This window comes from Arthrobacter sp. TMN-49, from assembly GCF_054511095.1.
Window position 1 is genome coordinate 54,811 of sequence record NZ_JBTNDH010000010.1, and the last position, 49,556, is coordinate 104,366.

Genomic DNA, 49,556 nt, shown 5'->3' on the forward strand with positions numbered 1-49,556 from the left:
CCACGTCGGCCCACTGGGAAAAGAAGCCCTGCTTGTCGGTGACGTCACTGGGGTTGGTGGCTGCCGAGGTGGTGACGGGGGCGTCAATGGCCAGCAGGGTGCCCGTCACGCTCAACGAGGTGGAGGCAATGTTCTTGGGCTGGGCGGGGATCACTGTTTCGCCGGCTTCATGCGTGATGGTGCGCGGCCAGGAGGATTCGCTGGCCACGGGGGTTGCGCCGGCCTTGGCTGACGCGTCCTCACCAGCCCCGGAGCAGCCGCTGAGGGCTATGCCGGCCGCAGCGAAGGCTGCAAACAGGGGCAGGATTGTGCGTGGGAACTTCACAGTATTGTCTCCTCGAAGGATGGTGCATGGTGGTGTGGACTGATGACCCGTAAGGTGTTCAAGCGCCGCGTTTCCGGGTGCTTGCCGTTCAAGAACTTAGCACAGGCTAACCTTACTTCCTAATGGGGCATGTTTTTGTTGCGTAATTGGTGATTTCAGCTGCGGAGAATGACGATTCATGACAACTGAGAGGCTCCGCGCCGTTCACGCACACGGCTGCCGAGTAGTTTGGCGGGGCGTGGAGTAGTTGCACAGCCACGGGCGGGTGGCCAGGAAGCTGGGCGGTGGAGTGTGCTGCGGCACCGGCAAAACACAGCTTCGCCGGGTTCTGCCGCAGACCCACCCCCAGGGCTTTGAGCACTGCCTCCTTGCGGACCCAGAATTCTGCCCGCTGTTGGGCGCGCCGGGGCTCTGGCAGGCTGGCCACCACTGAGCGTTCCCGCTCAGACAGGGCAATGTCATCAAATCCGCTGAAATCCGTGGCCCGGTGCTCCTCCACGTCCACACCAACGCTTTCCCCCTGTGTCAGCGCCACGATGACCTGCCCGCCGGCATGGGAAACGTTGGTCCGCAACGGCCGATCCAATCCGGGTGTGGGCGCGTAGCGCAACACCGGCTTGCCACCGTGGCCTGCAGGTGACAGCAAGCTGACGCTCAACGGATCGATACCAAATTCCTGGGCCAGAAGAAGTTTCAACAGCACCCGCGCAGTGGCGGAACGGTACCCGTCCAGGGGCTGCCGCTTGGCCGACACCACTGTCCGTTCCGCCGGTGTCAGGAGTTCTGACTGCGCAGCAGACGGCTCAACAGCCGCCCGGGCCAACCAAACCCGGGTCATGGCGCGGCGGTCATGGTGTGGCCGCCGCGGAGGAGCTGGCGGACGCCGCCTGCCCGGTACCGGCGTCGAACGTCTCAGGCCCAAACGGCCCGGGCTCAGCTTGCTCGGGCGCGCTCGTCGCGATGGCCCCTGTGCGGCGCAGGGTCTTGAAACCGGCCAGACCGGCCACGCCCGCCACAGTGGCTGTTGTGCCAAAAATGAGCACAGCCATTGTGGCCGGCACGGCGCGGCCCAGCCCACCCAGGCCCAGGGCGCCCACGGAATCGCCGCCCACTTCCTGGGCCATCCACAGTGCGTTGACACGGCCCAACATGTGATCGGGTGTGTGCGCCTGCACCAGGGCATACTGCAAGATGCCGCTGAGGGAACTGAGAGCTCCGAAAATGGTCAAAAGGACCAGTGCGCTGACTAGATCGCGACTGAGCCCCAGCACCGCGAGGGAGACAAAGGAGGCAATGGAGAACAGTGCCATGGCACGCCCGGGCCGCCGGGTCTGGCCAATCCAACCGCTCAGCAAGGTGGCCACAACAGCGCCGCACGGCACCGCAGCATACAAGAGTCCCGTGCCTTGGGCCCCCACACCTAACGCCACAACACCCAGCGCCGGCAGCATGATTCTGATGCCCGAGGCCATGGTCTCCAGGGTGCCCAGCACCACAACAGCCCTCACCACCGGCTGCCGGTACACGAATGCGGCCCCTTCGGCTGCCGCGCGCACGGGGTGGCTGCGTGGCCCCGCCAGTTCCGGCTTGAGCGACGGCAACCCTGTCAGCAAGGTGATGGTCAGCAACGTTGCGGCGGCCGCCGCTGCATAATTCCAACCAACACCGGCCACAGCAATGATGACGCCGCCCAGGGCTGGCGAGGCCATGGTGCCCAGCCGAACCGTGAGCATGTTCAAGGCACCGGCCGCGGCCAGTTTATGCCGTGGTACCAGTGTTGGTGTTACGGCCATCAGCGCCGTGACACTGAGTGCACCAAAGAAGCCGTCCACCCCGCCCACCACATAGATGGCGACCACGGAGGGTTCCGGGAGCCACGCATTCACGGCCAACAAGGCAAATCCCGTGCCACCGATCATGCGTGAGTACAAGATGATCTTGCGGCGGTCGAACCTGTCGGCCAAGTCCCCGCCCACCAGCAGTCCGGCAAACGCGCAGACGCCTTCCATCGTGGCAGCAAGACCCACCTGCAAGGTGGAGCCGGTGAGCTCGAAGATTTGCATCGGGATTGCTACGGCCAGCATGCCCAGACCAAAGATGGAGATGGTGCGGGCTATGAAGATGCGCCTGAGCGCCGCGCTGGTGCGTAGGGGGCTGGTGTCGATGACCAAGCCGCGCAGGAACGTGCTTTTCCTCGGCTCAGTCATCGTCGTCTTGTTCGTGATGGTCCAGACCGGCGACGCCGGCCTTCCAATAGCCGTCGATGTCCGCATGCGCCGGCGGTATGGCCAGCACATCGCGCACATGGCGGCGGATGGGCTTGATCGCCGTGGCCTCCCCGGCCACCCAGACGAACAACTCCCCCGCAGGTCTGACAAAGCTCTGCACTGCCTCCAGCAGCACCGCCGGGCCGTGGGCGGAACGGTCAAGGTAGCTGACGAAGATGCCCGGGCGGTCCACCAGGGCGATCCTTTCAGCCATCGAGGCCAGGCTGATGAACACCTTCGCGCAGGCGCCGCTGGGCAGTTCTTCGATCCAGCGGGCCATGGCCGGCAGGGCCGTTTCATCACCGGCAATCAAGTAGTTCTCAAAATCTGTCGGATAGAGGTGAGAGCCGCGCGGGCCCAGCACCCCCAAGGCGTCACCGATTGCTGCGTGCTGGGCCCAACGCCCGGCCACGCCGTGGTCATGGAGTACGAAGTCGATGGTGAGGCGCCGCGCGGCGGCATCATAGGACCGCACGGTGTAGTCGCGGAAGAGCGGCCTCGGACGGCCCACAGGCATCACCAGCCGGTCATCGACCACTGTGGGCAGATGGATTTCGGCCGACTCAATTTCGGGAAAGACCAACTTGACATGGTCCGATACCGTCATTGGCGCAAAGGGGAACGGCTGCGCCAAGTCCTCGCCGCCGAGCACTATCCGGCGCATGGCGGGCGCCAACAAGTGGTGGTCCACCACGTGGAGCAGGCGCGGCACTAGGGGATGCATGCGCAGCGTGATTCGGGATTCGCTGGTGGTTGAGATGGTCATGCTGAAGCCTTTCGGTGAGTGTTGCCGGGGAGCTCTGCCAGCAACTTGGCCAGTTGTGGGCCCAGCACCGGCAGTGTTGCCGGTGACAGGATGTCTTCGTGGGCGCAGTCCACCGGGTGGACGTGCAAAATGTCCACCCGCTTCGCCCACGCCCGTTCCGGATCAAAACCGTCCGGGACGGTGGCGGCCGCCACGAAGAGTTCGGCCCGGCCGGGGAAATGCCCGGTGCTGGCGGCGGAGAGCAGCCTGACCGAGTCCTTGTAGTTGGCAATGATGTCCTCGGTCATGGCTTCCCGGTCGGCGCGGGACTCATCGTCGCCGCCGTCGAGTCCCAGCTGTTCACGCTCAGCCTCGGCGGCAATGTCCGCCTCGGCGCCGGCGCCCCAGTCCTGGTCTTCCGGCGGGTACGTGTCCAAGAGCCCCAAGAACTCCACGTGCTCGCCTTCGGCCGCGAGCCGTGCGGCGATGGCCTGGGCGATGGTGCCGCCCAGGGAGTAGCCCAACAACCTGTACGGCCCATGGGGCTGCAGTGAACGGATGGTGTTGTAGTGCCTGGTGTGCACCTCCACGAGCTGCGCGGCCGAGGCCAGTGGCCCCGCGGGGCGCGGTGACTGCAGGCCAATGAGTGTTTGCTCCTTGGCCAGGTAGGGGGCCAGGGACCTGTACTGCCAGGCATAGCCCGACGCCGGGTGGAGACAGAACAGTGGGTTGGTGCTGCCGCTGCGGATGGGCAGGATCTCGGCAAACGCCTCCCGCCCGTCCGAGGCGCCGTCGATCTGCCGTGCCAGCGCCGCCACGGTCCCTGTTGTCATGACAGTGCCCACCGCCACTTTGCGGCCAAGGGTGCGTCCCAGCTCGGCGGCCAGCCTCATGGCCAGCAGTGAATGGCCGCCCAGGGCAAAGAAATCGTCCTCCGCCCCCGCCACCGGCACTCCCAGCACCGTGGCGAATGCGCTGGCAATGGTCTCCTCCAGCCAGCCGTGGGGTGCCCGCCCCACGGTGGACGCCAGTGCGGGCACGGGCAGGGCGTTGCGGTCCAGTTTTCCGTTGCTGGTCAGGGGCAGTGCCGCCAACACAACAAACGACGCCGGAACCATGTGGGAGGGCAGGCTGGCGGCACATTGCTCCCGGCAGAGCGAAAGCAGCGCGTCCGGGCCGGCCCCACCGGCAGCGGCGCCTGGCACCACATAGGCGATCAGGGACCTGTTATCTGCGCCCGCCATGGCCGCGGTGCCACCCAGCGACTTCGCGGCCACCACAGCCGCGTCCACCCCCGGAACTGCTGAGAGGACGGCCTCAATCTCGCCAAGTTCAATGCGTTGGCCACGGATCTTGAGCTGGTCATCCCCGCGGCCCAGATATTCCAGGGCGCCGCTGTCCAGACGCCGCACTATGTCACCTGTGCGGTACATGCGGGTGCCGGACTCGAAGGGGTTGGCAACGTACCGGCTGGCCGTAAGAGCCGGCCGGCCCAGATAGGCTGTGGCCAACTGTGCACCGGCCAGATACAGTTCCCCTGCCACCCCCGGCGGCACCTGACGCAGCATCCCGTCCAGAACGTGCAACTGCGTGTTCCAAACCGGGGCGCCGATGGGAACAGAGGTGGAGACTTGCCCGTTTTCGGCTTCCGCGCCGGCGAAATAGCTGACGTCGATGGCCGCCTCGGTGGGCCCGTACAGGTTGTGGACGGCCACCCCAAAGCGATCCTGGGCCGCTTCGCACAGCTCACGCGAGAGCGCCTCACCACTGCAGAACACCCGGCGCAGGGCAGGCAGGGACACGGCGTGCCCTGCGGTTACTGTCGTGCCGGATTCGGCGAGGAAGGCAGCCAGCATGGAGGGCACAAAGTGCACAGTGGTGACAGCCCCACGCCGCATCAGCGCCTGGAGTTCAACCGGGTCCCTGTGGACCTCGGCGGGGGCCACCAGCTGACCGGCCCCGGCAATGAAGGGCCAGAAGAACTCCCACACCGAGACGTCAAAACTGGAGGGCGTCTTTTGCAACACCACATCGCTGGCATCCAGTGGATAGCTGGCCTGCATCCACACCAGCCGGTTCACGATGGCGCCGTGCGGCACCACCACGCCCTTGGGCAGCCCCGTGGAGCCGGACGTGTAGATGACGTAGGCCGGGTGGTGGGGCGACAACTCCGCGGCAACCTGCTGGCGCCACGCCATGTCTGCTTCACCGAACAAAGCCCCGGGCTCAGCATCGATCACAATCCGTGCGACTGTCTCGGGGAAACCGGCCGCCAGTGCAGGCGTTGTCACCACAACAGCGGGTGCGGCGTCGGCCAGCATGTAATCCAGCCGTTCCTTGGGGTAGCCGGTGTCCAAGGGCAGGTACGCCGCCCCCGCTTCGATCACTGCCAGCAGGGCGATGCTCAGTTGGGCGGATCGCGGAATGCTAACAGCCACAAGGTCACCCGTGCGCACACCTGCCTGCCGCAGCCGCGCGGCCAGTGTCAGCACCGCGCGGCGGAGGTCCGCGTGGCTGAGGGTGGTTTCCCCGTCACGCAGTGCCACTGCGCCGGGCGCCGTTGTCCCCCGGCCATCCAGCAAATCCCGAAGCGTCACCGGGGCGAGAGGTTGCCCGGTGGCGTTGCCGCTGTCAATGGCCGCTTTCTCGGCCGGCAACAAGGAGCTGGTGGCGGCCAGGCTCATCTGGTCAGGGGAGGTGATCCGTGCCAGGGCAGCCAGGAACCGGGGTAGCAAGGTGGCTCCGATGGTGCTGCCCAGCCGGTGCTCGACAACCACCTTGTAGCCGTTGCCCGGGCCGGCGGTAGTGCCCGGCAGGACCAGCACGGTGAGCGGGTAATGCGTGTAGCCACGGTTTCCCACACCTGTCAGGACCAGATCGGTGGTGCCTGCCTGCTGTGCTTCGTCGTCGCCCGGGTAGTTTTCCATGACAAACAGTGAGTCGAATAAGGTGCCCGTGCCTGCCAGCTGCTGAATCTCGGCCAGCCCCAGGCGGGCGTGTTCACGCAGTTCAACCTGGTGTTGTTGGAGCGGCGCCAACTGTAGGGCCGCGGCCAGGGCAGGGTTGAGCCGCACCCGGACCGGGACGGTGTTGGTGAACAGGCCAATGACACCGTGGCTGTGTTCGTCCTCGCGGCCGGAGACTGTGGTGCCGAAGACGACGTCGTTCTTGCCCGTCAGCTCCGAAACCATCAGGGCATGGGCCAGGGCGAAGATGGAATTGTGCGTCACACCGTGCTTTTGAGCGGTGGCGAACAGGGCGGCGCACAGCTCCGTAGCCAGTGTGGTGGCGGATTCCAGTGGCTCCCCCGCGACGGCGTGCGGCACCAGGGTGCCTTCGAGCAAGGTGGGCGTGGCGCCGTCAAGTGCCTGCGCCCAGGCTGTCCCGTCTGCGGCCACGGCGCGGCGGGCGTTGCTGGCGCTGACATACGTCTCCAGTGCGTTGGAGGTGCCGGTCCGACCAGTGATGTAGCACTCAAGCAGCGCCTTGACGATCAGCGGTGTGGACCAGCCGTCCACCAGCAGGTGGTGGGCGCTGAGCAGGAGGCGGGCCGAACCGTCGGCCCACCGCACCAGTCTGGCGGCCAGCAGCGGTCCCCGCGCAACGTCAAAGGCACGCGCCGCTTCCTTGCGCTCCAGCTCCAGCGTGGCTGCCGCGGGATCGGCGTGGTCAGCAATCACCACCTCGGCAAAGTCGAGCGGCGACCGGAACACCGGGTGCGGTATGACCTGGACGGGGGCAGAAGCTGCGCCCAGGTTGAAGGAGGCACCCAACTGCGGGTGCGCGTCCAGCAGCATTTCCAGGGCCGCACGCAGGCGCTCGCCGGAGACTGTGCCACCGAATTCCAGTGTCGTCACTGAGCTGTAGTTGCCGCCCTGGGCACCGAGCTGGTCGTGAAACAACAGCCCAAGTTGCAGCGGCCCCAGGGGCAGCACCGCCAGCGCGGGGCCATGGTCAGCCTCGATGCGGGCCAGCGCCTGGGCATCCAGGCCGGTACCGGGGACGTCGGCCGGAACCAGCTGCGCTGCCGCCTGTGCCGGATGTGTCCTGGCGAAGTCCGCCAACACGGCTGCCGCTGCTTCCATGGCCTGACTCACTGCCGCCACGTCCTCGACCGAAAGCAGCCGGTTGGCCCAGGTCCATCCCAGGGCGAGCTGTTCGCCGTCGAGGAAGGCGTTGAGTTCCAACGGGTGGGTCAGGGCCATGGCCCCGTCCTGGCTGACGGCGAAGGCGTCGGCAAAAACAGTTCCCTGCTGCACGGGGGTGAAATGACCCTCAGCCTGCTGGAAACGACCCAGATAGTTCACCAGCAGTGCCGGCGGATTCTGTGCCGCGGCAGCACGCAGTTCCGGCTGCTGAGGCGCATCCAGGTAGCGCAAAATGCCGTAGCCCATGCCGTCGGCCGGGGTGGACCGCACTGCCTGCTTGAGTACGCGCAGCACGGACAGCGGCTCACCCTGACCGGCAACCAGCCGCTGCGCATCAATGCCGGCGAAGTCCAGGAACAGTGGGTGTTCATCGGTCAACCAGCCAACAGTGCGTTCCAGATCGTCGGCGTCGCTGTGTCGCCCATGCGATTCACGGGTCAGCTGCAGGGATTCCTGGCCAAAGTGCCCGGCGACTGCCAGTGCCGCGACTGCCAGCAGGGTTTCCTCAACAGTTGCGGCGCAGGCCTCCGGCAGGGTGTGCAGGATGGCCGTGGTGGCGTGGGCACTGAGCAGGATGCGGGCCGTTCCGGCAGTATTGTGGGTGTCCTGCCCGGGGTCCAGGGTGCCCCGTCCCAGTGGATCCGTGCCGCCGCGCAGCTGCTGGAACCATTGGCCCAACTCGGTGCGGCGCGACTTCTTCTGAGCACTGAGCGCCTGGCCCCACTGCCGCAGGGAGGTCTGTTCGTCCTCCAGCAGGGGGCGCTGACCGGCCAGGAGCATGGTGACCGCCTGCTCAAGGTCGGGCAGCAGCGTGCGCCAGGAGACGCCGTCGACCACTAGGTGGTGGATGGCCAACACCAGCAGCCGGTCCCCCGGCTCGGTGCCGGCAAGCAGCACTGCCTGCACCATGACGCCGTTGTCGGGATCAAGGCGCGCGGCGGCGGCAGGGAACTCCGTGTCGGCAGTGGCCAGGGGCTGCCCGGTGAGGTCTGTGACGGCGAGTGCCACGGCTCCGGGGATCCGCTCGGGGGCGGGAATGCTGAGTTCGACGCCGGCGAGCCGAGCCAGCAGCGCAGGGTGGACGCGGAACAACTCGGCCAGCGCCTCGCGGAGCAGATCTGCCGTGAGCGCACCGGGGACCGTGACGCAGACACCCTGGGCGTAGCGGACGTTCACGCCAGCAGTTTCGGCCAGCCAGTGGTGGATGGGCAGCGCGTCAACAACACCGGTGACGGCCACCTCGGGACGCTGCTGCGCGGTCAGGGGCAGCAACGCCGTTGCCATGGCCGCGGGTGTCCGCTGGGCGAAAACGTCGCGAGGACGCAGCTGGTAGCCGGCCCGGCGGGCTGCCCCGCACACGGCCATGGCGGAAATGCTGTCGCCACCGAGCACAAAGAAATCCTCATCGGGGCCCACCACAGGCTGGCCCACCACATCGGCCACGGCCACGCACATCAAGGCTTCGCGGTCGTTGGCCGGGGGCCGGCGGCTGCCCGCTGCCATGACGGTGGGTGCGGGCAGGACGGCCCGGTCAACTTTTCCATTGACAGTCAACGGCAGCGCCGGTAGGCGCACCAGCACTGCTGGCACCATGTAGTCGGGCAGCGACGCCGCCAACAGCACACGAAGGTGCGTCTGGGGGGCGTCGTGGCTGGCCAGCTCACTGCCAGCGGCCGGCACAAAGTAGCCAATGAGCCGGTTGGTGTGGCCCAGGTCCTCGGCAATGACCACGGCCGCAACCACCTGGGGCAGGCTGCCCAGGGCGTCCTCCACCTCGCCAAGTTCAACCCTGTGTCCACGCACCTTGACTTGATCGTCGGCGCGGCTGAGGTAGTCAATCTGCCCATCACGTTGCCACCGCACCAGATCACCCGTGCGGTACATGCGCTCGCCGTTGCCAAAGGGGCAGGCCACAAAGCGCTGGGCTGTGAGCCCGGGCCGGCCAAGGTAGCCGCGGGCCAGGCCGTCACCGGCAATGTACAGCTCACCCACCACCCCGACGGGCACCTGGCGCAGCCGCTCATCCAGAATGAACACCTTCGTGTTGCCAACGGGGCCGCCCACCACGGGGTGCACGGAGTCCGCGACGGAGGCCCCCAAGGTGTCCACGGAGTATTCGGTGGGGCCGTAAAAGTTGTGGCCGTGGGTGCCGGCGTCGCTGTGGGCGCGTAGGGCTGTCCACAACGCCGGCGAGGCAGCCTCACCGCCGAACAAAATTAGGGCGGGGTGGTGCTCGCCCGGTGCCAACAGTCCGCATTCGAGCAACTGAGTGCCCAGTGACGGTGTCACATCGATGGCGTCAATGCGATCCGCCCGGACCAGATCCACAATGGCCTGCGGGTCGCGGCGTTGTTCATCATCGAGGACGTGTAGCTGGTGCCCCAGGTACAGCCAGATTAACTGCTCCCAGGAGGTGTCAAAGGAGAACGACGCACTGTGGGCTGCCCGCACCCTCCGCCCTGCGAGCGCTTGGACGGTTGCCGCAAAGACTCCCTCTTCATGGTTGGACAGCAGGTTGGACAGGCCGGCGTGGGGTGTCATGACACCCTTTGGCTTGCCGGTGGAGCCGGAGGTGTAAATAATGTAGGCCAGGTCGGCGGGCGTTACCGGGCGCAGCCGCTCGGCTTGGCGGATGGGCGCGCCCGCTTGCTCGGCGATGTCAGCCCGGGTGGCGGCGGAATCGAGGGTGACCACGTGGCCACTGAAGGGCAGCGGGGAGGGCAGCTCGGTGGTGGTGATGAGGAGGCCGGGTGCGGCGTCGTCGAGCATGTAGGCCAGCCGCTCGACGGGGTAGTCCAGGTCCAGGGGCAGGTAGGCGGCGCCCGCGGCAAGGACGGCAGCAATGCTCACCACGGTGTCCATGGAGCGCGGAAGTGCGACGGCGACCACCTGGCCGGGTCCGACGCCGTGGCGGATGAGGTGCCTGGCCAGGGCATTGGAGCGTCGGCCAAGTTCTGCGAAGCTCAGGGTCTCCGTGCCAGCCACAACGGCTGTTTCGCTGCCCTGCTGCCTCACCATCTGGTCCAGGCGTTCCATGACGGTGCCGGTCGGAGCGCTCAGGGTGGGGCCTGTGCCCCACGGGCCTTGAATGGCTGCGAGCTCACTGGCAAGTGGCAGTGTGGTTGTTGCGGGGCTTTGCTGGTCTCCGGCTGCGAGCGCTGTGATCCAGGCCAGCAGGCGTTGCCCGTGGAGTTGCAGATCCTCATCCGTGTACCGGGCCGGGGCGGCCTCCAGTTCGAGAACAATGCTGCCGCCGTTCTTGTAGACAGCGAATTCCAGGTCATCCACAGGTCCGGCTGACAGGTGCTGGGTGGAGAGTGCGGCCCCCGGGAGTTCGAACGTGTATTCGAAGATTTTTAGATTTAGTACGGGGCCGTGCAATGCTGTGTCACTGCCCACCCTGCCGGTGTCGCGCAGTATCTGCTCGGCACCATAGCGGCTGTGGCCACGCACGGCGCCCATGGCTGCCGCGGTTGTTGCGGCCATCTCCCCTAGGGAGAGATCCACCGGGAACGCCAGCCGCAGCGGCATCACGGCCACCACGGGCCCGGCCGCGCGCAGGGCAGCCGTGCCCATGCGTCCCATGAAGGGGATGCCCAGCACCACCTCGGCCGTGTTGCCCATCCGTGCCACGTAGGCGCCAATGGCTGTTGTGAGCACATCTGCCCAGCTGACCCTGTGCGTGGCGGCGATGCGGGAGAGTTTGGCAGTCAAGGCGGCGTCGAGGCGGATCTCGCTGCGCCTGGCCGGTCCTGCCGCAGCTGTCAGGGATTCTGGCACTGCCAGAGTGGTTGCCGGTGGCAGCTCGGCGCAGTACTCACGCCAGAAGGCGGCGTCCGCCTCCTGGGCCGCCGAGCCACGGTAACTGGTCTCTGCCGCCACCACGTCAGCAAAGGAGGTGAAGGGTGACTCCGGTGGGGGCGCGCCGTGCAGCAAGGCCGTGTAGTGGGCGCTAATGTGCCGGGTGATGGCGCTGAAGCTGTACCCATCCACCAGAATGTGGTGGTAGCGCTGATACCAGTACCACCGGCTCTCCCCCACCCTCAACAACAGCTGCCTGTACAGGGGGGTTGTGCCGCTGAGTGAGACTTCCGTGGCGAGGTCAGCCGCCATCAGCTGGTGGGCGGCGGCCTGGCCCTCACCGCGCAGGTCAATGACGGCCAGGGGTTCCAGGCCTGAACCTTCCTGCCACTGCATGGGCGCACCCTGCACCTCGCCGAAGCGGAAGCCAAGGGTGTCCACGGCGGAAAGCCCGCGTTGCACTGCCTCGGCCAGCGCAACGGGATCGAGCGCGCCGTCGATCTGGGCATAGCGGGCCACGTTGTAGCTGCTGCTGTACTCGCCTTCGAGATGATGGGCGTACCAGATCCCCGGTTGCGCGCCGGCCAAGGGCAGCGTGGCGGGGGCATCCAGTGGGTGCTGGGCAAGGGTGGCGGACGACGGCGTGGCCATGGGGATTCCTATCGGTAAGGAGTGGGTTAGGACGCTGATGAGCGGCTGAACTTGCGCAGGCTCAACGGTCTGAGATCGCTCCAGTGCCGTTCAATGTACTCGGTACACCCGGTGCGGGAGTCGGGGCCGTAGATGGTGTGCCAGCCCATGGGCACGGGCACGAACTCAGGCCACAGGCTTTGCTGCTGCTCCAGATTGCTCAGGACCAAAAAGATGCCCTCGTCATGGTCAAAGGGGTTGCCTGACGCGCTCATGCGTTCGCCCCGGCGGCAGAGAGTTCCAGGGCCTTGGACCACTCGTGGACCGTGGCGGCGGCGGCCAACACCTCAAAGGATGCTTCCAACCCTTCCCCGCGCAGGGTTTCCACCAGGTCCATGATTCTGATGGAATCCAAGCCGAGTTCCAGCAAGTCGTCGTGGTCCCCGATGCTGGCCGCCTCCACATACAGCAGCTCCGCAACATGTGAACGCACCTGTTCGCTGATGTTCGCCACGGCGCTCGCGGCCGGCAGCTGTGCCCAGGCGTCAGCCAGAGACTGTGTTGACGTGACAACGCCGCAACGACCGGCGACCCATGCCAACGCTTGGTGGTGGTGTTCGGCGCTAAAGTCTGCCACGGCGTCGGCCACCAGGAACGGCTGGACGTCATTCATGAAGGCGTCAGCGGCGGACACCTGGCAGCCAATATGCGCGTAGACGCCTGTGATGATGAGCTGGTCGCGTCCTGCTGCGCGCAGCGTCTCGGCAAGGTCGGAGCGTTGGAAGGCCGAGTAGCGCCACTTGGTCAGCACCGTGTCCCCCGGCTCCGGTGCCAACGCGTCGATGATGCGGGCACCGTCCTCATTGGCACCGATGCCCGGACCCCAAAAGTCGTTCAGAAGGGCCCTGTCGGCGGGCTGCTGGTGGGCGGGTTGTGCCGTGTAGTAGACGGGAATGCCTAGTTCGCGGGCCAGCTGGACCAGCGCGGCAACGTTGGCCACCAGGGAGGCTGCTGGTTCCGTGTCCGCGCCGAACGGTCGCAGGAAGTGTTTTTGCATGTCATGGACCAACAGGGCGGACCGGCTGGGGTCGGCAACCCACGGAACAGTGGGCTGGGGCAGCTGCTCGGTGGTGGGCATGGGGTAGGCAATGCTGCGGGGAAGATCGTTGTGCATGGGAATCCTTTGATTGTTGGTGCAGGCGGGGGCCGGAGTGCCCCAAGGTGGTGCTCGAGCGGGTTTAGCCGGCCGGGGCCAGTTGCTCCCTTAAAGTGCGGCGCAGTTCGGCCCGGCTGTTCTTGCCAACACCTGTGACGGGGAACGCTGTCACGATGTGAACCCGGTCCGGGATTTTGTGGGCGGCCAGGCCCCGGCCCCGGATGAAAGCGTGAACATCTGCCCGGGAGGGCGGCGGACCGTCAGCCACAATGACGGCACAGGAGATTTCGCCCAGAAGCCTGTCCGGGACTGCCACGATGGCTGCATCGAAAATGTTGGGGTGCGCCAGCAGGTGGTCTTCAACCTCTTCGGCGGAGATCTTCTCCCCGCCCCTGTTGATCTGGTCCTTGCTGCGCCCCTCCACGACGAGGTGGCCGCTGGGCAGCTGGCGGGCGATGTCACCTGTGCGGTAGTAGCCGTCAGGGGTGAACGCAGTGGTGTTGTGTTCGGGGGCCTTGTAGTAGCCGCGAATGGTGTACGGCCCGCGGGTGAGCAGGTCACCTGCTTCCCCGTCGGCCACGGCCTTTCCGTCGCCGTCGACAATCAGCACCTGATCGGCCTCGCTCATGGGGCGGCCCTGGGTGGTGGCCACTGTCTGGGCGTCGTCGCCGGCCCGGGTGTAACAGACAAGACCCTCAGCCATGCCAAACACCTGTTGCAGCCGCACCCCCATCACTCGTTGGAGGGCCACGGCGGCCTCGGGCAGGAACTTGGCGCCGCCCACGGCAATGGTGTCCAAACTACTCAGTACGGCCTTGCTGTTTTGGGCCGCACGCGTCCAGGCCAACGCCAGGGGCGGAACCAGCGGCACGTGAGTGACCTGTTCGTGCTCAATGAGGGCAAACGAAGGCTCCGGGGCGCCATGGGCCGCCAGCACCACCCGCCCACCAGCCAGCAAGGCGCCAAGGAACCCCGGTGAACTCATGGGGAAATTGTGCGCGGCCGGCAACACCAGCAAGAGCACAGTGTCCTGCGTGAACTGGCACACCTCAACGCTTTGCCGCACCGAATACAGGTAGTCGTCATGACTGCGCGGAATGAGCTTGGGCGTGCCCGTGGTTCCCCCGGACAACTGCAAGAACGCCAACTCCGAGGTGTCCACCCGCGGGGCCAGGTGAGGGCTGGTGCCACCGAGCCGGGCCAGCTGCGCCAACTCCAGCTGCGAGACTCCCGGGGCGCCGTCGACAATGACCATCAGGCCCCCGGGAATGCCCTGCGCCAACGCTGCCGCCATCTCCCGGTAGTCAAAACCGTCATGAACGGCCGGGCCAATGTAGGCCACCGGATCCGCCTGCGCGGCAATGGCTGAGAGTTCACTGATCCTGTGGGCCGGCAACAGGTACACGGGGACGGCTCCTGCCCGCATCAGCGCAAGGGCCGTGACCACAAAGGACACCCGGTTGGGCAGTTGCAACAACACCCTGTCCCCTTGGCGAATCCCCGCAGCCGCAAGCCCCGCGGCCAACTGGGCAACCCGCAGTTCCAGCTCCGCATAGCTGACACGCTCGGCGGCATCCACCAGCGCAATGGCATGGGGTCGCTGCACGGCATGGCCGGCAGCGATGGCGTCCAGGCGCTCGCCGGTCCAGTAGCCCTGCTGGCGGTAGTAGTCGGCGTGCTCTTGCGGCCACGCCACAGTTCCCGGTGTCCTCATGCCTGGCACACTCCCAAACCGGCCAGGATGGTGCGGAACTTCGCCTCAGTTTCGGCAAACTCCAACTCCGGAACACTGCCGGGAACAATCCCAGCCCCGGCGTGGACGCGTATCTCTTCATTGGACACGTCGGCGCAACGAATGCTCACGGCCCATTCGCCGTCCCCCGCTGCGTCCATCCACCCCACAGCCCCGGCATAGAAGCCCCTGTTGCTTTCCTCCAGTTCTTCGATCACCTCGCACGCCATCTGGGTTGGCCAACCGCACACAGCGGGTGTGGGGTGCAGGGCAAAGGCAAGATCCAGTGAGGTAGTTTCCGGATCCTTGAGCCGGCCGGCAATTTTGCTGGAGAGGTGCCACATGGATCCCGTGCGCACCAATTCCGGTGCGGCTGGCACCTGCAGGTTCTTACACAGCGGGGTGAGCACCTCCGCCACCATGTCAACCACAATGGCGTGTTCGCGCAGGTCCTTGGCAGATTCCAACAGCTTCCTGGCGTTGGCCATATCCACCACCGGGTCCGCACAGCGGGGAACGGACCCGGCCAGGGGGTTGCTCAGCGCCATGGTCCCGGTGCGGCGGATCAGCAGTTCCGGGCTGGCCCCCACCAGGGTCCTGCCGTGCGGCAACGGTGCGGCAAAGACGTAGGCGGACGGGTTCTGCCGAATCAGCCGGCCCAGCAGTTCATTCATGTCCAGGGGCTCCGGCAGGGTGGTGCTGCGTGAACGGGCTAAGACCACTTTTTGCAAACCATCGGCAGTGAACTTGGTCAGCGCCTTGGCCACGGCATCCGTGTAGTGGGGGTCGGGTGCATTGAGCGTCATGGCCGGGCCGGCCGCAAACCCGGCACCCGCAACGCCGGTGGCGGCAAGTCGCGGGCCGCGCAGTGTGGAGTCCATGACAACAAACTCGCCGTTTTGGCCCGGCGCGAACGGAAGGACCCCCGCAATGGCCGAGCGTTGCTGCGATGCTGCGAAGAAATCGGAAAGGACTTGGTGGCTGTTGTGGGCACCCATCCGCAGCCGGCTGCCGCCACGGCCCAGGACGCTGCCGGCGGTACCGGACATGAGGAAATCGCCTTGTCGGTACTCGGCGAGCGGGTCACGGAGCCAGTCGGCGGCCGGGATTGAATATTCTGCTTCTTGCACAGTCATGAACTGCCTTTCATTAAAAGTTGTGCCGCGTCACGCACGCAGCGTTGCGCCGCCGTCAACGTAAATGTCTTGCATGGTGATGTGCCGGGCCTGCTCCGAGAGCAGGAACACCGCCGTGTTGGCAATGTCTTCGGGTTGGGCCATCCGGCCCAGGGGGATGCCCACCCGAAACTGGGCCAGGTCGCCGTCGAGCACTGATTGTTCACCGGCGTCAGGATCATCCCCCCAAAAGTCCCGTTGCATGGCGGTGTTGGTGGAGCCCGGGCACACAGTGTTGGCACGGATGCCGTGTGGGGCCAGCTCCAGGCCAACACACCTCAGCAAGGCGGCGGCTGCTGCCTTGGACGCCGAATAGATGGGCATGGAGGCCCTGGGCACCCCTGCGGCGTTGGAGCCAATCAGCACCATGGCCCTGTTGGGTGCGGCGCTGTCGCGCAGCAGCCGTGCCGCCGCCGTGACTATCAGGAATGTGCCGTCAGCATTGACGGCCATGGTGCGCCGCCAGACATCGATGCCCGCGTTCAATGCCGATCCCGTGGCGAGCACACCCGCCGCATGGATCAACGCCCCCAACGGTTCGCGGCGTTCGGCAATGAGTGAGAACAAAAGATCCACGGATGCCGGATCGCTCACGTCCGTGGGAACGGCAATCACGTGCCGGCCAGTCAGCTCCTTGGTCAAGGCAGCAAGGCCCGCAACATCCGTATCGGCCAGCACCAGCACATCCGCCGGGCTGTTGCGCTGGTGGATTGCCTGGGCGCAGGCCCGCCCAATGCCGCTGGCTGCCCCTGTCACGAGCACTACTTTCGGGGACTCCATGGTGTTGGCCTCGCTGACGTTTTTTTGATGCCCCTGTTTGGGGAAAGTGAACAGAAGAGAGCATAGCCTTACCTAAGTTCTTTAAGTCATATTTTAATGACGTTATTTATTTTTCCGGTCCTTGACAGCCGCGGCCGGCAGGCGATAACGCGCCCGCCGGCCACCCAGCCCTGACCCTCAACCTCCAATGGCCGTGTGCGTGCCGGGTTCTAGGGGTTCTCGGACCCAAGGGGGCCCGCGCGCTGCCGAGCGCCCCTGCTGGTCCGCGCCGCACCCCGCGGTCACCGGGACGCCGATAGTCACCTTTCTGGCGCTTGATTGTGAAACATCTCACTTTTGTCAGCTGTGGCGCAGGTCCGGACCCACTTGGACGTCCCGCGCAATCTGCACCAACGGGCATCGGTTCTTAGGTTAGGCTTACCAATGCAAACCCACTGGGGCGCCGCAGGTTGGCCGTCCCCCGTCACCCATGAAACGAGAATGACCATGATGTCCCCTGCCGGATGCGGCGCTTAGAGGTGTTTCAAAGCCGACGCCCCCGCTCCTCAAGCACGGTGGCCTGGAGTGTGAGCATGTCCTTGCTGCTTCTCTTGAGCCTTGTCAGCCTGTCCACGGGCAGCCGCGCGATCGCGCTGACCGATACCTGGAATGCCATCACAGCTTTCAACCCGGCCGAGAGCACCCACCTGCTGGTCCTTGAGTTGCGGCTGCCGCGAACTATTTTGGCCATCACTGTGGGCGCTGCCTTGGCCCTGGCCGGTGCCCTGATGCAGGCATTGACCCGGAACCCGTTGGCGGAGCCCGGCATCTTGGGCATCAACGCCGGCGCGGCGGCGGCTGTTGCCGTGGGGCTGGCGTTCTTTGGTGCCACGTCCCCGGCGCAGTACATGTGGTTTGGTTTTGCCGGGGCGGCTGCGGCCTCTCTGCTGGTCTATGCGCTGGGACGGGCCCACGACGCCGGCAACAACCCCATCCGGCTGGTCCTGGCCGGGGCCGGGCTGAGCGTCATGCTGGGATCGTTCACCAGCATCGTCATCATTGCCGGCGATTCACAACGCCTGCGCAACTTTGTCAATTGGGCCAGCGGATCTCTTCAGGGCCGGGGCTACGATGTGGTGCCCTGGGTGTTGGGTGCCTGCGTGGTGGCCATCATCATGGGCCTCACCACGGCGAGGAGTCTTGATTCACTTTCACTGGGTAACGATTTAGGCAACGCCCTGGGCGTGAAAATGCGCACCACCTGGCTGCTCGGCACCGGAGCCATCCTGCTGTTGGCCGGGGCAGCAACAGCCGCCGCAGGCCCCATCGGTTTCCTCGGGTTGGCGGCGCCCCACATGGCACGCATGATGGTGGGACCCAACCACAGCAAGCTGCTGCCCTTCTCCATGGTTCTGGGCGCGCTCCTGTTGCTGATTGCAGATATTGTGGGTCGCCTCATCGCCCAACCCGGAGAATTGAGCGCCGGCGTCATGAGCGCGGTTATTGGGGCGCCGGTGTTCATTACCCTGGCCCGACGACGACAGCTGGTGCAGCTGTGAGCACGAACAAGACAGAGCTGCCCGGCACCACAGGCTGTGAGGGCACCACCCGTTCGGCACGCAGCTGGCTTCCGCCGCGGCCGTGGCGCAACCGCACGGTGGCTGCGGGTCTCGCCATCGCAGCCGTCACAGCCGTTTTGGGGCTCGTTTCAATGCAGACAGGCACCATCTCCTTTTCCTTCTCCGAGGTGATGGCTGCCGTGTTCGGGTTTTCGGAGAATCCCAAGGCCACCATGGTCATTGGGCGCATCCGGCTCCCGCGCACGGTGACCGCCATTGGTGTGGGGCTCTGTCTGGGGGCTGCCGGGGCCACCTTCCAGTCCATCTCCCGCAACGCCCTGGGCTCCCCCGACATCATTGGGTTCACCACGGGAGCGGCCACGGGCGCGGTGGCCCAGATCACAATCTTTAACGCCGGCCCCGCCGCCACCGCCTTGGCAGCCATCGCCGGTGGTTTTCTCGCCGCAGCCGTGGTGTACCTGCTCTCGGTGCGCGGCGGCGTCAGCGGCGGCTATCGTCTGGTGCTTGTTGGCATAGGTGTTGGCGCACTTCTGTCAGCGGTGAACACCGTCCTGCTCAGCAAGGGCAATGAGGACCTGGCTGCCCAGGCACAACTGTGGCTGTCGGGCTCGCTGGCCGGCCGAAGCTGGGATCACGCCATCCCGGTGATGCTGGCAGTTACCCTTTTGTTGCCGGTGCTGCTGACCCAGGGACGCAGTCTTGAACTCTTGGAAATGGGCGACGACGTGGCCCGCGCCTTGGGCGTCCGGGTGGAGGCGAGCCGGCTGACCTCCATGGCCGCCGCCGTCGGACTGACAGCAATAGCCACAGCCGCTGTGGGGCCCATAGCCTTCGTGGCATTGGCTGCCCCGCAACTCGCTGCCCGTTTGACCCGTTCCGTGCATGTCCCGCTGGGCACCGGTGCGCTGATGGGCGCCGCGCTGCTGGTGGCCTGTGATCTGCTCACCCAACGCTTGCCGCTGCAGGCCAACGTCCCTATTGGGCTGATGACGGGGCTGGTGGGCGGTTGTTACCTGCTCTGGCTGGTCACCCGGAGCAAAAACATCTAATGCCTTCAACGACCAAACCCTCTCTGATGGGAGAATCCACGTGAAAACATCCACCACCGCGCCACGGCCTGGCCCAGGGCAACCCCCCGGCGATGTGCTGTCCGGGCGGGGCTTGGACCTTGGCTACGACGGACGCCAAATCTCCACAGGACTGGACGTGGTGATCCCGCCTGGCTCCTTCACAGCCATCATTGGACCCAATGCGTGCGGAAAATCCACGCTGCTGCGGGCCTTGTCGCGACTCCTGAAGCCAACGTCCGGTGAGGTACAGCTGGAAGGCCGGGACATTCACAGTTATAGGACCCGTGATGTTGCCCGCCGGCTGGCCCTGCTCCCGCAGCATTCGTCGGCCCCGGACGGTATTACTGTTGCCGATCTGGTGGCGCGCGGACGTTTCCCCCATCAGGGTTTGTTGCGCCACTGGTCCGAGGATGACAAGGCAAAGGTTGCCGACGCCATGGCCGCCACCGGTGTCACGGATCTGGCGGAGCGCGCCGTGGGAGAACTGTCCGGCGGGCAGCGTCAACGGGTGTGGCTGGCTTTGGCCCTTGCCCAGGACACGCCGGTGCTGTTGCTTGATGAGCCGACGACGTTTCTGGACATAGCCCATCAGTTGGACGTGTTGCGGCTGTGCAGACGGCTGCACCGCACCGGTGACTACACGCTGGTGACGGTTTTGCATGACCTGGCCTTGGCGTTTCGTTTCGCCGACCACGTGATCGCCATGAAGGACGGCAAGATTGTGGCACAGGGGCCGCCCAGTGAAATCGCAACACCGGAGGTGATGCGCCTCGTGTACGGCATTGAGTCGGTGGTCATCCGGGATCCGGCCACGGGCGGGCCGTTGGTGGTGCCGCTGGAGCCAGACGATGAGGCTGAAGCACGCGGCCTGGTGCAGCAGGCGCCGGTGACGGTGTGAGCGGGGTAGCTGCCCTTGCCGGCGCCCAAGATTTCCCGGCGCCGAAGGTCCCCGTGGCCTGCCCCGCCCCCGCAGTGACAGTGCTGAGGGGGCAATTCGCCGCCCACTGGGAATCTCTGGACGCTGACGCGAAAGCGCATCTGTTGAACACTCCCGCTAGCGGAGGCATACCTCGGGTCGCCCCCTCCCCCGACGGCGATCCGTCCCACCGGGCTGTGACCTTCCTGCACCGTGATGCCAGCGCCACGGCCGTGATTCTCTCGGCGAATGCGCTTGTTGACCATCAAAACGTGGAAGCAAGCGAGTTCGAGCACGTCCACGATTCCGGCCTGTGGGCGCTGACGTTGCTCATGCCGGCAGATTGGGAATGTGGCTACCGGATCACCGTGCACCACGGTTCCGGGCCGGCGCCCTGGCGCGCAGGCCCGGACCGCCGGAGCATTCGCATGGCAGCCGACGCCGGCGGGCCGGACCCCTTGAACCCGGTGCAGGGTGCCGGCATGAACGGCGGCGCGCTTTCGGTGCTGCGACTGCCCGGGGCACCAGCCACGCCGTGGCTGGCCCCTGCCACACCCAACAGATCAGCCGAAAGCCCCATCTTGGGCGGGACACGGACGCCCCAGCACACTGGCCCGGCAGGCACCCAGGCCTCGCCGGGGCTGGCCGAACTATCCATTGTCGATTCACTGTCCGGGCGCTTGCGGACAGTGTGGTTGTACTCCCCGCCACCCGGAACCTCCGACGGCGACACCCCCCTGTTGCTGCTGCACGACGGGCAGGTGTGGGCGAAGTACCTCAATCTCAAGGCGACGCTAGATACGGCGATCAGCACCGGCGTCGTACCTGCCTTGCATGTGGCCATGATTGACTCCCTGGACTCAGACACCAGGTCCGAAGAGCTCGGCGGGCCCACAGGAACCGTGGACTTTGTGGCCAATGACCTGGTGCCGCTGCTGCGGGCGCGGCTGCCTGTCCGTGCCGATGCCAACGCCACCCTGGTGTCGGGGGCCAGTTACGGCGGTCTTGCTGCGCTGTGGCAGGTGGCCAGGCACCCCCACCTGGTGGGTGTGGCGTTGGCGCAGTCCCCGTCACTGTGGCGCTACGACCTTGGGCAGCCGTTGGAAAAGGTGCGGGATCAGGTGGTGTTGCGCCTGCAGGCGGGCATCTATGAGGCAGATATTCACCAGACGTCCCAGCAGCTCTTCGACCATTTGGCGGCACTGGGAGCAGACATTAGCCTCAGCTCGGTCACTGGCGGGCATGACTGGAGCTGGTGGAACCCGTGGCTCATCCACGGCTTGCAAGAGCTGCTGGGTCCGGGGTCGCCCCGCTAACGCTTTTGGGTGGCCAGATACGGTGGGTGTTTTCTGCCAAGGATGAACCATCCCAGGGGTCCGAGGAACGGGAACGCGAACATCACCAGGAGGAGACCGGCGCCGATCAGGCCGATGGCTAGCGACATAGAGAGCCCAGTTCGGTGGTGTCAACTACTGCCGGGATGAGGCTTGCAAGCTGATTGTTCAAAAAGGGGCCCTAGCTTTCTTTCTCGAATGCCGGTGTCGTACTCGCGCAGGTCACCGGTTGGCCCGCGGGGGCAGCGGCTGTTGCGATCTCCTTGGTGCCGTCCAGGAGGATGCGGCAGCTCGCGGTCGACCCGGGCCCCGGGGTGGCCGCTACCGAACTTTTCTTGGTGGCTGTGACCAGAGCCGTGGCGCTCCATTGAGCCTTGCCGGGCGCATCGATCAAGTTAGTTGTCGCAACAGTGCCCTTCTCCACGGTTGAAGAGTCCTCACCTCTCGAGGGGGCTTCGTCATAGGAAACGGAGCCGAGGCTATTCAGCTCACCGCCAGCCACTGTGACCTCGTAGCTCACCGACCACGCATCACTCGTTTGTTTTTCAACGAACGAGCAGCCGCTCATAGCGGTCACCGCAAGGGTGCCAGCGATCATGGTCGCCAAGATTCTCGTTCTTTGCCGTGAAAGGGGAAAGCCGTTAATAGTGTTCATAGTCATCATCTTCACAGGACCGGTACCCTAAATCGTCAGGCCCAGGTGGGAACTGCGGAGCGTTCGCGTCTGCCCCGCCAGAGGATCCAACTAGCCAGTGGATCATCACGGCCGCTCGTTGCATTTGCCCTGTTTCCGTCCTGAAAGGTGGAAGGGAAACACGTCCTTGCAGTGGTTAGCGAAGTTGGGTGTGCAGTGTTTGGGAGTACTCAACAAGGTCGAGCATTGGTACTGCAACGCACCCGTACATGATGGCGAAGAAGATCGAGTGGACGACGACGAACAAGGCACAGTCCTTGAGCTTGCCGGTCTGCAGAAAGTACGTGGCAATCTTGTGCCCCATGGACCGAGGATGACGGATGTCCCAACTGTTGAATCGAAGGTACCGCCCCAGGTAGATCCCGAAGCTAACCAACACCATGATCGCACCCGAGAATGCGATTGCCAGGGGCTGACGCAGACCACTCATCTCCTGGAAAACCATCGTCATGAAGAGGAGATTGACGATGAGTAAATTGACGAGCAGATTCAACACCCCCGACATCACCAACGTCAGCACACTGAGGATGTCATACCACAGGGGAACTTTTTCGTCTTCCGCCCGGTGGTTAAGATTCAACTCCGTGATCAAGTATGCGGAATTTGGCAGGGCAAGTAGCCATGCCAAGAAACCAACGATCAGAATAATCCACGTGACGACGGACAGCCCCGACACCACCATTGACATCATGAGCATCAAGGAGGCGGCACCAAGGATCAAAACGGGCAAGATGGACAACCAGATGTTGAGCAGCATCGGCCGGTAGATCGGTTGCTTGTAGAGCCCCGCTCGCAGGATCACTAACAGTGCGGCGTATACGTTCATGCTGACGACGAAAATACCAAGCGTCATAAATCCCAAAACAATCTCCTGCTCGTCGCGTGCTCCGCGTTGCGTGTGCTGGGGCCGCCCGGAGCCTCGTTCACGGGAGACTCCTCGACCCCGTTATCTTTTTGATAGTCCCTATAAAGAGGATCATAGGGATTGTCGGCCGACCAATCTCGGCATGGTGTCTTTCCCCTGTCTAACCAATGATCCGGGTGTTGCCACCGAGATTGGGATGGTAGCGAGGTGATTGCTGATTAGGGGCGCGGCGCCAAACATGGACGCCTGTCATGACGTGGATGTAAGACTTTGCTACCGACGGTTGGTCGGCCTTGAACAAGAACTAGTTCAAAGGCGCACTAGCCATGATCACTGATGACATCCAGATATTCCTGGGCCGCGACGTCGGCAAAACCGACCACCATGGTCGTCCCGCATTCTCTTACTCCCACAGATCTCGTCGTTGTGAGAATATCTGCTGGTGGTCAGTATTTCGAGACGGGGCGGGTCCGTGTCGTTCCGGGAACTGGTGGCGTCTCGGGTTACGAGCCAACCTGTCTCACGATCGACCGTTTTTGACTTTTCCTGCCTGAGGCAGCCAGGCCAAGGGTCCTGCGACAGGAAAGCGACGGTTGACTGGGCGTGCAGGGTGGCGCGCCGTGAAGGCGACAGCTAGAGCCACTGAATAACTTGACATTGCTGTACAGTTGGCGGTATCAGCGCTTGGGGGGCTTGTGGATACCTGGGAGGGTCCGTTTGGCAAACCGGGCAAGTAAAACAACTACTTCGGTTCCAAGACAGGTCTCAGTCATGAAAACTCCTTCTTCGCGTACGCGTAAGATCGCCATGTTCGGCGCCGCCCCGCTGGCTGTCCTGATTGCCGGCGGAATGGTCTGGCAAGGATCCCAGGCTGCCTTCACGGCATCTACCCGCAACTCCGGCAGCTCCTGGAGCACGGGTAACGTAACCCTCACCGACGATGACCTAGGTGCAGCCGCCTTCACGGTGGAGAACATCGTCCCCGGCCAGACCGGCCAGAAGTGCATCGTCGTCACGTCCCATTCCGACGTCCCCGGCGAGGTCAGGGTCTACACTCAAAACCTGACCACCTCCAAGAGCCTAGAGAACCGGATCTTCTTCGACCTTGAGCGGGGCACGGGCGGGTCCTTCAATGACTGCACCGGCTTCAAGTCTGTCGCCAATACAGTCCCGGAAATGTCCCTCGCCGCACTGTCCACGGTAAACCACGATTTCACCACCGGTGGCGCCCCCTGGCAGACGGCTGGCACGCCGGGCGAAACCCAAAGTTACCGCGGGACCTGGCGGTTCGACACCACCGGTTTAAGTCAGGACGCAATCAACGCCCTGCAGGGTGCCCGCGTCGGCATAGACCTCGTGTGGGAACTCCAGTCCGACGCCACCCCCACACTGCCGTAGCCGGGAGGCCACGGCAGATCTAAGCTGTGAACCGGGAGGAACCCGGGTCTGCCCGGAATCCCTCCCGGTGGTACCCGCTGTTATCCGCAGACGGCTGGGCGCTCTTTCTGGCGTCCCTTGCATCGCGGCTGTATCTCGGGGTCCTGTTGAGCCTTGCCCTGTTTGCGGTGCTGCCTGCTGTGCTGGGCTGGCACGGCACCGTGGTGCAGAGCGGGTCCATGGAACCGCACATCAGCCCCGGCGACGTTGTCCTCGCGGCGGGGTTCGACGCCACCCACCAGGTCCCGATGGGCGGCGTCGTGGAGTTCACCAGCCCGGCCGAGGCCGAACCGGGCGGAGTGGAAAAGACGAGGCTGCACAGGATTGTGGCCGAAAACCCGGATGGCACCCTTGTGACAGCCGGGGACGCCAACGTCGAGGTGGACAGCACCCCGCTCAAGCGCGGGCAGATCACCGGCCAAGCCAGGCTCCTGATTCCCGGGGTGGGGCTCCCCGGTCTCTGGCTGGGCACCGGAAACTTCCCCGCGTTGGCGTGGTGGAGCGTGCTGACGCTGCTCGCCATCGCCGTGGCCGTGTTCGGCGCACGCCCCTCTAAAGACTCCGAAAATGCAGACGACGCAGACAGCCATGGAGCAGGGGACGATGGCGGACCACCTGCACCCGATGCCCACCCCCGGCGCTGGAAGGCAAGTGCCGCCGTCGGCATCGTTGCGGCCCTGACTGTCATGGTGTTGGCCACCTCCACATCGTTCTCCTTAGCGGCTTTTACGGCCACCACAACCAACGCCGGCAACACCTTCGGCACAGCTGCGGACTGGACGCCGCCAACGGTCACCATGACCAGCCCCGGGACCACGGTCCGGGCAAGTGTCACACTGACCGCGGAAGCCGGCGATGCCGAAACAGGCATTCGCAGCGTGGCCATTCAATACCTGCCACCCAACGGCGCGTGGACCACAGTGTGCACGCGGCTGGCTGAGCCCTATTCGTGCCCGTGGAACACCCAGGCCTTGCCGGATGGCGGGTACAGCCTCCGGGCCATCGCTACCGATAACTCCGGCCTCGCCACCACCTCAACCACCATCCAAACCACGGTGGCCAACACCTTCGCAGTGGTCCTGAACACCCCCGGCGAGATCGTGCGCGGCAACGTGAATATCGCCACCACGCTGTATAATCCGGGCAGCACGGCCTACACTGTCCGGGCGGAATACTCCGTGGCGGGGGCCAACAAGTGGAACACGCTTTGCCAGAACTTGACCGCCCCTTACCAATGCACCTGGCCCACCGGCACCTTCGCCAACGATTTCTACGATCTCCGCGCCGTTGCCGTCTCCGGGGCCACTTCCACCTACTCGGAAACCATCACCGACGTGCTCGTGGACAACTTGGCACCCACGGTGACCATGAGCGATCCCGGCTCACCGTTGCGGGGCGTCAGCACCTTCACCGCTGTCGCCGCGGACGCACACTCGGGCATCAACCTGGTGCAGATCCAGTACGCCCGCACAGGCGCCGGCACCTGGGCTCCGCTCTGCACGGTCACTGAGTCGCCCTATTCCTGTCGGTTCGACACCACAGCCCTTACCAGCGCCTCCTACAGTTTCCGGGCGATCACCACGGATCAGGCTGGCAACAGCACAACTTCGGCCCCAGTCGCCAACAGGGTAGTGGATAACACCGTGTCCTCGGTGTCGGTGGAGGATCCTGGTGCCTACCTGTCGGGTAGCGCAACCCTTACGGCGGTAGCGAACTCGACTGCGGGCGTGGGCAGTGTGCGGATCCAGTCATCGCCCGCCGGGACGAACAACTGGACCACGCAGTGCACCCGGGCCGGGACACCGTACGTGTGCGATTGGGACACGAGAACCGTGGCGGACGGGCTGTACGACTTCCGTGCCGTCCTGACCGACGGTGCAGGCAAGGAAACGATCTCTACTCTCGTGACGGGGCGGCGCGTAGACAACAGCCCCCTGCGAGGCGCAGACATCCAAGCCTCCAACGGCACCGGAATCCTGGGCCAGTTCGACGCCGGCGACACCGTGAACTTCACCTACAGCCAGCAGATCAACCTGGCATCCCTCACCCCGGGATGGGCCGGCACCGCCCTACCGGTGACGGTCCGGCTGCGCGACGGAAACGTCCAAGGCCTGGGCACAGGCAGCAGCGGGGACACCGTGGACATCCAACGGCCAGGCAGCACAGTGAACCTAGGCTCAATCAACACAAAGGGCAACTTCGCCAAGACCAGAAAAACCATCACCTTCAACGCCACCATGACAGCCACCATGGTGACCATTGCCGGGGTCCCCAAAACCGTGGTCACCGTGACGCTGGGCACCCCCATCAGCGGGATCGGCAGCCTCCGCACCTCCAGCACAGCTGCCGCGATGGTGTGGACACCGACCTCGTCCGTCACCAACACCTCCGGCACCGCCTGCTCCCTCGCACCGGCAACCGAAACCGGCGCACTAGACAAGGATTTCTAACCAAGACGAATGCCTGGGCCTCCGAGTCGTGCCATGGATCCGGTCCCTCGGGCGCAAGCCTCCAACCATGGACGGTGGAGTGAGACCTTGCCTGGCGGCCGGTTGAGGTGTACTTCAAACTGACGGCTGACGACATCTTCCCAGTTCCCGATCCTAATCGTGAATTCCGTAGCTACCCTCCCCCCCAGGCCCGAGCCTAGCTGTAGAGAGTGCCACTGTGGAGATGGAGCGCCTCAATGTGGCACGACCCTTCCGGCTCAAACGCTAGAATTCCTGAGGAGATAATTTTTGAGAGATGATTCGGGACCTTGCGCGGCAAGCAACGCAAGGTCCCGTCGGAAATTTTGATGTTTCTCATTTTTGAAACTATTTCAGAAGTTAGCGCTCGTTCAGCAGCTCATTAAGTAACAGTGATTTTTGAACCCTGAGAACTCCAAGCATCTCTTCGTCGGTAATTCCAGAACTCTTCCTGAAACTCCAGCTGACCTCGCCATCCCCGTCGGTTACCTTTAGTAGTAGGAATAACTCTCGGGCTGTTTCGTCAACATCGATTGGATTGAATTTAAGATCTCCCAAAATTTCAGCAGCCGGAACCTTTTCCTCATCATCGTCGCTCACTCTGAGGTCTCCCATTCTCCTAGTAGTCTGCGTTCAAAGTATGCCTCTTGAACACAAAGCGCGCCTAGCAGCTCTTCTCGATTGGGTCCAGGAGTGGATCGGTACCCCCATGAGTATTCGCCATCACTATCCTTGAACTTGTAGAGAGCGAACGCCTGAGTTGGAGCTAGGTCCGCGTCGATTGGATATAAGTAAATTCCAGGAAACATTTCTGCAGCTTCTACCCAATCAATCGATACGTTGTTCAATTCCGGCATATTCGAATTATCCTTGGTATGGCCTGTTTTTGTCACCTTTTTCTCCTCCTTTTCTATCAGTGTTTTTGGGGTGGCTTGTGAATTCGTCAAAAATCCAGCGCTAGGCCTACGCGGTGTCCGGTATCGATCCAGAGCTTGCCACCTTGGCGCCGCTGATCGGCGGCACCATCAACACAAAAACCATCACCGCACACTGGGACGAGATCCTCCGACTAGCCGCATCCATCAAGACCGGCACCGTGACGGCATCCTTGATGATGCGCAAGCTTGGCGCCTACCCACGCCAAAACGGACTCGCCACCGCGCTGCGGGAACTGGGCAAACTGGAACGAACACTCTTCCTGCTGGACTGGCTCCAAGATCCCGACCTGCGCCGCAAGGTCACGGCCGGACTGAACAAGGGGGAAGCACGGAACACCCTGGCCCGAGCCGTATTCTTCAATCGTCTGGGAGAGATCCGCGACCGGTCCTTCGAGCAACAGCGCTACCGGGCCTCGGGGCTGAATCTTCTCACCGCGGCCATCGTTCTCTGGAACACGGTCTACCTCGACCGCACCATCACCACCTTGAATCAGGAAGGCAACACCACGGACCCTGAGCTGCTACGGTTCCTCTCACCCTTGGGATGGGAACACATCAACCTCACCGGCGACTACGCCTGGCCACGCAACAACCAGATCAAGCCCGGCAAGTACAGGCCACTACGGCGTACGTCAAAACCTTAGCGTTGGATATTTCACTTTTTCACAAGCCACCCTGTACCGCCTAGGGAGCCGTGCGTCCGCGACGATTCTTGCGCGGCGCCTGCAGCCACGGGCGCAGCAGGCGTGTGCTCAGCGGCAGGAACAGGTACGTCATGATGGGCGTCAAAAGACAGACGTTAAGCAGCACAGCCAAGACCAGCGGCCACTGGCCGGTGACCGGGTGGAGCAAGAAGTTGGACAGGAGGCTCAGCGGGAAGAATGGCAAGAAAATGCTCACGGCCTGCTTCCACCGGGGCGGCACCACGGTTTCGGCGACACTGATGGACACATCCCCCGGCTGATCGAACCAGCCTTCAATGCCCGTCCGGTGTTCCACCCGGGTCATCTGCATCAGCCCGCCGGCGCTGTCAATCCACCACCGGCGCTCGTTGGAATCGTCCCAGTCCCGCAGCGAAAGTACGTCGGAGAACCGGTACATGACATGCCATTCATCCGAGTGCGGCCCTGTCCTCACCCAGCCGGAACCAAGGTAGCCGGGCCACTCGCGCGCCAACTCCTGGCCGGCATGCGCCCACGCGGCAAATTGGCGGTGGTACCCGGACTGAACCGTGCGGGCAATGGAAACTGTAACGGGTTGAAGATCTGACACCGAGCAATTCTAAGGGCAAATCGCAAGAGCCATCCGCCATGCGGACTTCCCTATGAGCAAAGACACTTTCATCCACAACGGCGCGACCGGCGTTCGCGCGCCAGCGCCAGACCTCTGATCCCCGGGGCGCACATCACGGGGTGTGATGCTTATTGGCTCCGTGCGTTGCAATGAGTCCCAGAATCACCGTCACAACAACAATGACACCAATGGCCAAAGCCAGTCCCATCATGTCCATGACCCACCATTTCCTTAGTCCGTTGCCGGCAACCGGCCGGCAGGCAAACAGGCCCAGGGCTTTCCTGGTTGACGTTCACCTCCTTCCATCATGCACCCGCTCGGGCCGCACCACTAGGGCAACGGGTTCACCTTTTCTGCCCTCCTAGCTAGACGGCATAACCGCCGGCCCTTTCGCCTCGCGCAGCAATCCAGCGCGAGGTCTCCTCGAGTCCGGCGCGCAGCGATACCGTGGGTTCCCACCCTGTGAGCTGCTTCGCCAAGGAATTATCGGAGAGCAGCCGCTCCACTTCGCTGCCGGCCGGGCGCAGGCGTTGGGGATCGGTGACGATCGTGGCTTCCTGACCCGAAATTTCCATCAGCAGCCCCAACAGCTCACCAATGGATATCTCGCTGCCTGTGCCAAGATTGATGGCCCGTCCAAGGGCGGAATCGGAGGCACCGATGGCCATGAAACCGCGCGCGGTGTCCGTCGCGTAGGTGAAGTCACGGGTTGGGGTCAATGAACCGACCTTGATTTCCGTGGCACCGCCATGAAGCTGTTGGAGAATGGCGGGAATGACTGCCCGGGCGGACTGTCTGGGCCCATAGGTGTTGAAGGGCCGGCAGATGGCCACGGGCTGGTCAAAGCTGTGCCAGTAAGACAGGGCAAGCATGTCCGCAGAGATCTTACTGGCCGAATACGGTGACTGCGGTTGCAGCGGATGACTCTCGCTGATGGGCGCGGTGAGTGCTGTTCCGTACACCTCCGACGTTGAGGTATGGACAAGCCGGGCGCCGAACCGGCGGCACGCGGCAAGGATGTTGTGCGTGCCCATCACGTTGGTTTGCACGTAGGAGTCCGGAGCCGCATAGCTATAGGGAATTCCGATGAGTGCCGCCAGATGGAACACAGTATCCACACCCTCCACGGCGTCGTAGACGCTGACCGGATCGCGCACATCGCCCGTCAACAGCTCCACTTGGGGGTGTGCGGCGTAGCCGGCCAAAAAGCCCTTTTCTGCATACGGTTTGTAGTGTGTCAATGCCCTGACGCGGCAGCCGGCCCGCACCAGCTCATCCACCAGCGTGGAGCCGATGAAGCCTTCAGCGCCTGTGACCAGGACCAACCGGCCGGACCAGTAGTTTGTTTCATTCATGGTTTGTACCTCTTAATGTGTTGTGGTTTGTGGTTGCCTGGTGGATGGTCCGCTGCCGGGCCAGGTCAATGGCCCACTGCGCCATTTCATCTGCCGCGTCGGCATGAACGGCGGAGCGGGCGGCCTGGGACATGCGCTCCAAACGCCCGGGCTGATTCAGCAGGGCGCCCAGTTCATCCGCCACACGTAGGCCCGTGAGTTCGGAATCTGTCACCATGACGGCCCCACCGGATTCGACCAGGACTTGGGCGTTGTGGCGTTGATGGTCTCCGGCTGCCAAGGGGTGCGGAACTAGCAAGGAAGGCAACCCCACGTGCGCCAGTTCCGCCACCGTGGCAGCTCCGGCCCGCCCAACCATGACGTCGGCAGCGGCATACACCAGGTCCATCCTGTCCAGATACTCCACAACTCGCGTGTTGTGGCCAGCGCTTAGTTCCGCGATCTGCCGGACGGCCTCGGGATAGTCCGCGGGCCCGGTCTTGATCAGCAGCACGACGTCGGATCGCTCCTGCCACAGCTGGGCCAGTTCAAGCGCGGCGAGGGTGAGCCTGCGGGCGCCTTGGCTGCCACCGTTGAAGACAATGAGCCGCTGGCCGGCCTCGATCCCCAGTTCCGCCAATGCCTGCTGCCGCAACGCGGCCCGATCCATGGCAACCACGGCAGGCATCAGCGGGACACCCACGTTGCGGATGCGCTTTCCCGCGGCGGGCAGATGCTTCCGGGCGGCCTCGAAGGCAATGCCGATGTTGGGGCTCAGCAGGGCAGACAGTTGGTTCGCCTTCCCCGAGCGGGCATTGGATTCATGGATGAGCCGCGGAATTCCGGCCAACCATGCCCCCACCATGGCTGGCGAACTGGGGTATCCGCCCATCCCGATGACCACATCCACCCGATCCCGGCGAAATGACCGGGCGCAGTCGATGCCAGCGCGCAGCAGATAGAGTGGTAGGGCAAAACGGCGCAAGCCCAGGGACGCTGCAAATGGAATCATGTTGCTGGTGGCCAGCTCATAGCCGTGACCGGGAACCAGCGTCTCCTCCAACCCCCGGCACGTGCCGGCAAAAGTGATGTGGGCGTCGGGGACGCGTTGCTGGATGGCGTGGGCGATGGCCAGACCAGGATAGATGTGTCCGCCGGTGCCACCGGCGCCGATCACCACGCGAAGCCCGGATGGTTTCTGGCCTGCCACAGGCACCGGCGTTTCATGGGAAGTTGTCATGGTGTGAGCATGGCAAGTGAATATGAGACGTTTCTTAATTTCAGTGCGCGGGCACCGGCTAAGCTCTGAAACTATGACAACCACTGACGACTACCGGATTTTGCTGGTTGACGATGACCCGGAGATACTGCTTTCTCTAGGAACGGCGCTGAGATTGGAAGGCTACAGCGTCGTCACAGCCTCCGATGGACAGGAGGGCCTGGCGGCGACCCTGCGCGAAAACCCTGATGCGCTGATAGTGGATGTGACCATGCCCGGGACTGACGGACTGACGCTGTGCCGCCAGTTGCGGGCAGCCGGGGACCGCGTCCCCATTCTCCTGCTGACGGCCCGGGTGAATGTGAACGAACGCGTGGCGGGACTTGACGCAGGTGCCGATGACTATCTGGGCAAACCGTTTGACTTGGATGAGCTGCTGGCCCGGTTGCGCGCCTTGGTCCGGCGCGCCTACCCGGAGGTGGTGGACGCCGCCAGCGTTGCCGATCTGGTCTTGGACCCTTCGAGCAGGAGCGCCACCCGGGGTGGCAGATACATTGAGTTCAGCCGCACCGAGTTCGCCCTGCTGCAGGTTCTGGTGGAACATGCCGGTCAGGCGCTGACACGGGCACAGATTTCGGCGGCGATTTGGGGCACAGACTTTGGCCCGGCGTCGAACGCTTTGGAAGTCTACGTCTCCTATCTCCGGCGCAAACTTGAGGCCGGCGGGGAACCCCGGCTCGTCCATACAGTTCGCGGCATCGGCTACAGGCTGGCTGAACAGTGACCCGCTCAGCGACGCGATTTACCCTGCGGACCCGGCTGGCCTTGAGCGTTGCCGTGGTCGTGGCCGTGGTGATCGTGTTCTTCACCAGCATCATCTACTTGCTGGTGGGTCACGAGATGCGGGCCGAACAGGACCTGTCGCTGCAGCGCGAAGCCACCCGCGTCACCCGCCTGGTGGAGGCACAAGCCGATTGGACGGCCAGCGGATACTGCGAAATTGTTGGCTCCCCTGCCTGCAGCCGAGTCATCGACAACACCGAACCCGTGGACACGGGCGGATCGGACCTGCCAGTCACCGATGCTGCCCTTGACGTCGCAGCAGGCGCCCGCAAGTCTTTCTACGCCGACACGGTGGTCAATGGTGCCGGTGTGCGCATGTTGGTGACACCCGTCAGCGCCGACAGGGCCCTGCTCATCGGAACGCCCACAGCACCCGTCGACAAAGCCATCGGCAGGCTCGGACTGGTCATTGTTGGGTTCACCGTCTTCGGTGTCCTGCTTGCTGGGATGAGCGGGTACGTGAGCGCCCGGATCGGGCTGCGTCCTGTGCAGCGACTAACGGAAGTGGCCGAACGGGTCGCCACAACCCGGGATGCCAGGCTGCGCATCGACGTCACCGGCTCGGATGAGCTGGCACGCTTAGCGTCCTCCATGAATACGATGTTGGGCGCGTTGGAAGCCGCCCAAGACGCGCAGCGGCAGCTGGTCGCTGATGCATCCCACGAGCTACGAACGCCGTTGACTAGTTTGCAGACGAACCTGGCACTGTTGGCCCGGGAGGAACTCGACGCGAACGCCCGGGCGGAGATTCAAGCCAGCGTCCGGCGCGAGATGGTGGGTATGACGGCACTGGTCAACGATCTTATTGAACTGGCCCACGGCGACGAGAATACGGCAAGCGATGATGTTGAAATGGTCGAGTTGCTGCGCTTCAGCCTCGACCGGGCCACCAAATTTTGGCCCAACGTCCGCTACCAGCTCGAAGTCAAGAACGACGCCGCCACGCCGTGGATAGTGCCTGGCGACGCTTCACGCTTGGCCCGCATGATCAACAATCTGCTGGACAACGCCGGGAAGTTCAGCCCTCCCGGAGGTACCGTCACCGTCTCTTTGTCCGCCGACGAAGAATCTTTGGAGCTCTCCGTCCAAGATCAGGGACCGGGTTTCAATGACAGTGAATTGGAGTTGGTCTTTGAACGCTTCTACCGGTCCACTACTGCCCGGGCGTTGCCGGGCTCCGGCCTTGGCCTGGCAATCGTGCGGCAAACAGCGCAGGCACACGGTGGCAATGTCAGCATCACCAACATCGCTCCGGGCGCCCGCGTCACGGTCCACCTGCCACTGGCCTAACTTCCGGTTCCCGGCCCCCAACGTGTCAATCGGGTGCGCCGTCCGGGGCGTGCAGGTGGGCCCGTCCGCCGTCGTGGTTGAAGATGGTGAGGATTTCCACGGGGCCGTCATGGGCGCCGATGAAGTGCGGGACCAGCGTGGAGAACTCGGCCACCTCGCCCGGGTGGACCAGGATTGTCCGCTCCCCCAGCTCCAGTCTGACAATCCCGGAGAGCACAGTGAACCAGTCCCGGCCGGCATGCACGCTGTGGTGTTCCGGGCCGCCGGGCCGTTCCGCCGTGATGCGCATCTTCGCCACGGTTTTGCCGTGCAGGCCGTCTTCGCTCGAAAGGATCCAGGCGGTCACCCCCTGGGTATGCCCGGCTTGGGGCCGGATCACCACGTCCTCATCGCCACCTGATTCAACGAGGGCATCCAAGGTGGTGCCCAGCGCCCGGGCGATCGGCACCAGCTGGTCGAGCGCGATTCTCCTGTGCCCGGTTTCGATCCGGCTCAGCGTTGAGGGACTGAGCAGGCAGCGGGCCGCCAGGTTCTCCAAGGACCAGCCGAGTGAGAGCCGAAGCCCGCGAATGCGTTGCCGGATGAGGCGGCCCACGTCCAGTTCTTGCGTCATGAGCAAAAGTGTATGCCACTGAGGCATGCCATCGATAGTGTGGAATCCATGACCACCCACGAGCACCACCAGCACGGCGGACACGCACATGATCTGGCTGAAACGCTGACCCTGGACGCCCTGATCCTTGGCTCCTATTTAGAACAGGCCACGGAGCTAGCCGCCGAGCTGGCTACAGCTACTCCGCACACCATCATCGACGCTGGAGCGGGCTCGGGCGTGGGCACCGTGGCGCTGGCCCGGCGCTTTGAGAGCGCACACGTCATCGCCCTCGACAAGTCCCCCGACATGCTCAAGCAGACCCATAAGGCGGCCGGCGAGCACGGGCTGGCCGGCCGGGTGACACCCGCCATTGCCGATCTTGACGTGGCCTGGCCCGCCGTCGCCCCCGCCGACCTCATCTGGGCTTCCTCCTCGCTGCACGAATTATCCGACCCCGAACGGACCATGCGTGAGATGTACACCGGTCTCAACGGTGGCGGCTTGCTGATGATCATCGAAATGGACGGCCTACCCCGCTTCTTGTCCGCCGCGCAGCTTGAGGACGGCGCCGAACTGTCGGACCTAGAAGCCAGGCTGCACGCAGCCCTCGCTCAAAAGCACTGGAATTCACATCCCGACTGGCGGGCCGGACTGGAGCGCGCGGGGTTCGATGTCGTCGCCCAACGGAACTTTGCAGCCGTCGCTAGCTCGACGCCGGAGCTCACCGCCCGCTACGCCCGCACCTTCCTGCAGCGCATCCACACGGCCCTGGACGGCGTGGCGACCCCCGCCGATCTCGCCACCCTGGGGCGCCTGCTGGCCAGCCGTGGTCCCGAATCACTGGATCACAGGACAGACCTGGAGGTGCGGGGAAGCCGGACTGTCTGGGTGGCCCGCAAGCCGTGAATTGATCACCACCCCTACCGGAACACCAGTGGCCAGTCAATGAAACTAACTTGTGCACAATTTAGTTGTGTACACTATGGATATGCCCAACAATGAGTACAGCCTAGATTCGATGGTCTGTTTTGCGATCTACTCAGCGTCAAATACTGTGGCCAAGGCGCACAGGGCTGTTTTGGAGCCGTGGGAGCTGACGTACACGCAGTACATTGCACTGCTTGAGACGGATGCGTCCGGGGCCGGCGTCAGTGTCAGCGAGCTCGGCACCAGCATGAATCTCGATTCCGGCACCCTGTCTCCTTTGCTACGTCGACTCGACACGCGTGGCCTGGTATCTCGGGTACGCACGTCCCTCGATGAGCGTGTGGTGACGGTGAAAATCACTCCCGCAGGCGCAGCAATGCTGGCCGAACTGCGCGCAACACTGCACGGCCTGCGTGGCGCCTACGGCTTCGAGAATCAGGACCAGGCCAACCATCTTGTCAAGGAACTGCACCGCATCACCGAGGGCATGCGCCACTTGACGGCAGCTGCGCACGGCAACGCGCCAACACACCAGCCATAACCACAATTCTTCACCCCAACGAAAGGCACCCATGAATCCGCTCTACACCGCCGAAGCTCTCGCAACCGGAGCCGGCCGCAATGGCCACGTCCGATCCTCGGACGGCCACATCGACCTGAGCCTGTCCGTCCCCAAGGGGATGGGCGGAATGGGCGCAGGATCCAACCCTGAACAACTCTTCGCCGCCGGCTATGCCGCCTGTTTCCATTCGGCCCTGCAGCTGGTGGCCCGCAGCCACAAGGTCGACATCTCTGACTCTTCGGTGGGTGGTCAGGTCCAGATCGGCGCCAATGGCAAGGGCGGCTTTGAACTCGCAGTGCTCCTTGAGGTGGTGCTTCCGGGCATCGAACCAACCACTGCCCAAACGCTGGCCGACGCCGCGCATCAAGTCTGCCCTTACTCAAATGCCACCAGAGGCAACATCGAGGTGACCATCTCGGTGTCCGAGGACTGATCCTGGGGCCGGTCGGGGCCGGTCCGGGGCCTACCGGCTCCGACCGGCCGCCATGGCTGAAGCCTGGGCGACGACGGCGGCACGCCGCGCATCCGCACCCGCGTCACCCATCATGATTTCGCCAAGTTGCGGCAGCGTCCAGTAGCCGGTAGTCAGCGTGACTATGGAGAGCAACAACTGCTGGGACGCTTGCAGATCAAGGTGTGGGCAGGCCTCCCGGATCAAGGCCGCATTCTCCACACAGGCAACCGCACGGGCATCCGTGCCAGCGTCGCGAACGCCGCGCTCCAGGCCCTCCCACGCCAGCAAACGCGGAAGTTCGGGATGCGCGGCGTATTCATCAAAAAGGCACCCCGCAAATTCACCCACCGCGGCATCACCAGCGCCCTCCAACGGCACGACCGTCAGGAAGCATTCCAGGGCGCGCAGCAAGACGGCGTCGAACAAGCCCTCCTTGTTGCCAAAATATTGGTAGATCCGCTCCTTGTTGACTCCAGCTTCGCGTGCGACGGCGTCAACGCGCGTACCAGCGAGACCTCGCTGGGCAAAGTGTCCCGTGGCAGCATCGAGCAACAGTGTTCGAGTGCGCTCCGTATCCCATGCCATGCTGCCAGCCTAGCTCAACCTCCAACCGTTCAGTTGCAAATGTCACCGCAGGTGCCTAAGGTCGAGGCATTACCAACTAAACGTTTGGAGATTCATGAGTAACGACCAGCACCGCAACCCCCTTGGCAACCATGGCGGCAACGCTCCCCTGCGAGTACTGCTGCTGGGCGCCAGGGGCGCCGTGGGCCAGCACCTGCACTCAGCCCTGACGGCGACCGGCCACGCCGTGACGCGAGCAGGCCGGAAAGCTGCCGACGGGTGGGTACGCATCGATGCCGCCGGCAACGACCTTGGCGAGCTGCTGCGCGCGAGCCAGCTGCACGACGTGGTGGTCAATGCCTCTGGCGTGGAAAACCCGGCACTGGGAACCGCTATGGGGGATGCCACGCTGGTGGACATCAGCGCCAGCGCCGGCTACCTGGCCCAGTTGAGCTCCGCGTCGCCGCAGACGTCAATGGTGCTCGGCGCTGGTTTGGCACCGGGCTTGAGCACTCTCATGGCAGCGTCATTGGACAATGCGCCCGGCGATGACATCGATGTGGCCCTCATGCTCGGAGTCGGCGAGAAACACGGGCCGGCGGCTGTGGCCTGGACCCAGCGGCTTATTGGCGCGCCTCTGGTGAGCCCGGCCGAGAACGGAACTGTCATGAATCTGCGCGAGCGGCGAAGCTTCGCCGACGGCGCGATCACGCGCGGCTATCTGAGGGCGGACTTCCCTGACCACTTACTCCTTGGCGCATCCCAGGGAATCCAGGTGCGCAACTACTTCGCCCTAGACTCCCCCGCCGCCACGTGGGCGCTGGGTGCTGTGGCCCGTTTTCCCGCTGCCCGGCGGCTCATCACCATGGTTCCACCCATGGGCAGTGAGGACTGGTCCATCGTGGCCAGCAACAGAAGGACGGCCCAGTCACGCCGAGCTTGGGGAACCAACCAGTCCAGCGCCACGGCTGCGCTGACCGCACGCATTGTCGATGCCTTGGCCAGCTCGCGTCCCGCGAAGCCCGTCACCGTCACGTCCCTCATGAGCCTGGAGCGCATCGTCACAGCCGGGATCACCCTGGACTAGGCCACCGCCGACGTCCATCAACACAATCGGCGGCAACCTCGGAGCGGTCCAGCGGGCAGCACCTCCGGCGAAGGAGGGCGCTACTCTAGCTGGCCGCTCCGTTCGGGTTCCCGCGGTGCCTGTGGCGAGTTTCGTAGCTGTGAAAAACCGCAGCGGATGTTGTTCCGGGGTGTCCGAATTTCTCGCGCAGGACCTCGGCCAGATCGTCCAGGGCATCGTGGAGCATCCGACCGGCGAAGCGCAGATCTGCACTGGTGCTCATCTGCGCTTCGGCAGCCAGTCTCTGGGCATAGACCACCGTGGCCGGCAGGGATCCTCTTCGTTGTGCCTCGTGAAAATAGTACGTTTCGTTGAATGACAGCAGGTCCATGCTCACGGCGGCAACACTTTTGGCGAACGATTCAAGTAGCTCAGTGGCATGCGCCGGGTCCAGCGAGGACACGTCTTGCTCGCTGGCGGCCTGCCTGAATAGATTCAGTTCGTGGGCTAGGGCTCGGCGACGACTCAGGGCGGGGTACGTTTGCAGAATCCAGGAGACAGTGGCTGTCAGCAAGCCGAAGCCCGTCACGGCCTGCGCGGCGGTAACGAGCCTCAGCAACGGCCCGGCCGGGACTATTTCACCGTAGCCAACAGTGGATAGGCTGACCATCGAAATGTACAGAGCCTCGAGGAGGTCCCCGCGGCGGGGCACGCCTTCGGCATAGACAAACCCGTCCGGCAAATGTGGCAGGTACACCAAGGCCCACCGCGTGACAGACAGCAGCGCCCAGGCCCCGATCACGGCAGCCATGGCCGCGGGGGCTGCCACGGTGGAGGCATGGCCGGCGAACCGGCGGGACAGCAGCCACAATGCGCGCATGATCATCCTGCACACCGGCCCGGTCCCGTGAGGATAGAGGAGCGTTTGAAAGACATCGGCGGCCATCAACAAAATCAGCCCCGCACCGACGGCTGTCACCGCAACGTCTAGGAAGTCCATGCTTCAGCTTACGCCCGGGGCTGGCGCCGGCTCGGCACTGTCCCGGCGGCCAACACTGGCGCGGAGGTTGGCACTACGGGGTGAGGTCACGGCGTCGGAATAGGTAGGCGGCGATCCCTGCCCCGGCGACGGCAATGGCGATCATGGCCAAGGTGGCTGCGGGGTCAAACTGCTCCACCGGCATCGCCGCGGAGTGACGGAACGGGCTCACATCCTGCAGCCAGACAGGCAGACGCAGGAGCTCACCAAACTGACCCAGAACAAGACCGCAGGCAAGCAGACCCCAGCCCAAGGGAACACTCACCCTGGGCACCGCCGCGAAGAGGACAGCTGTCGCCGCGACGAACACAGCGGCAGCCGGGATGTGCGCCAACGCGGCCCCGATCAACAGTCCCGGCCGGCCAACCGGCACCCCGGAGAGGGCAAGCCCAATGGTGGTTGCTGTCCCGGCGACGAGAGCCACCACCGTCACTGATGCGCCCGCCATGAGCAGGTTCACCCCAAGCCACCGTGTCCGGGATCTAGGTGCCGCCAGGAGCATCTCGGCCCGGCCCTCGGATTCCTCGGCGCGCAGGCGCAGCACCGCCTGGATACCCGCCGCCGCGCCCAACACACCGGCGATGCCCAGCAGGGCAGTGGTGAACACATCGATGATTTCCGCGCGGCTGCCCGGCACAAGCCGGGCGATCAGCTCCCGGAGTGATTCATTGCCGCCAATCATGTCGGTGACCACGGGTCCGAGCCCACCTGCGATGCTTCCCAACAGGCCCGCGGCGACACTCCACCCGATTAGAGTGGGCCGCTGTTGATGCCAGGCCAGACCCAGAAGCGAGGCACTCCCGACGCCGGCACGTTCCCGTCCGGCGCGTTCGGGCAGCAAACTCTCACCCAGATCCCGGCGGCTCCGCACCACCACTACTGCGACGGCCAGCACGAGTGCCACGGCGCTCAAGACAACCAGAGGCATGGGGTCAGCAACCGAGAAGGGCCTGGAGCGCTGGCCCCATCCGATGGGCGAGAGCAGCGAAATCCACCCGCTGGTGACGTGGGTCAGCTCGGCATTTGGGGTTCCCAGCGCATCGCCAATGCCGCGCAGGAAGTACGCTGCACCGACCACGCCAGCGGCCGCGCCGTTGGCGGCCCGCCCCGAGGGCATGACCTGTGCGATGGTTGCGGAGACGGCCACGAAAAACGCCCCGACGGAGCCGACGGCGGCACCGGCAAGGAGCGCCCCGGGGCCGGGCAGCCCGGCCCCGGCAAATCCGGCGGCCGTGCACAGCGCCAGCACCAGGTTCGCGCCGGCCCCCAGCAGGAGGGTTGCTGTTAGCGGCGCCGCCCGCGGGATCGGCACCGAGCCGATGAGTTCTGCGCGTCCGAGCTCTTCATCGGAGCGGGTATGTCGGATGACCAGAAAGGTGCTCATGAGTCCTGCCAGCACGGCGGTGAAGGCATAACCCTGGAAGAACACGACAGCCCCAATACCTGTCCCGTCTGGCAGGCCGCGCAGGAAGAGGAACGCCGGGCTCACCGCTGCCACGCTGATGATCGCCGCCCGGTCGGCCACGTCAGCGAATTCCGCGGCCACAGCACTGGCCACGGCGAATCCGAGGAAGGAAATGCCCAGAATCCAGACGGGCAACACGACCCGCTCCCGGCGGGCTTGGGCCAACACCAGCGCCATCATCGGATGCATCACAGTGCCTGGTCGTTGGAATTGTTGTAGTGGCTCAGGAACAGGGACTCCAGGGAGGGTGGGGAAACACTCAGCCCGCTGGCCCCGGACGCGGCAACTGATTCCAACACGGCTGCCAGATTGGCTGCGTCCACGTCAAATTCGATATCCTCCCCGTCGGTGAGAACTCCCCGCACGCCGGGCAGGCCCGCCAACAAGTCTGCATCGGCGCCTTGGACCCGGAAATGGATGAGTTTCAGATGCCGCAGTTCTGCCAGGGTCCCCGATTCCACGGCCCTGCCCGAACGGATGATTGTCACCCGGGCGCAGAGCTGCTCAACCTCGCTGAGGATGTGGCTGGAGAGCAGGACTGTGGCACCGTCCGCGCTGAGACGTTGGACCTGTCGCCGGAACACCGAATCCATCAGCGGGTCCAGGCCAGCACTGGGCTCATCGAGCAAATAGAGCCGGGCCGGTCGGGCGAATGCCGCGATTAACGCCACCTTCTGCCGATTCCCTTTGGAATACGTCCGGGCTTTGCGCCGAGGATCAAACTCAAACTCGTCGATCAGTTCCCGGCGCAGCCGCTCATCGCAGCCGCCACGCAGGCCCGTGAGCAGGTCAATGACTTCCCCGCCAGACAGGTTCGGCCACAAACTCACGTCCCCGGGAACATAGGCGATATCCCGGTGCACCCGGACGGGGTCCCTCCACGGCTCCAGCCCGAACACGCGCACCGTTCCGGACGTGGGTCGGATAAGGCCCAACAGCATCCGCAGCGTTGTCGACTTACCGGACCCGTTGGGGCCAAGAAATCCGTGCACCTCCCCGGCGCCGACGCGCAAGTCAAGGCCGTCCAGGGCGCGGGTTCTGCCGAAATTCTTCACCAGCTTTGTGGCTTCGACAACCGGATCTGATGATGAGGCCATGTGGTCCCCGTTCCTTCGGTCCGGCAACAACTGCCGAGGCGGCCGCCACGGATTTCCGCGGGCAAATCTCCCCGCGGGCCGACCAGGCTTCCCGGCTCTCCAATCCAGAGTCTACGTCCGGCCAACCCGGCAGGGAAGAACCCGCGTCAGACCGCTGGGATCACGAAGACCCGGCCGTGGCTGAACCCTAGGCCAGGGACAGGAACAGCTTCTCCAAGTCCTTGGTACTCATGCCAGGGTCATCACTTTTGATGCACTGCTCCAGTCCGGTGGCGATGATGACAAAGCCTGCGCGGTCCAGGGCTTTGGACACGGCGGCGAGTTGGGTAACAACGTCCTTGCAGTCGCGGCCTTCCTCCAGCATCCGGGTGACAGCGGCGAGCTGGCCTTGGGCGCGTTTGAGCCGATTAATAACCGGAGTGAGTTCTTTCGCATCAAGTTCCATGGCAAGCTCCAAACAGTCAGGGGAAATGACCCAAGTATACCCCCACGGGTAAAGGATCGTGGTGATCAGGCCCCGTTCTGCTGGCGGTGAACCCTTTGCCGTATACCCCACGGGGTACTAGCATGGATGGTAGTGGATTGGAGACACCTCACCCGGGAGCCCCCACCGCACTACCTAGGGAGACTCTTATGCTTTTTGAGCGCATCTACGACGAAGATCTGGCCCAGGCAAGCTACTTCATCGGCTGCCAGGCCAAGGGTGAAGCTATTGTTGTTGACCCGCGCCGCGACATCGCCGTCTACCAAACGCTGGCGGCCGCGAACGGGATGAAGATTGTGGCCGTGACCGAAACCCACATCCACGCGGACTTCCTCTCCGGGACCCGCGAACTGGCTGCAGCCACCGGAGCCACCAGCTATGTCTCCGGCGAAGGCGGAGTTGATTGGCAATATGAGTTCCAGGCCGAACGGCTGACCAACAATGACGAGATCACCCTAGGCAACATCACCATCAAGGCTCTGCACACACCCGGCCACACCCCGGAACACCTATCCTTCTTGATCACCGATGGGGCATTCGCGGACACCCCGGGATACTTGCTTTCCGGGGACTTTGTATTCTCCGGCGATCTGGGGCGCCCAGACCTACTCGACGAGGCCGCAGGCGGTGTGGACACCCGCTTCATAGGGGCCAAGCAGCTGTTTGCCAGCTTGAAGGAGAAGTTCTTGACCTTGCCCGATCATGTCCAGGTTCATCCCGGGCACGGAGCCGGAAGCGTCTGCGGCAAGGCCCTTGGCGCTATCCCCTCAACCGCCGTGGGCTACGAGCGTCTCTACTCGTGGTGGGGCCCGTACCTTGCCAATAGTGACGAGGAGGGATTCATCGCCGAACTCCTTGAGGGCCAGCCCGATGCCCATGCCTACTTTGCGCGTATGAAACGCGAAAACCGCCAGGGCCCGGCCATCATGGGCACCCGCGCTCCCCTACCCGAGCTGGCCCTTGACGACGTCGTCCGCGGCCTCACCACCAACACCATGACGTTCGTGGATACCCGCCCCCATGCGGTGGTCCATACCGGCACGGTCATAGGGTCCCTGAACATTCCAGCCGGCAAATCCACCGCCAGCTTCGGTGCCTGGGTGGTAAACCCGGAAACCGACAAGAATCCGCTGGTACTGCTAGCCCCGAACCAGCCAGCGGCGCAGGCGATGTGGGACCAACTGATCCGCGTCGGCATCGACCAGGTGGCAGGCTACCTCACGAGCATCGAGGGACTGCCCGCGAGCATCCCGAAGCTGATCCAACCCGAAAAACTCGACGGATTCGAGGCAGAAATGGTCCTGGATATCCGCAACCGCACAGAGCACGCGTCCGGTCACATCCCCGGCGCGCACCAACTCAGCGGCGGCCGCATCATGTGGAACCTTGACCAGCTCCCCACAGGTGGCGCCATCGTGTCCTACTGCCAGAGCGGGGTCCGCAACTCCGTCGTGGCCAGCGCCCTACGCCGCGCCGGCTACGACGTCCTCGAGCTGGACGGAAGCTACGCCGCCTGGGCCTCTTGGGCGCAGGCGCGGGTGACCGTCGCCAGCAACTAGTACGGACCACAGCTAAAGCAAACTCTCCCCAGCGTTGGCGGTGCCCGGTGAATCCGGGTACGGCCAACGCTTTGTGCTACCCATGGGTAGATCTGCCGCTTGTCAGGATTTGCAGCCACGCTTCGGGACTTCTGGCGGGTTGGTCCCGTTGTGGCGCGTGGGCAACGAGCCTCCACTTACAGCATTCCCCGATCAGATACCCCATGGGGTATCATTTAGAGACAAGCCAAGCAACTATAGGGAGCAAGAAAATGTGCCGTGCGGTGAACTGCAAGACATGCGGTAAGACAACCTGGGCAGGCTGCGGCCAGCATGTTGATCAAGTGATGCGCGGTGTGCCCAACTCTCAGCGCTGCGCGGGGCACCAGCAGGATCAAAACAAGACGACCCCCACGGGATTCTTTTCGAAGCTGTTCGGACGCTAGCTTCAGGGCACTCGTACCCGGACGTACAGTGGCGGCATAAGGGAAACGGGCACCGAACCTGCCCGCCACCAGCCAGGCAACCATGGCGGCCGGCAAACGCCGCCGCAACTGCCCAGTCGATGTGCAGATCGCCCGAATGAGGGGCGAAGCTGGCCATCGAGTTGATAGCAACGACCATCAGCAAGCCGGTCAGAAAACCTACCGCAAGTCCCGTTGCAGTGGCCCGAGGTAGGCAGGCGGCACTCCGGCTGCTCCGAAGATGAACGCGAGGCGACAGCTGACCCCGGAAAGCCGCCGCGGAAGCACGGCCACGGCGATCATGGCCGGGCACTCAGACCCTGCAAGACCCTTTGCTCGGAGGGCTAACTGGAGGAGCGGTTCCACGGCATGCGGGACAAGGCGTTGCCCATGGCACAGCCAGTCGTCGCGGCAGAGAACGCGAGACCGGCATCAATTCCACCAGCCATGAAACGTAGTTTCGGGGAGATAAATGTTCCGACCACAAGACTGGCGAACATCAAGGATCCTGCGGTCATCCGAACTTAACGCTCCATTACCCATGCGCCCCGGACAATGTCGCCACCGACGGCAGCGGGGGGCGACATTGTCCAGTTCTACCGGGAAGGTCAGAATGACCAGCTCGGAGCCCTGCGTTTGGATCTGACAGCCGTGATCCTGTGGAACCAGGATTGCCGGTGAAATCGTGCAACGCCCGTCCCCGCTGGTCTCGGGACAGACCAGCATACTGGGCCGCCACTCTTTCACCGGGGACTCCACTGGAACGCAGCTTCGGCCCTTGAGAAACTCTGACGAGAACCGGGAAGTCTGAAAGAGGCAGCGTTTCCCCAAGAGTGACCCGTTCCGTAGCGGGAGCCTTTACCGGTCAGATTTCCTGGACAACAGCCATTGGACTTCTTCTGTTATGAGATCTAGGCCGTTTCCGACTGGTTGGTATCCAAGGTTGAGAGCGGCGGATGAATCGAGGGTCATTGGTGTCATCCATGGGTGGCTGCCCCGATCCTGGCAACCCGCGACGCGCGTGATCTGCCCTTCCCAGGCAAGTACTTCGGCGATGGCCCTGACGATTTCCGCGGCCGTTGGGGTGTCGGGATCCGCAGTGTTGAGGATGCGGCGGCCCGGGCGCGTCGAGATGGTCTTGATTAGGGCAGCTGTGTTCCTTGCTGCCGTCAGGTGATCGATGGTGTCAGCCTGGGCAAGTTCGATGCTCTGATTTCCGCTGAGCATCCAATCGACGATGCTGCTGGTTCGAGCATTCCGCGCCCATCGGCCATGGACCTTAGATGGTCTGAGCACCGTGACCGGAAGTCCGGAATCAAGCGCGACCTGTTCAGCAGCGACCTTTCCAGGGGCATACCCTTCACGCGAAAACGGATTCGCATCGTCTGCCGCAGGTGGCAACGTGGGCCGGTCTTCCCGAATCGGGGCGGTGAAACGCGGCAGTTCATCGCCGTTGACGTGCCCTCCGAAATCATCAGCGTAGACGGCCCTGCTCGAAATCAAGACCAGATTATCCATTGCCGTCATCGCTGGCAGGAGTGCGCGCACATGTGGGGCGGAATAGGCGATGAGATCTACCAATAAGTCCGCTCCGTCGCCGACTAGGTGTTCCATCCCGCGAGTGTCGCTTCGTTCAATCTGGTGGAAACGCACATCCAGGTCCGATAATTCATGCGGCATTCGGGACTGGTCGCAGCCAGTAACCTCCACCGTCCATCCCGACTTAGCCAGGAGCAGCGCAGTCGCACCACCCATGGCCCCGGTCCCACCCAAAAGAATCGCACGCACTTCAATCTCCCCAAACGATGGCCGACATTGCAGTCTACGGTGTGACTGTTAGCTTCGATTGGCGGTCTTTTCAGTCCGCATGGCGAACCCAGAGCGGATACTTTGGAGTCGATGCGGTTAGTCCGTCGTTATGTGGATTCGTTTTGGCCCGAATCGGCCAGCGTCACTCCCGCCACAGACCAGTTTTCGCGTGGTGGTTCCTGGAGGGTAACCCGGATGGTGTCAGGTCTAATTTCCATGACTTCAGCGCACGTCGCAGTCAGGGCGGCCAACAGCTCACGCTTCTTATCCGTGGATGCTGGAGACGCGCTTAGGACTTGAATAAGAGGCATTCGCAAATTGTGTCACGGGGCCATGTATCCCCGGCCGCGATCCTACGAAGGCGGATGTTGGACCAGATGGCGGAACTTTCAGCGGGACCGAATTCTAGATCGTGAGGTCATCCCATTCGAAATGGGTCACGGTGCCGTTTTCCCAGTCTTGGCGCAAGATCGAGTAGGCGATGGAAGCGACGCGCCTGCCGTCATTGGTTGGCCATCCCAATCGGTAGTGCGCTTCCTTGAGGAAGCCTGCGCGGAGGAAGATTTTGCGCATGGCGATGTTGTCTTCTCGCGTTTGTCCCTCGAATCGGAGCGTGTGCGGCATCGACTCGAAAACCATGTCGCAAAGCGCACGTAGCACTTCCACTCCCACACCTTTGCCGCGCTGGGTTTCGTCCAAGCGCAGGTCGAAGAGCGGGGAGTCGTCGTCCTGCAAATCCTCGAGAGCAGCCATTCCGATACGTAGTTCTTCCTTCACGACCCAATAGCCTTGGGTGTCTTCGTTCCAGAAATGGCCATTCTCAATCTTCGTCCGTGTGTCCGCGGCCTGTGGGGCCGCCTGAACATGGAATGGGAAACGGTTTGAAGTCAGGAAGCCGACGAGATCTTCAGTGTCAGCAGGTGTCATTGGGACAAAGGTGATGGACATGTTCCGACCCTATCGGCATTCATGGAGACTGCCCCAGATGCGGAACGATTTGCGTGCATGTCGATCACCAGGGCGTGCCTGGAAAGTCGATGTCCCCTTTTCGACCACCGGCTCACATCGCGTTTGGCGGAGCATATGAGGTTCGGCCCTTCCTGAGACACAACGGCGGACTTACCCTCCAAGCGAGATAAGCCACGTTTCCTGGCGTGGACCTGGACCCACCCCGCCGACTCACAAAACGGCACGACTTCCCTTCGTCATCCAAGAAAGCCAAATTCGACTCCGCTTTCATCACGCATCATCCTTTGAGCATTTCGCATTGATCGCCCGCCGAGACCTGTACCGCGTGAGTGCTCGTTGACCAAATCGCCTCCCGTGCCGGCCACCACGATGTCTTCTTTGCCGACCGTGATCAGGCGACGACTAGAACCCACGTGCGCAGACAACGTATGACCGATGATTGCCAGTACGTGAGTGTCTGCGGGCGAATAACCGTAAGGTGCAACCGGGTTCCACGGGCCGAATTCGTTCCGATACTCGCTATCGAAAAGCTTTTCGAGCGCATCAAGTTCCGTTGTCGATAGGTCGATGTGCCGTCGAACTTGCATGATTTCCTTCATGCTTCGAGCATATGACTTTGCATCACCGTTGGTCCTTGGCCGACGTACACCCGTAAGCCGAACGTCCTGCGGGACATCGATTTTGAGCCGCACCGACTTCAACGTGCCACGCGTATCGCTTTTGGGTATCTGCCGATCTCCGTTTGACCCAACATTGTGTCTTGATTCGGCTGGATGATATTCTTCATTTCCTCAGGCCATCTGGCATTAGAATGGATCTATTCTTTTGGGGGAAATAGATGGCCAAGTTCTGGTCTGCGTCCGTGGCCGTGAAGGCTTGCGCTGTGGCGGTGGCACTTTGTCTTCTTTCTCCGGCCGCTGCCGGCCGCGCGTTAGAGGACCCCGATGCCGCAGTGTCTGTGGAGGGGGCGGCTGCAGTCATCGAGACAGCAGCGAAAGCCGCCGGGCAGGATGATGCCCTGCCGGTTCAGCCGGATCTCGAAACGACTGATTCGATCAGCACGAGCATTCGAGAAGGCACCGTTGAGATCACCAAGGATGGCACTGAGGCCAAGGCGGTGCTCGATGGTGGAACTGATGGGCTTCAGATGTCTCTTGGCCTGCCGGCAGCGGACAATGCTGAAGGTGCCCAGACAGCCCAAGACGGGACCACTGTCTTCGAGGACGGAAGCGGTCTCGTGGATGTGGGTGTACAGACTCTTGAGGACGGCGCAGTTCGTGCGGTGACGGTCATCAACGAACCGCAGGCCCCGACGCGCTACGACTACGAGATCAACGTCGCGGAAGGCATCGTCCTCGAACCGACGGATGACGGAGCGATTGCCCTGATAGGAGCGGACGGATCGGCGCAGGGCATGATCCTGCCCGCTTGGGCCGTGGATGCCAACGGAGCAAACGTGAAAACACGATACGAGATGTCCGGGAACACGGTCACCCAGATTGTTGAACACAACGCTCCGGGGGTCGCGTACCCGGTGGTCGCGGACCCGAAGGTGTACTACGCCTGGTGGCAGCTGTTCACTTGGTCAGAATGGCGCTGGAGCAGCGCCTACCGCATGAACCAACTCTCGATGCAACTTTCGGGCTGGGGACGTCATGACGTTATATTCAACGCCGGCCAGTTCGTCAGTTCCGGCTGGAATCTCCTGAAATCGCGGCATTCGTCATGGATCTTTACCCCGTCCATGCGTCAACAATGGGAATGTCATGTTCTGGGTGGGATCGCGGAATGGGGAACGTTCGATCTGGAGTACGAGCGCCGCTCCCTGCCGAACTGGCGCAGTCGGATCGGTATGCGGCCGCTCTCCCAGACCTGCAACTGGTAAACGGAGGACGAAATGGCACGACACTGGCCAGCTGTGCCCACCTTGTGGTTGGCCGGGGCGGTCCCGTGGGCGCTGGGGGCCTATGCGGTGTACATCCTGTCGGCCCAGTACACGGGCCTGGGGCTGGTTGAGTCGTACCAAGGGTTCCAGGTCGGTTCGAATTTCGGAAATGTTCTGTGGTTTGTTTTCTGGACAGGGATCAGCGCTTTGACCTGCTGGTTCCTGTCCCGCAGGACCAGCAGACCTACAACCCAGCCAAAAATGATTGCCTCCGTGCTGCTTTGCTACGCGGTCCCGGCCCTGCTGGTGTTCCTGCCGGATGCGGCCATGGGTTTCGCGGTTTCGCATATTCGGGCATATACCGATGCCACGGCGCCGCATTCAAGCGTTGTGGACGCACTTTTCCTCAGCGGCGGCACTGCTCTTCTGTGCGCCCTTGCCAGCTCCTTGGGTGAAGCAATGTACCGACGCCGACGCCGGACGAGGGACGCACCCTTAGGGCGCTAGTGGTCAAGTCCCGTGGAGTGGTGTAATCGTTTTGTGATGCTTCGAGGTTGTTGAGGGTTAGAAGTTGTAATTCTCCGACGGGTTTGCGGGTTCGGGTTCCTCCGTTGGGTTG

The 49,556-nt window shown here is 63.6% G+C and carries 41 protein-coding genes and 1 pseudogene (1 of these 42 running past the window's edge); 16 read left to right on the forward strand and 26 right to left on the reverse strand.

The features are described 5' to 3' along the window. The 10 genes from fepB to ACX80E_RS06530 all read right to left on the reverse strand — a co-directional run. A protein-coding gene (gene fepB / locus ACX80E_RS06485; RefSeq protein ID WP_459301088.1) for a Fe2+-enterobactin ABC transporter substrate-binding protein crosses the window boundary here: on the reverse strand, positions 1-325 show its start. 680 nt of this gene lie to the left of the window's left edge; 325 of the gene's 1,005 nt are visible here — the first part of the coding sequence; it begins with the start codon at positions 323-325; its stop codon lies beyond the left edge, outside the window. Positions 326-437: 112 nt separating this feature from the next. Beyond that, the gene (locus ACX80E_RS06490) at positions 438-1,163 is read right to left on the reverse strand and encodes a 4'-phosphopantetheinyl transferase family protein (RefSeq protein WP_459301089.1); all 726 of its coding nucleotides are present in this window, start codon (positions 1,161-1,163) and stop codon (positions 438-440) included. 10 nt (positions 1,164-1,173) lie between these two features. Then, entirely contained in the window at positions 1,174-2,532 is a 1,359-nt protein-coding gene (gene entS / locus ACX80E_RS06495) for an enterobactin transporter EntS (protein ID WP_459301090.1), read from the reverse strand. Further along, positions 2,525-3,358, reverse strand: a complete 834-nt coding sequence (locus ACX80E_RS06500) for a siderophore-interacting protein (protein WP_459301091.1) — start codon at positions 3,356-3,358, stop codon at positions 2,525-2,527. Before ACX80E_RS06500 ends, entS begins: the two co-directional genes overlap by 8 nt. Continuing rightward, positions 3,355-11,937, reverse strand: a complete 8,583-nt coding sequence (locus ACX80E_RS06505) for an amino acid adenylation domain-containing protein (protein WP_459301092.1) — start codon at positions 11,935-11,937, stop codon at positions 3,355-3,357. Before ACX80E_RS06505 ends, ACX80E_RS06500 begins: the two co-directional genes overlap by 4 nt. 26 nt (positions 11,938-11,963) lie before the next feature. Next, positions 11,964-12,191 carry an MbtH family protein gene (locus ACX80E_RS06510; protein WP_459301093.1) on the reverse strand — a complete coding sequence of 76 codons (228 nt, stop codon included), beginning with the start codon at positions 12,189-12,191 and terminating at the stop codon, positions 11,964-11,966. Next, entirely contained in the window at positions 12,188-13,090 is a 903-nt protein-coding gene (locus tag ACX80E_RS06515) for an isochorismatase family protein (protein WP_459301094.1), read from the reverse strand. Before ACX80E_RS06515 ends, ACX80E_RS06510 begins: the two co-directional genes overlap by 4 nt. Before the next feature lie 64 nt (positions 13,091-13,154). Further along, positions 13,155-14,786 (reverse strand): (2,3-dihydroxybenzoyl)adenylate synthase, encoded by a 1,632-nt coding sequence (locus ACX80E_RS06520; RefSeq protein WP_459301095.1) that lies wholly within the window; start codon positions 14,784-14,786, stop codon positions 13,155-13,157. Further along, positions 14,783-15,940 (reverse strand): isochorismate synthase, encoded by a 1,158-nt coding sequence (locus ACX80E_RS06525; RefSeq protein ID WP_459301096.1) that lies wholly within the window; start codon positions 15,938-15,940, stop codon positions 14,783-14,785. Before ACX80E_RS06525 ends, ACX80E_RS06520 begins: the two co-directional genes overlap by 4 nt. Positions 15,941-15,970: 30 nt before the next feature. Beyond that, complete coding sequence (locus ACX80E_RS06530; protein WP_459301097.1) at positions 15,971-16,759, reverse strand: SDR family oxidoreductase; 789 nt, start codon at positions 16,757-16,759, stop codon at positions 15,971-15,973. A gap of 572 nt (positions 16,760-17,331) precedes the next feature. On the opposite strand from ACX80E_RS06530, the gene ACX80E_RS06535 reads away from it, so the two are divergent. Genes ACX80E_RS06535 through ACX80E_RS06550 form a run of 4 tightly spaced genes read left to right on the forward strand, consistent with a single transcriptional unit; the run spans position 17,332 to position 21,620 of the window. After that, positions 17,332-18,297 carry a FecCD family ABC transporter permease gene (locus ACX80E_RS06535; protein WP_459301098.1) on the forward strand — a complete coding sequence of 322 codons (966 nt, stop codon included), beginning with the start codon at positions 17,332-17,334 and terminating at the stop codon, positions 18,295-18,297. Then, complete coding sequence (locus ACX80E_RS06540; RefSeq protein ID WP_459301099.1) at positions 18,294-19,367, forward strand: FecCD family ABC transporter permease; 1,074 nt, start codon at positions 18,294-18,296, stop codon at positions 19,365-19,367. The genes ACX80E_RS06535 and ACX80E_RS06540 overlap by 4 nt, the downstream gene beginning before the upstream one ends. A gap of 40 nt (positions 19,368-19,407) precedes the next feature. Continuing rightward, positions 19,408-20,286 (forward strand): ABC transporter ATP-binding protein, encoded by an 879-nt coding sequence (locus tag ACX80E_RS06545; protein ID WP_459301100.1) that lies wholly within the window; start codon positions 19,408-19,410, stop codon positions 20,284-20,286. Then, complete coding sequence (locus tag ACX80E_RS06550) at positions 20,283-21,620, forward strand: enterochelin esterase domain-containing protein (RefSeq protein WP_459301101.1); 1,338 nt, start codon at positions 20,283-20,285, stop codon at positions 21,618-21,620. The genes ACX80E_RS06545 and ACX80E_RS06550 overlap by 4 nt, the downstream gene beginning before the upstream one ends. Before the next feature lie 199 nt (positions 21,621-21,819). Here ACX80E_RS06550 and ACX80E_RS06555 read toward each other — a convergent pair whose 3' ends face one another. Further along, positions 21,820-22,293 (reverse strand): hypothetical protein, encoded by a 474-nt coding sequence (locus ACX80E_RS06555; RefSeq protein ID WP_459301102.1) that lies wholly within the window; start codon positions 22,291-22,293, stop codon positions 21,820-21,822. Between the two features lie 175 nt (positions 22,294-22,468). Then, positions 22,469-23,185 carry a DUF1361 domain-containing protein gene (locus ACX80E_RS06560; RefSeq protein WP_459301103.1) on the reverse strand — a complete coding sequence of 239 codons (717 nt, stop codon included), beginning with the start codon at positions 23,183-23,185 and terminating at the stop codon, positions 22,469-22,471. A gap of 783 nt (positions 23,186-23,968) precedes the next feature. Between ACX80E_RS06560 and ACX80E_RS06565 the strand changes: the two genes are divergently transcribed. Together ACX80E_RS06565 and ACX80E_RS06570 are read left to right on the forward strand one after the other, a co-directional pair. Continuing rightward, on the forward strand, positions 23,969-24,595 hold the full coding sequence (locus ACX80E_RS06565) for a hypothetical protein (protein WP_459301104.1): 627 nt from the start codon (positions 23,969-23,971) through the stop codon (positions 24,593-24,595). Positions 24,596-24,741: 146 nt separating this feature from the next. Beyond that, positions 24,742-27,084 (forward strand): S26 family signal peptidase, encoded by a 2,343-nt coding sequence (locus tag ACX80E_RS06570; protein WP_459301105.1) that lies wholly within the window; start codon positions 24,742-24,744, stop codon positions 27,082-27,084. A 378-nt stretch (positions 27,085-27,462) separates the two neighbouring features. Here ACX80E_RS06570 and ACX80E_RS06575 read toward each other — a convergent pair whose 3' ends face one another. Further along, the gene (locus tag ACX80E_RS06575) at positions 27,463-27,702 is read right to left on the reverse strand and encodes a hypothetical protein (RefSeq protein WP_459301106.1); all 240 of its coding nucleotides are present in this window, start codon (positions 27,700-27,702) and stop codon (positions 27,463-27,465) included. A 400-nt stretch (positions 27,703-28,102) separates the two neighbouring features. Between ACX80E_RS06575 and ACX80E_RS06580 the strand changes: the two are divergent. Beyond that, positions 28,103-28,684, forward strand: a pseudogene (locus tag ACX80E_RS06580) (Tn3 family transposase); the annotation flags it as partial. Positions 28,685-28,724: 40 nt separating this feature from the next. Here the strand turns inward: ACX80E_RS06580 and ACX80E_RS06585 are convergent. The 3 genes from ACX80E_RS06585 to ACX80E_RS06595 form a co-directional block, all read right to left on the reverse strand. Then, positions 28,725-29,312 (reverse strand): antibiotic biosynthesis monooxygenase, encoded by a 588-nt coding sequence (locus tag ACX80E_RS06585; RefSeq protein ID WP_459301107.1) that lies wholly within the window; start codon positions 29,310-29,312, stop codon positions 28,725-28,727. Between the two features lie 386 nt (positions 29,313-29,698). Continuing rightward, a complete protein-coding gene (locus tag ACX80E_RS06590) occupies positions 29,699-30,688 on the reverse strand; it encodes a GDP-mannose 4,6-dehydratase (protein WP_459301108.1) in 990 nt (329 codons plus the stop codon). Continuing rightward, positions 30,681-31,907 carry a UDP-N-acetylglucosamine--N-acetylmuramyl-(pentapeptide) pyrophosphoryl-undecaprenol N-acetylglucosamine transferase gene (locus ACX80E_RS06595; protein WP_459301109.1) on the reverse strand — a complete coding sequence of 409 codons (1,227 nt, stop codon included), beginning with the start codon at positions 31,905-31,907 and terminating at the stop codon, positions 30,681-30,683. The genes ACX80E_RS06590 and ACX80E_RS06595 overlap by 8 nt, the downstream gene beginning before the upstream one ends. Positions 31,908-31,980: 73 nt before the next feature. On the opposite strand from ACX80E_RS06595, the gene ACX80E_RS06600 reads away from it, so the two are divergent. Both ACX80E_RS06600 and ACX80E_RS06605 read left to right on the forward strand, forming a co-directional pair. Next, positions 31,981-32,670 carry a response regulator transcription factor gene (locus ACX80E_RS06600; protein WP_459301110.1) on the forward strand — a complete coding sequence of 230 codons (690 nt, stop codon included), beginning with the start codon at positions 31,981-31,983 and terminating at the stop codon, positions 32,668-32,670. Then, positions 32,667-34,019, forward strand: coding sequence for a sensor histidine kinase (locus tag ACX80E_RS06605; RefSeq protein ID WP_459301111.1), 1,353 nt, complete (start codon positions 32,667-32,669; stop codon positions 34,017-34,019). Before ACX80E_RS06600 ends, ACX80E_RS06605 begins: the two co-directional genes overlap by 4 nt. A 25-nt stretch (positions 34,020-34,044) precedes the next feature. On the opposite strand, the gene ACX80E_RS06610 is transcribed toward ACX80E_RS06605, so the two are convergent. Further along, positions 34,045-34,632, reverse strand: a complete 588-nt coding sequence (locus ACX80E_RS06610) for an XRE family transcriptional regulator (protein ID WP_459301112.1) — start codon at positions 34,630-34,632, stop codon at positions 34,045-34,047. Positions 34,633-34,680: 48 nt separating this feature from the next. Here ACX80E_RS06610 and ACX80E_RS06615 point away from each other — a divergent pair, with 48 nt between their 5' ends. The 3 genes from ACX80E_RS06615 to ACX80E_RS06625 all read left to right on the forward strand — a co-directional run bounded on the left by ACX80E_RS06615 (position 34,681) and on the right by ACX80E_RS06625 (position 36,536). After that, on the forward strand, positions 34,681-35,520 hold the full coding sequence (locus ACX80E_RS06615; RefSeq protein WP_459301113.1) for a class I SAM-dependent methyltransferase: 840 nt from the start codon (positions 34,681-34,683) through the stop codon (positions 35,518-35,520). Between the two features lie 82 nt (positions 35,521-35,602). Next, positions 35,603-36,082 carry a MarR family winged helix-turn-helix transcriptional regulator gene (locus ACX80E_RS06620; protein WP_459301114.1) on the forward strand — a complete coding sequence of 160 codons (480 nt, stop codon included), beginning with the start codon at positions 35,603-35,605 and terminating at the stop codon, positions 36,080-36,082. A gap of 31 nt (positions 36,083-36,113) precedes the next feature. Continuing rightward, positions 36,114-36,536, forward strand: coding sequence for an organic hydroperoxide resistance protein (locus tag ACX80E_RS06625; protein WP_459301115.1), 423 nt, complete (start codon positions 36,114-36,116; stop codon positions 36,534-36,536). 30 nt (positions 36,537-36,566) lie between these two features. Here the strand turns inward: ACX80E_RS06625 and ACX80E_RS06630 are convergent, their stop codons facing one another. Next, positions 36,567-37,142 carry a TetR/AcrR family transcriptional regulator gene (locus tag ACX80E_RS06630; protein ID WP_459301116.1) on the reverse strand — a complete coding sequence of 192 codons (576 nt, stop codon included), beginning with the start codon at positions 37,140-37,142 and terminating at the stop codon, positions 36,567-36,569. Between the two features lie 94 nt (positions 37,143-37,236). On the opposite strand from ACX80E_RS06630, the gene ACX80E_RS06635 reads away from it, so the two are divergent. Next, positions 37,237-38,208: a hypothetical protein gene (locus ACX80E_RS06635; RefSeq protein ID WP_459301117.1), complete on the forward strand. Its 972-nt coding sequence runs from the start codon at positions 37,237-37,239 to the stop codon at positions 38,206-38,208. A gap of 85 nt (positions 38,209-38,293) precedes the next feature. Here the strand turns inward: ACX80E_RS06635 and ACX80E_RS06640 are convergent, their stop codons facing one another. The 4 genes from ACX80E_RS06640 to ACX80E_RS06655 all read right to left on the reverse strand — a co-directional run bounded on the left by ACX80E_RS06640 (position 38,294) and on the right by ACX80E_RS06655 (position 42,233). After that, positions 38,294-39,187: a potassium channel family protein gene (locus tag ACX80E_RS06640; RefSeq protein ID WP_459301118.1), complete on the reverse strand. Its 894-nt coding sequence runs from the start codon at positions 39,185-39,187 to the stop codon at positions 38,294-38,296. 73 nt (positions 39,188-39,260) lie between these two features. After that, on the reverse strand, positions 39,261-40,880 hold the full coding sequence (locus ACX80E_RS06645; RefSeq protein ID WP_459301128.1) for an ABC transporter permease: 1,620 nt from the start codon (positions 40,878-40,880) through the stop codon (positions 39,261-39,263). Continuing rightward, a complete protein-coding gene (locus tag ACX80E_RS06650; RefSeq protein WP_459301119.1) occupies positions 40,880-41,788 on the reverse strand; it encodes an ABC transporter ATP-binding protein in 909 nt (302 codons plus the stop codon). Before ACX80E_RS06650 ends, ACX80E_RS06645 begins: the two co-directional genes overlap by 1 nt. Positions 41,789-41,975: 187 nt before the next feature. Beyond that, a complete protein-coding gene (locus ACX80E_RS06655; protein ID WP_459301120.1) occupies positions 41,976-42,233 on the reverse strand; it encodes a metal-sensitive transcriptional regulator in 258 nt (85 codons plus the stop codon). 188 nt (positions 42,234-42,421) lie between these two features. Between ACX80E_RS06655 and ACX80E_RS06660 the strand changes: the two genes are divergently transcribed. Then, positions 42,422-43,831, forward strand: coding sequence for an MBL fold metallo-hydrolase (locus tag ACX80E_RS06660; RefSeq protein WP_459301121.1), 1,410 nt, complete (start codon positions 42,422-42,424; stop codon positions 43,829-43,831). A 1,301-nt stretch (positions 43,832-45,132) separates the two neighbouring features. On the opposite strand, the gene ACX80E_RS06665 is transcribed toward ACX80E_RS06660, so the two are convergent. The 4 genes from ACX80E_RS06665 to ACX80E_RS06680 form a co-directional block, all read right to left on the reverse strand. Next, positions 45,133-46,062 carry an NAD-dependent epimerase/dehydratase family protein gene (locus tag ACX80E_RS06665; protein ID WP_459301122.1) on the reverse strand — a complete coding sequence of 310 codons (930 nt, stop codon included), beginning with the start codon at positions 46,060-46,062 and terminating at the stop codon, positions 45,133-45,135. A gap of 128 nt (positions 46,063-46,190) precedes the next feature. After that, positions 46,191-46,394, reverse strand: coding sequence for a tautomerase family protein (locus ACX80E_RS06670; protein WP_459301123.1), 204 nt, complete (start codon positions 46,392-46,394; stop codon positions 46,191-46,193). A 94-nt stretch (positions 46,395-46,488) separates the two neighbouring features. Next, positions 46,489-47,031 carry a GNAT family N-acetyltransferase gene (locus tag ACX80E_RS06675; protein ID WP_459301124.1) on the reverse strand — a complete coding sequence of 181 codons (543 nt, stop codon included), beginning with the start codon at positions 47,029-47,031 and terminating at the stop codon, positions 46,489-46,491. A gap of 257 nt (positions 47,032-47,288) precedes the next feature. Then, a complete protein-coding gene (locus tag ACX80E_RS06680; protein WP_459301125.1) occupies positions 47,289-47,651 on the reverse strand; it encodes a hypothetical protein in 363 nt (120 codons plus the stop codon). 239 nt (positions 47,652-47,890) lie between these two features. On the opposite strand from ACX80E_RS06680, the gene ACX80E_RS06685 reads away from it, so the two are divergent. Both ACX80E_RS06685 and ACX80E_RS06690 read left to right on the forward strand, forming a co-directional pair. Further along, a complete protein-coding gene (locus ACX80E_RS06685; protein WP_459301126.1) occupies positions 47,891-48,937 on the forward strand; it encodes a hypothetical protein in 1,047 nt (348 codons plus the stop codon). A gap of 12 nt (positions 48,938-48,949) precedes the next feature. Further along, positions 48,950-49,444, forward strand: a complete 495-nt coding sequence (locus ACX80E_RS06690) for a hypothetical protein (RefSeq protein ID WP_459301127.1) — start codon at positions 48,950-48,952, stop codon at positions 49,442-49,444. The last annotated feature ends 112 nt before the right edge of the window (positions 49,445-49,556 follow it).

What these genes read in the sequence shown, in the direction of transcription:
- ACX80E_RS06535 (WP_459301098.1), top strand. Translation starts at nt 17,332, where the DNA reads ATGTCCTTGCTGCTTCTCTTGAGCCTTGTCAGCCTGTCCACGGGCAGC.
- ACX80E_RS06530 (WP_459301097.1), bottom strand. Translation starts at nt 16,759, where the DNA reads ATGGAGTCCCCGAAAGTAGTGCTCGTGACAGGGGCAGCCAGCGGCATT.
- ACX80E_RS06685 (WP_459301126.1), top strand. Translation starts at nt 47,891, where the DNA reads ATGGCCAAGTTCTGGTCTGCGTCCGTGGCCGTGAAGGCTTGCGCTGTG.
- ACX80E_RS06615 (WP_459301113.1), top strand. Translation starts at nt 34,681, where the DNA reads ATGACCACCCACGAGCACCACCAGCACGGCGGACACGCACATGATCTG.
- ACX80E_RS06565 (WP_459301104.1), top strand. Translation starts at nt 23,969, where the DNA reads ATGAAAACTCCTTCTTCGCGTACGCGTAAGATCGCCATGTTCGGCGCC.
- entS (WP_459301090.1), bottom strand. Translation starts at nt 2,532, where the DNA reads ATGACTGAGCCGAGGAAAAGCACGTTCCTGCGCGGCTTGGTCATCGAC.
- ACX80E_RS06660 (WP_459301121.1), top strand. Translation starts at nt 42,422, where the DNA reads ATGCTTTTTGAGCGCATCTACGACGAAGATCTGGCCCAGGCAAGCTAC.
- ACX80E_RS06620 (WP_459301114.1), top strand. Translation starts at nt 35,603, where the DNA reads ATGCCCAACAATGAGTACAGCCTAGATTCGATGGTCTGTTTTGCGATC.
- ACX80E_RS06500 (WP_459301091.1), bottom strand. Translation starts at nt 3,358, where the DNA reads ATGACCATCTCAACCACCAGCGAATCCCGAATCACGCTGCGCATGCAT.
- ACX80E_RS06680 (WP_459301125.1), bottom strand. Translation starts at nt 47,651, where the DNA reads ATGAAGGAAATCATGCAAGTTCGACGGCACATCGACCTATCGACAACG.
- ACX80E_RS06675 (WP_459301124.1), bottom strand. Translation starts at nt 47,031, where the DNA reads ATGTCCATCACCTTTGTCCCAATGACACCTGCTGACACTGAAGATCTC.
- ACX80E_RS06610 (WP_459301112.1), bottom strand. Translation starts at nt 34,632, where the DNA reads ATGACGCAAGAACTGGACGTGGGCCGCCTCATCCGGCAACGCATTCGC.
- ACX80E_RS06590 (WP_459301108.1), bottom strand. Translation starts at nt 30,688, where the DNA reads ATGAATGAAACAAACTACTGGTCCGGCCGGTTGGTCCTGGTCACAGGC.
- ACX80E_RS06525 (WP_459301096.1), bottom strand. Translation starts at nt 15,940, where the DNA reads ATGACTGTGCAAGAAGCAGAATATTCAATCCCGGCCGCCGACTGGCTC.
- ACX80E_RS06630 (WP_459301116.1), bottom strand. Translation starts at nt 37,142, where the DNA reads ATGGCATGGGATACGGAGCGCACTCGAACACTGTTGCTCGATGCTGCC.
- ACX80E_RS06670 (WP_459301123.1), bottom strand. Translation starts at nt 46,394, where the DNA reads ATGCCTCTTATTCAAGTCCTAAGCGCGTCTCCAGCATCCACGGATAAG.
- ACX80E_RS06640 (WP_459301118.1), bottom strand. Translation starts at nt 39,187, where the DNA reads ATGGACTTCCTAGACGTTGCGGTGACAGCCGTCGGTGCGGGGCTGATT.
- ACX80E_RS06510 (WP_459301093.1), bottom strand. Translation starts at nt 12,191, where the DNA reads ATGAGCGCGTCAGGCAACCCCTTTGACCATGACGAGGGCATCTTTTTG.
- ACX80E_RS06690 (WP_459301127.1), top strand. Translation starts at nt 48,950, where the DNA reads ATGGCACGACACTGGCCAGCTGTGCCCACCTTGTGGTTGGCCGGGGCG.
- ACX80E_RS06645 (WP_459301128.1), bottom strand. Translation starts at nt 40,880, where the DNA reads ATGCATCCGATGATGGCGCTGGTGTTGGCCCAAGCCCGCCGGGAGCGG.
- ACX80E_RS06490 (WP_459301089.1), bottom strand. Translation starts at nt 1,163, where the DNA reads ATGACCCGGGTTTGGTTGGCCCGGGCGGCTGTTGAGCCGTCTGCTGCG.
- ACX80E_RS06650 (WP_459301119.1), bottom strand. Translation starts at nt 41,788, where the DNA reads ATGGCCTCATCATCAGATCCGGTTGTCGAAGCCACAAAGCTGGTGAAG.
- ACX80E_RS06655 (WP_459301120.1), bottom strand. Translation starts at nt 42,233, where the DNA reads ATGGAACTTGATGCGAAAGAACTCACTCCGGTTATTAATCGGCTCAAA.
- ACX80E_RS06625 (WP_459301115.1), top strand. Translation starts at nt 36,114, where the DNA reads ATGAATCCGCTCTACACCGCCGAAGCTCTCGCAACCGGAGCCGGCCGC.
- ACX80E_RS06505 (WP_459301092.1), bottom strand. Translation starts at nt 11,937, where the DNA reads ATGGCCACGCCGTCGTCCGCCACCCTTGCCCAGCACCCACTGGATGCC.
- ACX80E_RS06520 (WP_459301095.1), bottom strand. Translation starts at nt 14,786, where the DNA reads ATGAGGACACCGGGAACTGTGGCGTGGCCGCAAGAGCACGCCGACTAC.
- ACX80E_RS06635 (WP_459301117.1), top strand. Translation starts at nt 37,237, where the DNA reads ATGAGTAACGACCAGCACCGCAACCCCCTTGGCAACCATGGCGGCAAC.
- ACX80E_RS06560 (WP_459301103.1), bottom strand. Translation starts at nt 23,185, where the DNA reads ATGACGCTTGGTATTTTCGTCGTCAGCATGAACGTATACGCCGCACTG.
- ACX80E_RS06600 (WP_459301110.1), top strand. Translation starts at nt 31,981, where the DNA reads ATGACAACCACTGACGACTACCGGATTTTGCTGGTTGACGATGACCCG.
- ACX80E_RS06515 (WP_459301094.1), bottom strand. Translation starts at nt 13,090, where the DNA reads ATGCACAACGATCTTCCCCGCAGCATTGCCTACCCCATGCCCACCACC.
- ACX80E_RS06555 (WP_459301102.1), bottom strand. Translation starts at nt 22,293, where the DNA reads ATGAACACTATTAACGGCTTTCCCCTTTCACGGCAAAGAACGAGAATC.
- ACX80E_RS06595 (WP_459301109.1), bottom strand. Translation starts at nt 31,907, where the DNA reads ATGACAACTTCCCATGAAACGCCGGTGCCTGTGGCAGGCCAGAAACCA.